49 protein-coding genes, 1 tRNA gene and 1 pseudogene (2 of these 51 cut by a window edge) are annotated in these 57,671 nt (G+C 63.7%); 22 read left to right on the top strand and 29 right to left on the bottom strand.

The genetic code is table 11. The features are described from left to right. Positions 1-291, top strand: the end of a protein-coding gene (locus HNQ71_RS14775; RefSeq protein ID WP_184873246.1) for an ABC transporter ATP-binding protein. The gene continues 1,554 nt to the left of window position 1, outside the view; only the last 291 of its 1,845 coding nucleotides appear in the window; its start codon lies off the left edge, out of view; it ends in the stop codon at positions 289-291. A gap of 156 nt (positions 292-447) precedes the next feature. Here HNQ71_RS14775 and HNQ71_RS14770 read toward each other — a convergent pair whose 3' ends face one another. After that, positions 448-642 carry an exopolysaccharide production repressor exox gene (locus tag HNQ71_RS14770; RefSeq protein ID WP_246461522.1) on the bottom strand — a complete coding sequence of 65 codons (195 nt, stop codon included), beginning with the start codon at positions 640-642 and terminating at the stop codon, positions 448-450. Between the two features lie 682 nt (positions 643-1,324). On the opposite strand from HNQ71_RS14770, the gene HNQ71_RS14765 reads away from it, so the two are divergent. Both HNQ71_RS14765 and HNQ71_RS14760 read left to right on the top strand, forming a co-directional pair. Continuing rightward, a complete protein-coding gene (locus tag HNQ71_RS14765) occupies positions 1,325-2,002 on the top strand; it encodes a sugar transferase (RefSeq protein ID WP_184873244.1) in 678 nt (225 codons plus the stop codon). Positions 2,003-2,084: 82 nt separating this feature from the next. Continuing rightward, the gene (locus HNQ71_RS14760; protein ID WP_425492215.1) at positions 2,085-3,350 is read left to right on the top strand and encodes a polysaccharide biosynthesis/export family protein; all 1,266 of its coding nucleotides are present in this window, start codon (positions 2,085-2,087) and stop codon (positions 3,348-3,350) included. Positions 3,351-3,747: 397 nt separating this feature from the next. Here HNQ71_RS14760 and HNQ71_RS14755 read toward each other — a convergent pair whose 3' ends face one another. The 5 genes from HNQ71_RS14755 to HNQ71_RS14735 form a co-directional block, all read right to left on the bottom strand. Continuing rightward, the gene (locus tag HNQ71_RS14755; RefSeq protein WP_184873243.1) at positions 3,748-5,061 is read right to left on the bottom strand and encodes an O-antigen ligase family protein; all 1,314 of its coding nucleotides are present in this window, start codon (positions 5,059-5,061) and stop codon (positions 3,748-3,750) included. A gap of 201 nt (positions 5,062-5,262) precedes the next feature. Next, positions 5,263-6,090 carry an SDR family NAD(P)-dependent oxidoreductase gene (locus HNQ71_RS14750; RefSeq protein ID WP_184873242.1) on the bottom strand — a complete coding sequence of 276 codons (828 nt, stop codon included), beginning with the start codon at positions 6,088-6,090 and terminating at the stop codon, positions 5,263-5,265. A 68-nt stretch (positions 6,091-6,158) separates the two neighbouring features. Beyond that, on the bottom strand, positions 6,159-6,653 hold the full coding sequence (locus HNQ71_RS14745) for an acetone carboxylase subunit gamma (protein ID WP_184873241.1): 495 nt from the start codon (positions 6,651-6,653) through the stop codon (positions 6,159-6,161). Beyond that, complete coding sequence (locus HNQ71_RS14740) at positions 6,650-8,854, bottom strand: hydantoinase B/oxoprolinase family protein (protein WP_184873240.1); 2,205 nt, start codon at positions 8,852-8,854, stop codon at positions 6,650-6,652. Before HNQ71_RS14740 ends, HNQ71_RS14745 begins: the two co-directional genes overlap by 4 nt. Positions 8,855-8,867: 13 nt before the next feature. After that, entirely contained in the window at positions 8,868-10,997 is a 2,130-nt protein-coding gene (locus HNQ71_RS14735) for a hydantoinase/oxoprolinase family protein (protein ID WP_184873360.1), read from the bottom strand. A 160-nt stretch (positions 10,998-11,157) separates the two neighbouring features. On the opposite strand from HNQ71_RS14735, the gene HNQ71_RS14730 reads away from it, so the two are divergent. The 4 genes from HNQ71_RS14730 (at position 11,158) to HNQ71_RS14715 (ending at position 16,439) form a co-directional block, all read left to right on the top strand. Next, positions 11,158-11,937: a helix-turn-helix transcriptional regulator gene (locus HNQ71_RS14730; RefSeq protein WP_184873239.1), complete on the top strand. Its 780-nt coding sequence runs from the start codon at positions 11,158-11,160 to the stop codon at positions 11,935-11,937. Between the two features lie 324 nt (positions 11,938-12,261). Next, positions 12,262-13,593 (top strand): glucoamylase family protein, encoded by a 1,332-nt coding sequence (locus HNQ71_RS14725; RefSeq protein WP_184873238.1) that lies wholly within the window; start codon positions 12,262-12,264, stop codon positions 13,591-13,593. After that, on the top strand, positions 13,583-15,106 hold the full coding sequence (locus HNQ71_RS14720; protein ID WP_184873237.1) for a mercuric reductase: 1,524 nt from the start codon (positions 13,583-13,585) through the stop codon (positions 15,104-15,106). The genes HNQ71_RS14725 and HNQ71_RS14720 overlap by 11 nt, the downstream gene beginning before the upstream one ends. 118 nt (positions 15,107-15,224) lie before the next feature. Beyond that, positions 15,225-16,439 (top strand): glycosyltransferase family 4 protein, encoded by a 1,215-nt coding sequence (locus HNQ71_RS14715; protein ID WP_184873236.1) that lies wholly within the window; start codon positions 15,225-15,227, stop codon positions 16,437-16,439. A gap of 22 nt (positions 16,440-16,461) precedes the next feature. Here the strand turns inward: HNQ71_RS14715 and HNQ71_RS14710 are convergent, their stop codons facing one another. Both HNQ71_RS14710 and HNQ71_RS14705 read right to left on the bottom strand, forming a co-directional pair. Beyond that, positions 16,462-17,037: a DUF1349 domain-containing protein gene (locus HNQ71_RS14710; RefSeq protein WP_184873235.1), complete on the bottom strand. Its 576-nt coding sequence runs from the start codon at positions 17,035-17,037 to the stop codon at positions 16,462-16,464. Positions 17,038-17,187: 150 nt separating this feature from the next. Next, positions 17,188-18,627 carry an aldehyde dehydrogenase family protein gene (locus tag HNQ71_RS14705; RefSeq protein WP_184873234.1) on the bottom strand — a complete coding sequence of 480 codons (1,440 nt, stop codon included), beginning with the start codon at positions 18,625-18,627 and terminating at the stop codon, positions 17,188-17,190. A gap of 272 nt (positions 18,628-18,899) precedes the next feature. Between HNQ71_RS14705 and HNQ71_RS14700 the strand changes: the two genes are divergently transcribed. From HNQ71_RS14700 to HNQ71_RS14680, 5 genes are all read left to right on the top strand, one after another. Next, positions 18,900-19,559: a TetR/AcrR family transcriptional regulator gene (locus HNQ71_RS14700; protein ID WP_184873233.1), complete on the top strand. Its 660-nt coding sequence runs from the start codon at positions 18,900-18,902 to the stop codon at positions 19,557-19,559. Between the two features lie 93 nt (positions 19,560-19,652). Beyond that, positions 19,653-20,906: a sarcosine oxidase subunit beta family protein gene (locus tag HNQ71_RS14695; RefSeq protein WP_184873232.1), complete on the top strand. Its 1,254-nt coding sequence runs from the start codon at positions 19,653-19,655 to the stop codon at positions 20,904-20,906. A 9-nt stretch (positions 20,907-20,915) separates the two neighbouring features. Beyond that, positions 20,916-21,182 carry a sarcosine oxidase subunit delta gene (locus HNQ71_RS14690; protein ID WP_184873231.1) on the top strand — a complete coding sequence of 89 codons (267 nt, stop codon included), beginning with the start codon at positions 20,916-20,918 and terminating at the stop codon, positions 21,180-21,182. Continuing rightward, entirely contained in the window at positions 21,179-24,064 is a 2,886-nt protein-coding gene (locus HNQ71_RS14685; RefSeq protein WP_184873230.1) for a sarcosine oxidase subunit alpha family protein, read from the top strand. Before HNQ71_RS14690 ends, HNQ71_RS14685 begins: the two co-directional genes overlap by 4 nt. Next, complete coding sequence (locus tag HNQ71_RS14680) at positions 24,057-24,596, top strand: aminomethyltransferase family protein (RefSeq protein WP_184873229.1); 540 nt, start codon at positions 24,057-24,059, stop codon at positions 24,594-24,596. The genes HNQ71_RS14685 and HNQ71_RS14680 overlap by 8 nt, the downstream gene beginning before the upstream one ends. Before the next feature lie 15 nt (positions 24,597-24,611). On the opposite strand, the gene HNQ71_RS14675 is transcribed toward HNQ71_RS14680, so the two are convergent. The 15 genes from HNQ71_RS14675 to HNQ71_RS14605 form a co-directional block, all read right to left on the bottom strand. Continuing rightward, positions 24,612-25,097 (bottom strand): hypothetical protein, encoded by a 486-nt coding sequence (locus HNQ71_RS14675; RefSeq protein WP_184873228.1) that lies wholly within the window; start codon positions 25,095-25,097, stop codon positions 24,612-24,614. A gap of 117 nt (positions 25,098-25,214) precedes the next feature. Beyond that, positions 25,215-25,775, bottom strand: coding sequence for an FMN reductase (msuE, locus tag HNQ71_RS14670; RefSeq protein ID WP_184873227.1), 561 nt, complete (start codon positions 25,773-25,775; stop codon positions 25,215-25,217). 62 nt (positions 25,776-25,837) lie between these two features. Beyond that, entirely contained in the window at positions 25,838-27,085 is a 1,248-nt protein-coding gene (locus HNQ71_RS14665) for an SfnB family sulfur acquisition oxidoreductase (protein WP_184873226.1), read from the bottom strand. 24 nt (positions 27,086-27,109) lie between these two features. Continuing rightward, a complete protein-coding gene (locus HNQ71_RS14660) occupies positions 27,110-27,901 on the bottom strand; it encodes an ABC transporter ATP-binding protein (RefSeq protein WP_184873225.1) in 792 nt (263 codons plus the stop codon). An 82-nt stretch (positions 27,902-27,983) separates the two neighbouring features. Beyond that, positions 27,984-29,321: an ABC transporter substrate-binding protein gene (locus tag HNQ71_RS14655; protein WP_184873224.1), complete on the bottom strand. Its 1,338-nt coding sequence runs from the start codon at positions 29,319-29,321 to the stop codon at positions 27,984-27,986. Between the two features lie 81 nt (positions 29,322-29,402). Beyond that, the gene (locus HNQ71_RS14650) at positions 29,403-30,443 is read right to left on the bottom strand and encodes a branched-chain amino acid ABC transporter permease (protein WP_184873223.1); all 1,041 of its coding nucleotides are present in this window, start codon (positions 30,441-30,443) and stop codon (positions 29,403-29,405) included. A 3-nt stretch (positions 30,444-30,446) separates the two neighbouring features. After that, positions 30,447-31,346, bottom strand: a complete 900-nt coding sequence (locus HNQ71_RS14645; RefSeq protein ID WP_184873222.1) for a branched-chain amino acid ABC transporter permease — start codon at positions 31,344-31,346, stop codon at positions 30,447-30,449. Next, positions 31,343-32,275, bottom strand: a complete 933-nt coding sequence (locus HNQ71_RS14640) for an ABC transporter ATP-binding protein (protein WP_184873221.1) — start codon at positions 32,273-32,275, stop codon at positions 31,343-31,345. Before HNQ71_RS14640 ends, HNQ71_RS14645 begins: the two co-directional genes overlap by 4 nt. Positions 32,276-32,398: 123 nt before the next feature. After that, the gene (gene sfnG / locus HNQ71_RS14635; protein WP_184873220.1) at positions 32,399-33,502 is read right to left on the bottom strand and encodes a dimethylsulfone monooxygenase SfnG; all 1,104 of its coding nucleotides are present in this window, start codon (positions 33,500-33,502) and stop codon (positions 32,399-32,401) included. Positions 33,503-33,667: 165 nt separating this feature from the next. Further along, entirely contained in the window at positions 33,668-35,122 is a 1,455-nt protein-coding gene (locus HNQ71_RS14630) for an FAD/NAD(P)-binding protein (RefSeq protein ID WP_184873219.1), read from the bottom strand. Then, positions 35,119-36,291: an FMNH2-dependent alkanesulfonate monooxygenase gene (ssuD, locus tag HNQ71_RS14625; RefSeq protein ID WP_184873218.1), complete on the bottom strand. Its 1,173-nt coding sequence runs from the start codon at positions 36,289-36,291 to the stop codon at positions 35,119-35,121. Before ssuD ends, HNQ71_RS14630 begins: the two co-directional genes overlap by 4 nt. A 264-nt stretch (positions 36,292-36,555) precedes the next feature. Then, the gene (locus HNQ71_RS14620; RefSeq protein ID WP_184873217.1) at positions 36,556-37,335 is read right to left on the bottom strand and encodes an SDR family oxidoreductase; all 780 of its coding nucleotides are present in this window, start codon (positions 37,333-37,335) and stop codon (positions 36,556-36,558) included. Positions 37,336-37,359: 24 nt separating this feature from the next. Then, positions 37,360-38,310 carry an L-arabinose ABC transporter permease AraH gene (araH, locus tag HNQ71_RS14615; RefSeq protein WP_184873216.1) on the bottom strand — a complete coding sequence of 317 codons (951 nt, stop codon included), beginning with the start codon at positions 38,308-38,310 and terminating at the stop codon, positions 37,360-37,362. Positions 38,311-38,321: 11 nt separating this feature from the next. Further along, positions 38,322-39,833, bottom strand: coding sequence for an L-arabinose ABC transporter ATP-binding protein AraG (gene araG, locus HNQ71_RS14610; protein ID WP_343068166.1), 1,512 nt, complete (start codon positions 39,831-39,833; stop codon positions 38,322-38,324). 71 nt (positions 39,834-39,904) lie between these two features. Next, positions 39,905-40,897 carry an arabinose ABC transporter substrate-binding protein gene (locus HNQ71_RS14605; RefSeq protein WP_184873214.1) on the bottom strand — a complete coding sequence of 331 codons (993 nt, stop codon included), beginning with the start codon at positions 40,895-40,897 and terminating at the stop codon, positions 39,905-39,907. Between the two features lie 257 nt (positions 40,898-41,154). On the opposite strand from HNQ71_RS14605, the gene HNQ71_RS14600 reads away from it, so the two are divergent. Together HNQ71_RS14600 and dgoD are read left to right on the top strand one after the other, a co-directional pair. Then, complete coding sequence (locus HNQ71_RS14600; protein ID WP_210333926.1) at positions 41,155-41,844, top strand: FadR/GntR family transcriptional regulator; 690 nt, start codon at positions 41,155-41,157, stop codon at positions 41,842-41,844. 8 nt (positions 41,845-41,852) lie between these two features. Beyond that, positions 41,853-43,001 carry a galactonate dehydratase gene (dgoD, locus tag HNQ71_RS14595; RefSeq protein ID WP_111544911.1) on the top strand — a complete coding sequence of 383 codons (1,149 nt, stop codon included), beginning with the start codon at positions 41,853-41,855 and terminating at the stop codon, positions 42,999-43,001. 3 nt (positions 43,002-43,004) lie between these two features. Here dgoD and HNQ71_RS14590 read toward each other — a convergent pair whose 3' ends face one another. The 3 genes from HNQ71_RS14590 to HNQ71_RS14580 all read right to left on the bottom strand — a co-directional run bounded on the left by HNQ71_RS14590 (position 43,005) and on the right by HNQ71_RS14580 (position 45,740). Next, positions 43,005-44,750, bottom strand: a complete 1,746-nt coding sequence (locus HNQ71_RS14590) for an adenylate/guanylate cyclase domain-containing protein (RefSeq protein ID WP_184873212.1) — start codon at positions 44,748-44,750, stop codon at positions 43,005-43,007. Positions 44,751-45,102: 352 nt separating this feature from the next. After that, positions 45,103-45,178 (bottom strand) — tRNA-Ala (locus tag HNQ71_RS14585). A gap of 172 nt (positions 45,179-45,350) precedes the next feature. After that, positions 45,351-45,740 carry a TIGR02300 family protein gene (locus tag HNQ71_RS14580; RefSeq protein WP_091581070.1) on the bottom strand — a complete coding sequence of 130 codons (390 nt, stop codon included), beginning with the start codon at positions 45,738-45,740 and terminating at the stop codon, positions 45,351-45,353. Between the two features lie 232 nt (positions 45,741-45,972). Here HNQ71_RS14580 and aroA point away from each other — a divergent pair, with 232 nt between their 5' ends. The 5 genes and pseudogenes from aroA (at position 45,973) to HNQ71_RS14560 (ending at position 52,188) form a co-directional block, all read left to right on the top strand. Next, positions 45,973-47,331, top strand: a complete 1,359-nt coding sequence (gene aroA / locus HNQ71_RS14575; RefSeq protein WP_184873211.1) for a 3-phosphoshikimate 1-carboxyvinyltransferase — start codon at positions 45,973-45,975, stop codon at positions 47,329-47,331. Beyond that, a pseudogene (locus tag HNQ71_RS35820) lies at positions 47,328-47,606 on the top strand (DUF6881 domain-containing protein); the annotation flags it as partial. The gene aroA and the pseudogene HNQ71_RS35820, both read left to right, overlap by 4 nt. 30 nt (positions 47,607-47,636) lie before the next feature. Continuing rightward, entirely contained in the window at positions 47,637-48,287 is a 651-nt protein-coding gene (gene cmk, locus HNQ71_RS14570) for a (d)CMP kinase (protein WP_184873210.1), read from the top strand. 208 nt (positions 48,288-48,495) lie between these two features. Next, positions 48,496-50,193: a 30S ribosomal protein S1 gene (gene rpsA / locus HNQ71_RS14565; RefSeq protein ID WP_013528183.1), complete on the top strand. Its 1,698-nt coding sequence runs from the start codon at positions 48,496-48,498 to the stop codon at positions 50,191-50,193. 228 nt (positions 50,194-50,421) lie between these two features. Next, positions 50,422-52,188 carry a hypothetical protein gene (locus HNQ71_RS14560; RefSeq protein ID WP_246461517.1) on the top strand — a complete coding sequence of 589 codons (1,767 nt, stop codon included), beginning with the start codon at positions 50,422-50,424 and terminating at the stop codon, positions 52,186-52,188. On the opposite strand, the gene HNQ71_RS14555 is transcribed toward HNQ71_RS14560, so the two are convergent. The 3 genes from HNQ71_RS14555 to HNQ71_RS14545 all read right to left on the bottom strand — a co-directional run bounded on the left by HNQ71_RS14555 (position 52,173) and on the right by HNQ71_RS14545 (position 55,542). Further along, a complete protein-coding gene (locus HNQ71_RS14555; protein WP_184873208.1) occupies positions 52,173-52,880 on the bottom strand; it encodes an SDR family NAD(P)-dependent oxidoreductase in 708 nt (235 codons plus the stop codon). The two genes, HNQ71_RS14560 and HNQ71_RS14555, sit on opposite strands and share 16 nt — an antisense overlap. A gap of 191 nt (positions 52,881-53,071) precedes the next feature. Further along, complete coding sequence (locus HNQ71_RS14550; protein ID WP_184873207.1) at positions 53,072-54,697, bottom strand: 5-guanidino-2-oxopentanoate decarboxylase; 1,626 nt, start codon at positions 54,695-54,697, stop codon at positions 53,072-53,074. Then, positions 54,694-55,542 carry a dimethylarginine dimethylaminohydrolase family protein gene (locus HNQ71_RS14545; protein ID WP_184873359.1) on the bottom strand — a complete coding sequence of 283 codons (849 nt, stop codon included), beginning with the start codon at positions 55,540-55,542 and terminating at the stop codon, positions 54,694-54,696. The genes HNQ71_RS14550 and HNQ71_RS14545 overlap by 4 nt, the downstream gene beginning before the upstream one ends. A 221-nt stretch (positions 55,543-55,763) precedes the next feature. On the opposite strand from HNQ71_RS14545, the gene HNQ71_RS14540 reads away from it, so the two are divergent. The 3 genes from HNQ71_RS14540 to HNQ71_RS14530 all read left to right on the top strand — a co-directional run. Further along, positions 55,764-56,576: an ABC transporter ATP-binding protein gene (locus HNQ71_RS14540; protein ID WP_184873358.1), complete on the top strand. Its 813-nt coding sequence runs from the start codon at positions 55,764-55,766 to the stop codon at positions 56,574-56,576. Between the two features lie 54 nt (positions 56,577-56,630). After that, positions 56,631-57,425: a transporter substrate-binding domain-containing protein gene (locus HNQ71_RS14535; protein WP_184873206.1), complete on the top strand. Its 795-nt coding sequence runs from the start codon at positions 56,631-56,633 to the stop codon at positions 57,423-57,425. A gap of 161 nt (positions 57,426-57,586) precedes the next feature. Next, a protein-coding gene (locus tag HNQ71_RS14530; RefSeq protein ID WP_343068172.1) for an ABC transporter permease crosses the window boundary here: on the top strand, positions 57,587-57,671 show its 5' end (the start). The gene runs 629 nt beyond the window's last position; 85 of the gene's 714 nt are visible here — the first part of the coding sequence; the start codon lies at positions 57,587-57,589; its stop codon lies off the right edge, out of view.

The raw sequence follows: 57,671 nt of genomic DNA, 5'->3' as shown, positions 1-57,671 counted from the left end.
CTGCTGCGTAAGCCGTCCCTGCTCATCCTGGACGAGGCCACCAGCGCGCTCGACTGGCAGAATCAGTCGCTGATCGCCAAATCGATTGACGGATTGCGCGGCACGATGACGATCCTGACCATTGCGCACCGGCCGTCGATGATCGCTTTCGCCGACTGGGTGGTGGCGATGGAAAACGGCCGTGTCGTCGAAGTCGGGCAGTATCAGCGGCTGAAGGAAAAAGCCGGCAGCCGATTGTCGCGGATGCTTTTGGGCGAGCAGTCCGAGAGCCAGCCCGCTAACGTTGCGTGAGTGTCGGTGGGTTAGGATCTGTTGAGATTCAGGTCAGGCCGAGTCGAAAACGGTGGGGTCCGAGAACCGGAGCGGAGCGTACTTTAATGTACGTGAGCACCGGAAGCGCAGGACGCCGCCGTTTGCAGGCCGGCATCACCTGAACATCGACACAGCCTAGTGCAGGCTTCGCCTGGCACTGCCCAGCTTCTCGCCTTCGGCCACCTCGGGCGCATTCAGCTTTCTCTCCGCGTCGCGAGCCATATCGGCCGGCGTCGGCGGGCTCCTGGCGATCATGGCATAGACGAGCACGAAGTAGCCCGCCTGAATGATAATTGCGCAGATGATGACGCGGATCAGCGTCGTGCCCATGGACGCGCCGCCTAGCCATGACCAGGCAACGACGATCGCAAGAGCGAAAAGCATCCCGACGATGAATTTTGGAAGCGCCATACCCAACAGCCCATAAACCGGCTCGGGTCTATATAACGATTGCCCCACCCGAGCGCCGTCCCTTGTCATGCGGGCTTGTTAAGGTCGCCCGCTCTCGGCCGGTTGCTTCCGGCCTTTTCTACCTGTCGCCACTGTGACAGGTATAATTTGCAATTCTATTAAGGCGAGCAGTAGGCGGCAAGGGCAACTCCGGATATTTTTGATTGAGATTTTGCGATCGATTCGGTCATGCTGCAATGCACGCAAAGGGATTTGAACCGACCTCCAATGGTCGCCATTCTTGAGTAAAAGAAACAATATTAAGTAGTATTTTACGGGATTCGCCTTGAGTATCGAGCTCAGCTAAAGCACTAATATGCTCCGTGCCCTACCCCATAGGACAGCCCGCCTAAGAACCGCCCCAAAAAGGCCCTTATTTTTCGGGCCTTGCCCATTTATTGTCACAAATGTGCTAAATATCCCGAAATTTGTGCATGGCTAGCTTATTATTTAGTCAATTCATGACGCGACTATTTCAACCGGTTGGTAAATTGTGTGTTGCGCTGCAACATTTTTTTGGTATCTTGCGGCGAACCATTCGTTCACGCATGGAGTTTACGGCATGAGGGACGTAGCCAAGTCGGCCACAGCGGGCTTTTCGCAGGTCGACATTGATTTTCCGCCGCCGATCGGCGGCCTGCTCAAACGCAGCTTCGATATCACCGGATCACTGATTGGCTTGATCGCTCTCAGCCCGCTGTTTGTTATGATCGCTCTGCTCGTCAAACTTTCCGACGGCGGATCGATTTTCTACGGCCACAGGCGAATCGGGCGCGGCGGACGGATTTTTCCGTGCCTGAAGTTCCGCACCATGGTTCCCGATGGCGACAAGGTGCTGGCCGCTTATCTCGCCACCAACCCGGACGCCAACGCGGAATGGGTGGCGACCCGCAAGCTGAAGAACGATCCGCGCGTCACCCGCGTCGGAGCGGTCCTGAGGAAACTCAGCCTCGATGAGCTTCCGCAGATCATCAACATCCTGCAGGGCGACATGAGCCTTGTCGGTCCTCGTCCGGTCGTGCGCGACGAGCTTGAGATCTATGGCACCTCCGCCGTCTACTATCTGAAATCCCGTCCGGGCCTGACCGGCCTGTGGCAGGTCAGCGGCCGCAACGATGTCTCTTATGACAGCCGCGTCGCCTTCGATCGCCACTATGTCGAAAACTGGTCGCTGTTCGAGGACGTTCGCATCATCATCAAGACTGTCCCTGCCGTCTGGATGTCACGCGGTTCTTACTGACCGCCGCGATGCCAGGCTTTCGCGGCAAGCATCATCGGGCGATGGGGCTAAAGCGGATCGGAACGTTCAGTTGAAAACAGATATCTTTGTAGCCCTTCGCAGCGGCCCGGTTTCTGGCCGGCTGCGGCGGGCGCGTTTGCTGGCCGCCTGCGTTGCCATGTCGCTGGTCATCCCCCACATGGCCGCCGCCGACGAATACCGTCTCGGATCGCAGGACAAGCTCACCATCCGCGTTGCCGAATGGCAGACGGTCGAAGGCACATTCCGTGACTGGTCGGCTGTGAATGGCGAGTACACGGTTGGCCCTTCCGGCACGCTGTCGGTGCCGTTTGTGGGCGAGCTTCCGGCGTCCGGCAAGACCACGTCCGAAATCGCCACGGCGATAGGCCAGGCATTGCAGCGCAAGCTCGCTCTGTCGGACAAGCCGGAAGCCTCTGTCGAAATGGCGCAGTACCGGCCATTCTACATTTCGGGCGAAGTCCAGAACCCCGGCCAATTTCCCTATGTGCCCGAGCTGACAGTGCTGAAGGCCATCAGCGTCGCCGGTGGCATCAGGCGAAGCGCCGACTACGGCCCGCAGCTCGGCAAGGACCTGGTCACCGCCAAGGGCAATTTCGATATCTCTGACGACCAGCGCATTCGGCTGCTCGTCAAGCGCGCCCGCATCGACGCCGATATGGCCGGCAAAGCGAGTTTCGAGGTGCCGAAGGAGGCCGAGGGCGATCCGCGGTTGCCAGCCATCGTCGCCGACGAGATGACGATCCTGACGTCCGACCAAAAGGCGCTGAAGCTGAAACTTGAGGCGCTCAGCGATCTGAAGGGGGTTTTGCAGTCCGAGATCGAATCGCTGCAGAAGAAGATCGTCAACCAGCAGCAGCAGGTCGACCTGGCACAACAGCAGCTCACCAGCATCGGCCCGCTGGCTCAGAAAGGCCTGATCGCCAACGCCCGGCTGCTGGATTCGCGGCAGTCCGTCGCTGACCTGCAGGGCAAGATCCTGGACTACGAAACGGCCATCCTCACCGCCAAGCAGGCGATCAGCAAGGCGACGCAGGATGCCATCGATGCCCAGAACACCTTGAGTTCAAATCTCGCCACCGACCGGCAACAGACCGAAGCCGACCTCAACGAGGCCGGGCTCAAGGTGAATATGCAGAAAGGCCTGATGGCCCAGGCCAGCGACCCCTCGATGAGAGTCGCCAGCGAAACCGACCAGCAATCCAGCCTGCTCTACGCACTGGTGCGGGTCGTCGACGGCAAGAGCAGCGAAATCTCGGCGAAGGAAGATACGCCGGTGCTGCCCGGCGACGTGATCAAGGTCAAGCTGGCGCCGCTGACCAGCCAGTAGACCCCCAGCCAGTAGACCCCTCCAGCAGTTCACCGTTTCACGCAAACGGCGAACTGCCCTAACTCTTTGTTTTAACGCAATTCCCTAAGGGAAAGCGCTACGCGCTTTTCCCGTGAAAACCGTTTCATACTTTTCCTGGAATTGTTCTAGCCAGCAGACCCCGGAACCCCTGCACGATCCGGCGTTTCAATCCTTCCCGCCAGGGATGGATCCCGCCTTGCGCCAGGCCTGCCTGGGTGAAGGCTCCCAGGCGAAGCCTCCTTTGGCCCGCTTCAGGCTGTGAAACGATAAAGCGCGTCGCGTTTGAAGGGATTCATACGACACGCTTCAAGTCTTTGTTTTTATGCCAGTCCTTGTCTCAAAACCCGCTGCGCACTCTCGAGCGTCATGCACTGGCTCAGGATGGGTTGGCGGCCGCCGGGCCACTGACATGCCTGGGCCAGGCAGCCTCTCTCTTCGCCGCCTCCGCGGGCTCGAAGGCGGGACTCCACCGGGTGCGGGTGACCGGCAGCCGCGCCAGCTTGAAGAAGCTGAAATACATCAGGAAGGAGCCCATGATGTAGGGGTTGAGAATCTCGACCTCGACGAACGAGCGGATCAGGAGCAGCACCATCACGCCGAAGAGGATCACGGAATCCGCTTGCCATGCCCTGAAGATCACCGCCGAGACGTGGCCGTAGAGCGTGCGCAGCATGATCAGCGAGACCAGCGTCGCTCCGACGAAGCCCAGTTCGACAAGGGCTTCGATATAGGTGTTGTGGAAGTGGAAGCCGGTGCGGGTGGTGATGTAGAATTCGTTCCACAGCCGCTCGGCTTCCGCGAAGCCCTGCACCCAATAGGCGGCATAGCCGAGGCCGAGAATTGGCGCCTTCTGCACGGCGTTCCAGCCCTGCTCCCACAGATAGGTTCGTCCGGTGAGCGTCGAATCCTTGCCGAAAAGGCCAAGGACGAAGTCCATCAGCCCGAGATTCAAGGCGACGAAGGCAACCACGACCAGCAGGCCGGCGCCGATCAGGAAAATCACCCGGCGATAGCGCCGCGACAGCAGCTTGCTCATGGTAAGAAGCGCCACCAACGCCAGGACCGCCGGTATCGAGGCCATCGAGGTGGCGGAATGCGCAATGACCAGCAGATAGGCCGACAACAGCACGATAGGCACCGCCAGGATGACGCTCCGCCAGCCGCGCCTGTAAAAAGCAAGGAATACGACGCAGAAATAGATGCCGAGCGAGGCGACAAAGCCAATCTGGTTCTTGGAGGCGAAAGCGCCGACGAAGTTGTAGGTGCCGTCGAGAACGTCCTCGGAATAGTTTCCGACCCGCAGCGAATAGAGCAGGACGACGAATATCCCGATCAGGGCGCCTATGGTCAATGTGCGCACGCTGACGGTGCGCGCCGCGACGTAGGCGCAGGCAATATGGGAAAAATACTGGATCGACGTCCTCGCGGTGATGCCGGGCGCCTGCGACCAGAAGACCGAGAGGCAGACATAGGCGGCAAACAGCAGCGGCAGCCAGGCACTGGACAGGTGCCGCAGGAACCGCCGGTAGTCAACCAGGATGAGCGGCAGCCAGACCGCATAGTAGGCGAGGATCAGGATCTGGCCAAAAATGACCGAATAGGAAAACGCCCAGATCGAGACGGCCACGGCAAAACTGCCATAGACCGAATTCTTCTCGGGATCGACCAGCAGGGACTTTGGAATCTTCATGTCAGAGTCCCGCCGGCGCGACCCAAGGCCGGCAGGCCATGGGCCAACCGGCATATCCGCAAACAAGGGCGTGCAATAAACGGCGTCTCCATTGTGCAGTGCAATATAACCTATCGCGCCCTGCGCTCAATGGCAAATCCGGTCACCTTGTCTTACAGCGAGGCGATTGCCGAGATCAGGCTACAATTGCCTGGATCGGCGCTACCACAGTGCTCCGCCGGTGATCTGTATGTTTTCCATGGTGATGCCCTTGGCCAGATCCGAGCACAGGAAAACGGCGAGAGCGGCGATCTCCTGTGGCTGCAGGAGGCGCTGCTGCGGGTTGCCGTTGGCGATTTCAGCCATTGCTTGCTCCGCCGTTCGCCCCTTGCCTTCGCGCTCGACCACCTGCGCCACATTGCGGCGCATCAGTTCGGTCTCGACCCAGGTCGGACTGATCATGACACAGGTGACGCCATGCGCCGCCCCTTCGAGCGCCACGCAGCGGGTCAGGCCGAGCAGGCCGGCCTTGGAAGCGCAATAGGCCGGGTTGTCCTTCCAGCCGACGGAGGCGGCGGTCGAGCCTATGTTGACGATACGGCCCCAGCCGCGTTCGATCATGCCCGGCAGCACGGCACGGGTGACGCGGAAGGCGCCAGTCAGATTGGTGTCGACGATCTTGTCCCACAGCGCGTCGGAGTGGCCGCAGACCGGCTGCTCGGCGGTGGTGCCGGCGGCGTTGACCAATATGTCGGCGGGGCCGATAGCGGCTTCGGCTTCCGCCACGAATCGGTTGGTGACGTCGCTGTCGCGGACATCGAGATGGGCGGCGTGAACCCTGGTGCCATGGGCGGCAAAAGCCGCGCGCACGCGTTCGATTTCGCCGGCGCTGGGATAATAGGCGGCATCGGATTTGTCGGCGCCGGCGGGCGCGATGTAGGAGCCGACGGCGACATTGGCGCCAGACTCAGCCAGTGCCGTGGCAATGGCAAAGCCCATTCCGGAAAACCCGCCAGTGATGATCGCGCTGCGGCCGGAAAGGTTCGTCATCAGGCATGGTCTCCAGACAATTCGGTGCGGGCAACCAAGCTACCTTGCCAGCGACGCGGTTCACAACATCAGGTTCCCTGGAGTGGTTTGCCCAGCCATTCGTGATAGAAACCTTCGAGATCGGGTTCGAAATCATGCACGATCGGATAGCCCGGCGCCGCCGCCTCGACCTCGTGCAAGGTGCCGCATTGCGGGCAGATGAATTCGCGGATTTCCATCCATTCGGGATCGGGAAGATCGCTGTTCGGATAGATCTCGCGCAGCGATTGCTCGGTGTTGCGCACGTTAATCGCGGCGTTGAGCTTCCAGTTCTTGCGATAGTCACCGAAGGAGTGGCCGCACTCGCAGCGGGTGATGCGCTCATCGCCGCTCTGGCAGATGAAGAGATGATCCGAGACCGGCAGCAGGATTGGATCTTTCCAGGCGACGCGGTCCTGATAGACCGCGACCATCTTGAAGAAGCGATCATCGTCCTTGTAGGCGCTCATGATGCGCCGGGTCTGCGGCCAGGGCAGCTGGCCAGCAGCCAGATCGCGGATGACTTCCTTGCTGTACGAGGTCATGGCTTTGCTCCCGGCGTGAAGATCGATCTGGCGTCGACGTTCCAGAAATCACTGAAATCCTTGGTGAAGCGCGACGACAGCTTGATCGCGCTGGCGTACATTTTCTTCACCTCGGGCGCGAAGTCGGCCTTTTCGACCCGGCCACGCTCGGCCGCGATCCAGTCCGCCACCGGGATTGCCTTCGCCAGGCGCTCCTTGCGCATGGCGGCGCGACGCGTCACGGTCGCATCGATATCGGCCTTGGGATAACCGTCTTCATCATCCTTCAGCACGATGCCGAAAACCTGGTCCGCCGCTTCGCGGGTGAGAAAGCCATTCTCGACATCCCATGCCGTCTTGATCGGATCGCGCTCCAGCACGTCGCCATAGCCGCCGCCGCCATTGTAGGAATGGCTGAAGATGTCGCCCTCCTTGTGCGGCGAGGTGATGTAGGGGCCTTCGACCACGACATGGTCGCCGCCAATGTTTTTCTCGTAGTCCGACATATGCGGGTCGATGCCTGGCGCATGCGCCAGCGGTTCGCCCCTGGCCGCCAGTTCATGGATGTTGGAATTGCGCACCGCGCGGTGCTTCTGACAGGTCGGTGCCGGATAGCCGCCGCACGTGCCGCCATTGTCGAACACACGCGAAGAGTGCTCCGAGGTGTGGAGCCGCAGATGCGGGGTCTTGTTGATCAGCCAGGTCGAGACGAAGGAACAGCCGCCGCGATATTTGCCGGCACCGCCGGAATTCGGCACGATCGAACGGCCGATATAGACCATCGGCATCGACTGTTCCCAGACCTCGATGTTGCCCATGTCGGATTCCGGGTTCCAGCCGACATAGGCGGTGTCGAGGCCATCCTTGATGGCGAGCGCACCGGAACCGGCCGCGGCGCATTCGAAATGCGCCATGCCGAACGGCGTGCCGTACTGGCTTTCGCCGCCCATCTCGATCATCGGGCTGTTGACCTGGCCGACGAACGCCTCCTCGACGAAACCACGGGCAATGAAGCTGCGCGACAGCAGCCGCTGGAACACGCCATAGGCGGGCAGCAGCAGCGCCCATGAGGTGGCAGTCGCCACCATCTCATTGTCGGGGTTGGTCCAGGTGCCGTGCGGCAGTTTCAGCTCTGTCGCCATCCAGGCGCCGTCATTGACCAGGCCTTCGAAATTCATGTGCTGGGTCAAGGTCACGAACATGCCGCCGTCCATGCCGGCCGGCGTGCAGTTCATCGAATGGTAGCCCCAGGGCTGGGTGCCCTCGAAGTCCATGGTGATCTTGCCGTCGGTGGTGATCTCCATCTCGATCGGGATGTTGTAGAGCCAGTCCGGATCGCCGAGCAGCTGGAAGCCGGGCTTGCCTGCTGTGACGTGGCCATAGAAGGTGTGGCCGCGATAGATGCCGGGCACGGTGAGCTGGCGGGTCCGGGCAAGCTGGGCGCGGCGGCCTTCCTCGATGAACTCCTTCGACACCTTCATCCAGTAGTCGAGGCCGATCTCGGAGATCAGCTGCTTGACGCTTTCGCGCATGTCGATGCAGGAGGCGACCTTGGCCTTTTCGTCCAGCACCCAGTAGATCGGCATGCGCAGATTGCGCTCGCAGCGGATGACATAGTCGCGGCGGATCTCGTCGTTCTCTCCGATCTTCTCGGCGCAGACGAACAGGCCTTCGGTGAAGCGCTCCTGCGCCAGGCAGACGTCGCCGCCGGGCGTGATGCCGCCGGCTTCGAGCTCGTGGCAGACCGCACCGGCCCAGCCGACCAGCGTGCCTTCATGGAAGATCGGCACCACGTCCATCACGTCGGGCACCTGCACGGTACCGATGAAGGCGTCGTTGTTGGCGAAGATGTCGCCTTCGCGGATGCGCGGGTTTTCCTCGTAGTTCTTCTTGATCATCCACTTGATGAAGCGGCTCATCGTGTGGACATGCACCATGATGCCGTTGGAGAGCGCGATGGCATCGCCCTCAGGCGTGTAGATCGCCACCACCATCTCGCCGACCTCGCGCACGCCGGGCGAAGCCGAGATGCGGCGGGCCATTTCGCGAGCCGAGACGCAATAGGCGCGCAGCTTGGTGTGCAGCGTCTCGAATTTCAGCGGATCCTGGTTGCGCAGCGTGAGTTCCGTGATGCCGTCATAGCAGCCGGTCTCTTCCATCAGCCGCTGGGAATCGAGCAGTCTTTCGCGAAGGCGCAGGGCCGAGGCAGGTTTGTCCAACATGGCGGTCGCCCTCTCAAGCGTGGGTGTAGTGCAGCAGCGTCCATTCATCGACATGGACGCGATCTTGCGGATGAACGACGAGCGTCGTGGCGGGATGTTCGATGATGGCCGGGCCGATCACCTCATGGCCGGGCTGCAGGAGATCCATCTCGTAGAGATTGGCCTTGTGCCAGCGGCCACCGATATAGGCCTCGCGCACACCCTTGTGGGCGGCAGCCGGATTGGAGGCACCGAGCGGCCGCTTGAGCAGCACCGGCTTGACCTTGTCGGCGGTGGCGATCAGCCCGAGTTCGGTGATGGTGAAGCCGGCTTCGCCATAGCGCGACACGCGATGGTTGACCTTGGCGTAGACCGCCTCGAACTCGTCGAGCACCTTGCGCATGTCGTCAGCCGAATTGACCTCGGCAAGCGGCGCCATCACTTCGACGTCCTCGAGCTGGCCGGTGTAGCGCATCATCAGGAACGGCACGGTCCTGATCTTTTCGCGCGCGTGGCCGTCGGCGATCATCTCGTCGACCGCCGCCTTGGTCAGATCGTTCCAGACCGTGGTGACCTTGGCGCCGAAAGCGGCAAGCGTCGCCTCGTCGGCGCGCGAGGGGATGTCGTGCTGCGTCGACACCGAATGGCGGCGCATGAAATCGGCGGTGGTGCATCCGAAAGCCGAGAAGGCGGCGGCGAACTGGAAGGTGATGATGTCCTTAAAGCCGATGCCCCTGGAGCAGCCGGCCAGGTGCAGCGGACCCGAACCACCGTAGGAAAGCAGCGTGAACTCGGAGGGATGGATGCCCTGGCCGGAGATGACGCGGCGCAGCGCGTTGTTGGCGTCGGCTTCCAGCATGTCGATCATGCCTTCGGCGGCCTCCTCGACGCCAACGCCGAGCACGCGGGCGCACTTCTCCTCGAAAGCTGCCCTAGCCTTCTCGACCTGCAGCACGACCTTGCCGCCGAGGAAGTAATACGGGTTCAGCCGCCCCAGGATGGCGTCGCAATCGGCGATGGTCGGCTCGGTACCGCCCCTGGCGAAGCAGATCGGGCCAGGATCGGAGCCAGCGCTTTCCGGCCCGAGCGAGACCTTCTTGGTCAGCGGATCGACCTTGAGGATCATGCCGGCGCCCGCACCGATGGTGTCGAGATGCAGCGTCGGCACGTTGAGCTTGAAACGGTCCATCAGCGGCTCGTTCTCGATCCGCGTCTGGCCGCGCGTGATGACGCCCATGTCGAAGGAAGTGCCGCCCATGTCCGAGCAGATCAGCGAGTCGTTGCCGATCAGCTTGCCGACATAGGCCGCACCCAGGATGCCGCCGATCGGGCCTGAAATCATGGTTTCATGCAGGCGCGGATGATTGATCGAGGTCAGGCCGCCGAAGGAGAGCAGCGTCTGAACGCCGTATTTGAAGCCGTATTTCTTCGAAACGTCTTCGATCCCCTTGAGCTGTTTGCGGCCCCGTGAGGTGGCGTAGGCCTCGATCAGCACCGAGTTTAGCCGCGACTGTTCGCGGATGACCGGACGAACCTCGTGGCTTGTGTAGACGGTGATTTCGGCGCCAGCTTTTGCGATCTCCTCGCGGCAGATCTTGGCGATGCGCTTCTCGTGCACCGGATTGACGTGCGAGAAGATCGTCATGATGCAGATCGCCTCGACCTTGTCGGCGATCAGTTTTCTTGCAGCGGCGGAAACCTCATGCTCGTAGAGCGGCAGCACGATGTCGCCGAACTGGTCGATGCGTTCGGTCACGCCATGGGTGCGGCGGCGCGGCACCAGCGGGTCGGGATGATGGTGGGTCACCGCATGCAGCCGGTCGGCATAGGAATAGTCGGCCCAGGCCTGCAGGCCACGGCCCATCAGGATCATGTCCTCGAGGCCCTTGGTGGTGATCAGGCCGAGCCGGCGCCCGGTGCGCGACAGCAGCGTGTTGAGCATGCCAGTGCCGGAATAGAGCACGACGTTGACGCCGGAAAACAGCTGTTCCAGCGAGATGCCCCAGGCATCCGCCGCGTCCTCGGCCGAGGCGAGGAAACCTTCGGCTTCGTTCTTCGGCGTGGTCGCCGACTTGCCGATCTTGAAGTGGCCGTCCTGATCGACAAGGATCGTGTCGGTCATGGTGCCGCCGGCGTCGATACCGATGACGATTGGATTGCCAATGATCGGCGAATTGCCAACGATGGGGCCGGTGAGGTTGGGCTGGGTCACGGTCGCCTCGGGATGTGGTCTAAGTTGTCCCTAGGCTAGATTCGGCGGGTGGCTTCGCGCCATATGCCTAAAGACACAATGACGGCCTGGCCGACATCGCCGAGAAAAGGGCATGCGCATGGGGACCATCTGGGCGCCGCTCGCCAAAGCAATCGCCGCCACCGGCACGGACAGGCATGTCGACTGCCTGATCGACCTGATCGGCGCGGATATCGCGCACGACCTCGTCACCGTGACGCGCTATTCGGCGACGCAGACACCCGAATTCGTCAAGCACCGGCGCTTTTCGGACGAGATGGTGCAGCGCTACCTCGCCAGCTACTATGTCTTCGACCCCTTCTACGCGTCGTGGCGGCGCGAGCGCAGGCTCGGTATCATGCCGCTGAAGCGGCTTGCCGACGACGCGGCCAAGCGCGGCCAGTACATTGCCGGCTTCCTGGCGCAGTCGGAAATCTGCGACGAGGTCGGCATCATGCTGGCCGATGGCGGCGACTGGTGCCTCGGCATTTTCCTCGACCGCTCGGCCACCGCATTCAAGGACAGCGAGATCGCCCTGCTGGACGAACGGCTGCCGGTGTTCGAGGCGTTGCATGCGCTCGACATCAAGGCGCGCGGAACCGTGTTCTCCCGCACCTCGGCGCCGACCGGCCCCGGCGCCTCGCCCCGGCAGGAGCCGACCATCCCGGCAAGCCTGTGGCCGGAGCTGTCGCTGCGCGAGCGGGAGTTGGTTCAGCTGATCCTGGCCGGCCACCCGACGGCGAACATCGCCGAGCGCCTCGGTATCACCGTCGGAACCGTCAAGAACCATCGCCGCCGCATCTACGAAAAACTCGACATCACCACAGAGCGGGAACTGTTCCTGCAGTTCTTCCAGCACCAAGCGGACCGATAGAAGCTTCGCCGAACTGCCCCGCGCCTCATTGCGGCAAGACAGCCTTCGCTCCGATCGGCTTGTTTTCGCCGGTGATGGGTGGCTGCGCCATCCGCAGGAATATTCCCCGCGTCCGCGGATGCAGCTACAATTCTGCGTGACGGGGGCAACGAAGGCAGCGTGACACGCGTATGATTGCCAACGCCCGAATCAACGATGACCCAAGAAGATATGGGAAAGCCATGACACGGAGTGACAGTTCGGCAAATTCGACAAGCTCCCAGGGGCTTGCCATCGCCATGCGACCGGCGAAGGCTATGGCCGTCAGGCTGGAGCTTGCTTCGTTTGCTTAGAGCCGAACCCGCCGCACTGTCCGATGACGAGCTTCTGGATCGCTACCAGCGTGCGGCCTTCGACTATTTCCTGGAGAACGTGAACCCCGAAAACGGGTTGGTCGCCGATACGTCGCGGCCGAATTCACCGGCCAGCATCGCGGTCGTCGGTTTCGCCCTGTCCTGCTATCCGATCGGCGTCGAGCGCCGCTGGATGACACGCGAGGCGGCGGTGAAGCTGACGCTTGCGGCACTGCGCTTCTTCTGGACCTCCACGCAAGGCAATGGCGACGACGTCACCGGCCACAAAGGCTTCTACTACCACTTCCTCGACATGCGGACCGGCCTGCGCGTCTGGCGCTGCGAACTGTCGATGGTGGATACCGCATTGCTGATCGCCGGCGTGCTGGTGGCGGGCGCCTATTTCTCCGGTGACGATGACGAGGAAGCCGAAATCCGGCAGCTGGCCGAAGCACTCTACCGGCGTGTCGACTGGCGATGGGCGCAAGGCAGCAGTCCAACCTTGCGGCAGGGCTGGAAGCCGAAGAGCGGCTTTCTCCACTATGGCTGGGAAGGTTACAACGAAGCGACGATCCTCTATGTGCTGTCGATGGCCTCGCCCGACAGCCCGACTTCGGACGACAGCTACACCGGATGGACGGCGACCTACCAGTGGGAAAACATCTACGGCTACGACGTGCTCTATGGCGGACCGCTGTTCATGCACCAATTCTCGCATGCCTGGATCGATTTCGCCGGCATTCGCGACGCTTTCATGCGCGAGAAGAATTCGGACTATTTCGAAAACAGCCGCCGCGCGACCTACCTCCACCGCGACTATGCGCGGCACAACCCCTATGGCTATGACGGCTACGACGAGAACCTGTGGGGACTTTCGGCAGGCGACGGGCCGGGCGGCTTTCGCACCAGCGTGGCGCGGCAGCGTCGCCGGTTTTCCGGCTATGCCGCGCGTGGCGCGCCGTTCGGGCCGGATGACGGGACGATTGCCCCATGGTCCTACCCGGCGTCGCTGCCTTTCGCGCCTGATCTCTGCCTCGCGGCATTGCGCCATCTCGGGGATCGCTACCCCGAGGTGATCGACAATTTTCGGCTGCCGAGCGGCTTCAATCCGACGCTGGCGAACCGGCGAAAATTCGGCCGCAACGGCTGGGTGTCGCAAGGCCACTACGGCCTGGACCAGGGCATTGTGGTGATGATGATCGAGAACCACCGCTCGCGCCTGGTCTGGAAGTTGATGCGGTCCAACCAGCACATCCGTCGCGGCTTGCGCAAGGCGGGCTTCACGGGTGGATGGCTGTCGAGGGATGACGGCGATGGCCCGTGACCGGACTGCCGCCTTCCCTGTCGACCGCAATGACGTCGAGCTGATCCAGCACGCCCATCCACCGCACTGGAAGAACCCTGAGCCGGACGGTCCCTACAACCTCGTCGTCATCGGCGCCGGGCCGGCCGGGCTGACCGCCGCCCGCGACGCGGCCGGCCTCGGCGCAAAGGTCGCGCTGATCGAGCGCAACCTGATCGGCGGCGCCTGCGTCAATGTCGGCTGCATTCCGTCCAAGTCGGTCATCCGCACGGCCAGGCTCTATGCCGATATGCGCGATGCCGAAAGTTTTGGCGGCGACACGCCGGACCGTCTTCACGTCGACTTCCAGCGGGCCATGAGGCGGATGCGGCAAATCCGGCAGCGGATAAGCCGCGCCGATTCGGCCGCGAGGATCGCGTCGGAAGGCATCGATGTCTTTTTCGGCGACGCGCGGTTTGCCGGACCAGACGCGGTCATCGTCGCCGGCAAGACGCTGCGTTTCATGAAGGCGCTGGTCGCGACAGGCGCCAGTGCGAGCCTGCCGGCGATTCCTGGGCTGGCTGAAACCGGTTATCTCAACAACGAGACCGTGTTCAACCTCACGGCCTGCCCGCCACGGCTTCTGGTCATCGGCGGTGGACCGCTCGGTTGCGAGGCGGCGCAGGCCTTCTGCCTGCTGGGCGCGAAAGTCATCCTGGCCCAGCGGGACCCGATGTTCCTGCCCGGCGAGGAACGCGACGCCGCCCAGGTCCTTTCGGATGCGCTGGCGCGCGAAGGGGTCGAGGTTCGCCTCAACACCGAGGTCGTGGCGGTGCGGACGGCAGGCGGCAAGAAGCTCGCCGACCTGCTGCGGGACGACGACACGACGACGATTTCCGTCGACGAAATCATCACCGGCATCGGCCGTTCGCCCAATGTCGACGGCCTCGATCTGGAAAACGCCGGGGTGGCATACGATGCCGACGGCATCAAGGTGGACGATTATCTGAGGACCACAAATCCGCGCGTCTATGCGGCGGGCGATGTCTGCCTCGACTACAAATTCACCCACATCGCGGAGGCAACGGCCCGCATCGTCGTGCAGAACGCCCTGTTCCTCGGGCGCAAGAGGGTGAGCGAGCTGATCGTGCCGTGGTGCACCTATACCGATCCGGAAATCGCGCATGTCGGCCTCTATCCGGCACAGGCGCGCCAGGATGGCATCCCGGTCAAGACCTATACGGTGCTGATGCACGACGTCGCGCGTGCGGTCATGGACGGCGAGGAAGAGGGTTTTGTCAAAATCCACGTCAAGGAAGGGTCCGACCGCATTCTGGGTGCCACGGTCGTCGCCAGCCATGCCGGCGAGATGATCAATGCGGTGTCGCTCGCCATCAAATCCGGTATGGGACTGCACGCGCTGGCCGACGTCATCCATCCCTTCCCGACGCAGGCACAAGGCATAAAGATGGCCGGAGACGCCTACCGGCGAACCCGTTTCACCTCATTTTGGAAGCGGTTGTCGGCGCGCTGGCTGGCATGGTCCAGGCGCTGACCCTTGCGGCCCGCCGCCATGTTGATGCTCCGGACATCCAAAGAGATCATGCGCTTGACGAAAGCGCCGTTCAGCTAAACAAGTCGACCCCCTTTTTGTGATCGCGGAACCGTCTGGAATGCCTTCTGGAACAGAGCCTCGGAGCGCCGAACGGCGTGTGCTGGTCGTGTCGCACGATCCGGCCTTTCCGCCGAAGTCCGGCACGGATCTGCGCAACCACCGCAATGCCGTGGCGGCAGCGGCGTTCGGACCCGTCTGCCTGGCATCGGTGCGGCCTCAGGCTATGGAAGCAGTCGATCCGCCAATCCGCATCGAGGCCCTGTCGATCGAAGGCGAAGCTCGTACCGGTTCGGTCGGCTGGTGGCGCATAAGGGCAGAACATCGCATTTCGCGCTCTGCCTTGACGCGGCTCGAGACACTCGTTCGAGACTTCCGCCCGGACACAATTGTTGTCGAGGGCATCGGCCTGTTCAAGCTTCTGCAGCCTTTGAGGCCCCTGACGAAACAGCTCATCCTCGACATGCACAATGTCGAGTCCGACCTGGCGAGACAATTGCATCGCGCCGACAAGGCGCGATCCGCCGCGGCCAGGCTTGCCACGGCCATTGCCATCAGGCGCCTCGAAGGAAAGGCGCTTTCCCTTGTCGACAGGGTCTGGGTCTGCTCGAACGAGGACCGCGAAAGGCTGATGACCCTTTTCCCGCACAGAGTGCCGGTCGATGTCGTTCCGAACGGAATTCCCCACGCCGGCGATATCCCCGAGACGCTGCCCGCCGAGCCTGCGGCTGACAATGGCTTTCCGGTGATCCTGTTCGTCGGCCATCTCGACTATCCGCCCAATGTCGATGCCGCCAAGAGATTAGCCGGCATCATATTTCCCCGCGTCCAGCAGGCTTTTCCGGCGGCGACACTGGTTATTGCCGGGCGCAGGCCGAAACCGGCCGTACGGGCGCTGGCCGGATTGCCTGGCGTGGAGCTTGTCGAAGACCCGGAAACCATGGCGCCGTTCCTGTCCAGGGCACATCTCACCATCATCCCGCTTGCTGCAGGCGGCGGCACGCGCATCAAGATTTTGGAGGCGATGGCCTGGGGCGTGCCGGTGATCGCTACGCCGCTGGCCGCCGAGGGGCTTGGCTTTATCGAGAACCAGGAGCTGCTGCTGTCGGATAGCGATGAGGAGCTTGCCCAGATGGCGGTCGGACTTTGCCTGGACGCTGAACGCAGAGCAAATCAGCGCATCCGGGCGCATCAGGCTGCATGGACCAGGTTCGGCCCGCGAGCCATCCGCAACGCCGTTCGCGACGGGCTGGGGCTCGACGAGGCTGGTGGGTGATTGAGGCGCAGAAGGGCGGCTCTTAGTCGTGGAGTTCCCGCGAAATCGGCGGGCCGACCGAAAAGCCGGAGAATGTGACCTCAAAGCCCTCGCGTTGCGGCGAACAGCACATCATGCCTACATCGACCGCCTTCGAGATCGGAAAATAAGCAAGCCGCACGGGCTTCCATCGACCATCGGAAGCATCGAGATACTGGACGCGGATCGTCTCGGCATGACGGGTCAAGCGGATCCGCACACCGTGCGGACCGGCTGGAATGGTGGCCAACGACCAGTCCGAGGTATCGTTGGTGACCACGACGGAAAAATACATAACGCCGTCGGTGTATTCGATGCCTGCCTTGATCCAGTGCGTTTCGCTCAGCCGAACCATCAATCCGGCCTGGTCGTAGAGCACCTCGTAGCGCCCTTCGACCGTGACTTCGGCGGTGAAATCGCCCTCGACCTTACGGTAGAGGAAATGGCCGTTGTCACGCCAGAAATCGTAGAAGGTCTCGCGCCAGAAATCGGTCTCCCTGCCGGTGCGCACACGAACGGTATCGCCGTCGATGGCATGGTGCGGCGGCGGATTGAGCCAGGTGAGGTCTCGCATTGTCATCGCCGCGCGCCGGTCCGGTGTTCTTGATGTTGCCGTGTCGCCGGCATGATCGACCCGGGTGGCCGATCAGCCCGGCATGATCGGCACTGGTCGATCAGACCGGCATGATCGGTGGTGGCCGATCAGCCCGGCATGATCGGCGGTGGCCGATCAGCCTGCGAAGGTATAGGCGGTCTTCACCGTGGTGTAGAATTCCATGGCATAGCGGCCCTGTTCGCGCGGGCCATAGCTCGACCCCTTGCGCCCACCGAAGGGAACATGGAAGTCGACTCCCGCCGTCGGCAGATTGACCATCACCATGCCGGCCTCCGAATTGCGCTTGAAGTGCGTGGCGTGCTTGAGGCTCGACGTGCAGATGCCCGAGGTCAGCCCGAACGGCGTGTCGTTGGCGACAGCCAGCGCCTCGTCATAGTCCTTGACGCGGATGACGCTCGCCACAGGGCCGAAGATCTCCTCGCGCGAGCTGCGCATGGCATTGGTGGCTTCGGTCAGCAGGGCCGGGCTGAGATAGAAGCCGGGCGTCTTGCGGTCGAGCCGTCCGCCGCCGAAGGCGAGCGTGGCGCCTTCCCTGACGCCGATGGCAATATAATCCTCGTCCTGCTTCAACTGGGTTGCGTCAACGACCGGACCGATCTGGGTCTGCGCGTCGAGCGCGTCGCCAACGACCAGTTTGCCCATGCGATCCTTGAGGGCATCGACAAAACGGTCATGGATGGCGTCGGTCACGATCAGCCTGGACGAGGCGGTGCAGCGCTGGCCGGTCGAAAAGAAGGCGCCGTTGAGCGCGCAATCGACAGCGACCGCAAGGTCGGCATCGTCAAGCACGACCAGCGGGTTCTTGCCGCCCATTTCGAGCTGGAACTTGCGCATGTGCTCGACGCTTGCGGCGGCGACGCGCTTGCCGGTGCCGACCGAACCGGTGAAGCTGATGGCGTTGACATCGGGACTGTCGAGCATGGCCTGACCAACGACCGAGCCCTTGCCCATGACCAGATTGAGCACGCCCTTCGGCAGGCCGGCGCGATGCAGGATGTCGACGATGGACCAGGCGCTCTCGGGAACCAGCTCCGCCGGCTTGAAGACGACGGTGTTGCCGTGCGCCAGCGCCGGAGCGATCTTCCAGGCCGGAATGGCGATCGGGAAATTCCACGGCGTGATGATGCCGACCACGCCGACGGCTTCCCGGGTGATCTCGACACCGACGCCCGGCCGCACGCTTGGCACGACCTCACCGGACAGGCGCAACGTTTCGCCGGCGAAGAAGTCGAATATCTGGGCGGCGCGAATGGTCTCGCCGATGCCTTCGGCCAGTGTCTTGCCTTCCTCACGCGCCAAATTGCGGCCGATCTCGTCCTTGCGCGCCATGATCTCGTCCGAGGCCTTTTTCAGCACTGCGTGCCGCGCCAGCGGACCAGACCGGGACCATGCGGGAAACGCAGCCTTTGCGGCGGCGATTGCCTGCCCCGCCTGCGCGGCACCCGCCGAGGCATAGTCGCCGACGACATCGCCGGTGTCCGAAGGGTTGATGTTGCGGGAGCCGGCGTCGCCAACCCATTCGCCATCGATGAGGTTCTGTCGAAACAGGGTCATGTTTTGTCTTCCTGCTGGTTGGCCGCGCGGCGGCGTCTGTGTGAATTGGTATTTGCCAGACAATTGCCTTGCGGGAAAGCATGCAGTGGGCCTGCCGCCCGCGACAAAAATCCCTGGCCTGGCATCATGCCGATGGCGCGACGCTACAGCGCCATACGATCCCCAGTCCGGCTAACATCCGTGACGCATCATCCGAGCCCAGTCGAATTGACCTTGGACAGAGGTGTCCATAGCCTTGATTTGCCTGATGCAGCGTGTCATGCGTCGTGCCTATGGAAGCCACAGATACGACGATCCAGCGCGCCGGCGCCACCGGAAACGTCAAGGCCACTCGCGAAGACTGGCTGAAGCTTGCGCTTGAAACGTTGATCTCGGATGGTGTCGAACGCGTTCGCGTGCTGACGCTTGGCCAGAAGCTCGACGTCTCGCGCTCCAGCTTCTACTGGTATTTCAAGAGCCGTCAGGACCTGCTCGACCAGTTGCTGGATTACTGGCGGCAGACCAACACTAGGTTCATCGTCGAACGCGCCAGGCGACCCTCCGCGACCGTCATCCGCGGGGTGATGAGCATTTTCGAATGCTGGGTGGACGAAAGGCTGTTCGATCCGCAGCTCGATTTCGCGATCAGGGCCTGGGCGCGTCGCTCGCCTGCCATTCGGCGCGCGCTCGACGAGGCTGACGAGGAGCGCGTCAATGCCATTCGCGACATGTTCATGCGTCATGGTTATGACGAAGAGGACGCGTTCGTGCGCGCCCGCGTGCTCTATTTCATGCAGATCGGCTATTACTCGCTCGAACTCAACGAGCCGATGAGCAGCCGCCTGGCTCAGGTCGCCTTGTATCTGCGCAGCTTCACTGGCCAGGAGCCTCCTGCGGAGGATGTCGAGGCGTTCTCGCGCTACGTCGAGGAAACGATTTCGCGCAAACGTTAGCACCATCCGCTGCGTATAGGATGGAGCGTACTAGACATATATGTACAATACCACTACGCTTTACCCTGAGAAATCAGGTTTGCCCGGCACGCCATGACCCGTCGCTATTCCGCTTTGTCGCTCTTCAAGGAGGGGCTGGCCGGCCAGACCGGCTGGCAGCCGGCCTGGCGCTCGCCCGAGCCGAAGCCATCCTATGACGCGATCGTCATCGGCGGCGGCGGCCATGGGCTGGCGACGGCCTATTACCTGGCTGAGAATCATAACATCAGCCGGGTTGCAGTGCTGGAAAAGGGCTGGATCGGTGGCGGCAACACCGGCCGCAACACAACCGTGGTGCGCTCCAACTACTACTATCCGGAAAGCGTCGAGCTCTATGGCCTGGCGCACAGGCTCTACGAGGGGCTGTCCAGGGACCTGAACTACAACGTCATGCTGTCGCAACGCGGCATGGTCAACCTCTGTCACTCGACGGCCGAAATGGAGGTCGGCGCGCGAACCGTCAACGCCATGCAGATCAACGGCATCGATGCGGAGCTGTTTTCGCCAGAGGATGTGCGGCGGGTGGCGCCGATCTACAACTTCTCAGCCCATGCGCGCTTCCCGGTTTTCGGCGGCATCTGGCAAGGCCGGGCCGGCACGGCGCGCCATGACGCGGTTGCCTGGGGTTATGCGCGGGCGGCGAACCGGCTCGGCGTCGACATCATCCAGAACTGCGAGATCACCGATTTCATCGTCGAGGGCGGCCGCTGCCGCGGCGTGCACACGACGCGTGGCGCGATCCGAGCCGACCGCATCGGCATGGCCGTGGCCGGACATTCCTCGGTGCTGGCGGCCAAGGCCGGTTTTCGCCTGCCGATCAACTCCTACGCGCTGCAGGCGTGCGTTTCCGAGCCGGTCAAGCCGATCCTCGACACGGTGGTGCTGTCGCCCGGCACCGGCGTCTATGTAAGCCAGTCGGACAAGGGCGAGATCGTCATCGGCGGCGGGCTCGACCGCATCCCCTCCTATGCGCAGCGCGGCAATCTGCCGACATTGGAGACGGTGATTGCCGGCCTGCTGGAGATGTTCCCGATCTTCGGCCAGTTGAAGCTGATGCGGCAATGGGCCGGGATTGTCGATGTCGTGCCGGACTCCTCGCCGATCATCGGTGAATCGCCATTGCCCGGCCTGTTCCTGAACTGCGGCTGGGGTACGGGGGGCTTCAAGGCCATCCCCGCCGGCGGCACGCTGCTGGCGCAATTGCTGGCAACCGGCAAGCACAACGACATCAGCCGTCCGTTCGACCTGGATCGCTTCGCCAGCGGGCGGCTGATCGACGAAGCGGCCGGCTCCGGTATCGCGCATTAAGAGGACTTTATGCAGCTTTTCCCTTGCCCGTTCTGCGGCCCGCGCGACGAGACCGAGTTCCACTATGGCGGCGATGCGGGCAACGCGCGGCCGGACGGCGTCGATGTGCCGATCGAGCGCTGGGCTGATTACCTCTATCTGCGCACCAATCCGAAAGGCACGGCGCGCGAAATCTGGGTGCATATGAACTGCGGCGAGTTCTTCGTCATGGAACGTGACACCGTCACCCACAAGGTGCTGTCCTCAACCGCTCTCGGTGGGGAGCACGCGGCGTGACTGCCTCGCGCCTTGCCACCGGCGGCAGCGCAATCGACCGGTCGCGGCCGATCCGCTTCAGCTTCGACGGCGCCATCGTGCACGGCTTTGCCGGCGACACCATCGCCTCGGCGCTGCTGGCCGCCGATGTCGCCGTCGTTGGCCGCAGCTTTAAATACCACCGGCCGCGCGGCATCTGGGGCGCCGGCGTCGAGGAGCCGAACGCGCTGGTCGACATCGGCGGCAGCGTGGCGGCGACGCCGAACACGCGGGCCACGACCGAGGCGGCGCGCGACGGGCTGGTGGTAAAAAGCATCAACGCCACGCCCAATGCATTGAGCGATCGTAACGCGTTCCTCGATCGCTTCTCCCGCTTCATTCCAGCGGCGTTCTACTACAAGACCTTCATGTGGCCTGACTGGCACATGTTCGAGCCGCGCATCCGCGCCATGGCGGGGCTGGGCAAGGTCGACACGGGCTGGACATCGCCAGGCCCAGCCGACCAGATCAACCATCATTGCGACGTGCTGGTGGTGGGCGCGGGGCCGGCCGGCCTAGCCGCGGCGAGGCTGGCGTCAGGCGCCGGTCTCACCGTCACGCTGGTCGACGACCAACCGAAGCCGGGCGGATCGCTCGGCCACCGGACCAGTGAGATCGACGGCAAGCCGGCGGCCCTCTGGGTAGAGGAGACCGTCGCGGAGCTTGCCCAGGCCGGCCACCTGATCCTGCCTTCGACCACCGCCTTCGGCATCTACGACCACAATCTGGTCGGGCTGAACCAGCGCCATCGCGACGGCCGGCCGGACACGCTGTGGCGCGTCAGGCCGCGCCAGATCGTGCTGGCGACCGGCGCCATCGAGCGGCCGCTGCCTTTCGCCAACAACGACCTGCCGGGCATCATGTCGGCCGACGCCGCACTCGCCTATCTCAGGCGGCATGCGGTGCTGGTCGGCCAAAGGATCGTCGTCGCCACGAACAATGACAGCGGCTATGAAGTGGCGGAGGCGCTCGCCGAGGCCGGCGCTGAAGTCACGCTTGTCGACATCAGGCGCGATGGCGCGCCCACCGCGCCTGCCAATGTCCGGCTGATCGCTGGACGTAGCCTCGCCGCCGCGGATGGCAGCTTGCGTGTCCAAGCCGTGACGCTCGACGACGGCACCAGGCTGGATGCCGATTGCGTGCTGGTTTCGGGCGGCTGGTCGCCAACCATCCATCTTTTCGGCCAGGCCAGGGGCAAGCTCGCCTGGAGCGAGGCGCGCGCCGCCTTCCTGCCGGGCGATCCGGTCGATGGCATCGCCGTGGCAGGCGCCGCAGCCGGTGCGGTTTCCCTGTCGGAGGTGTTTGCAGGCGTCGGCACGGCGATTGCATCGCTCGGCCAGACCACGACAGCGGTGCCCCGCAGCACCGGGCCGGAAGCGACGGGCGGCATCCTCGCGGCATGGCCGATGCCCGGCTCGAAGGGACGCATCTGGATCGACTATCAGAACGACGTGACGGTGAAGGACGTCGAACTGGCGGCACGCGAAAACTTCGTCTCGGTCGAACATCTGAAGCGCTACACCACGCTCGGCATGGCAACCGACCAGGGCAAGACCTCCAACCTGCCGGGTCTCGCGCTGATGGCCGCGATCACCGGCCGCACGGTGCCGGAGGTCGGCACCACCACCTATCGCCCGCCGTTCACGCCCGTGCCGCTGGCGAGCTTTGCCGGCGCGCGCGGCGCCGAACTGATGGCGCCGGTGCGTCGGCTGCCGCTGGAGAGCGTGCATCGTGCCAGCGGCGCCGTCTTCCAGGAGTATGGCGGCTGGCTGCGCCCGGCTCACTATGGCGGCAACGCGGACGCGGAACGCTCTATCGCGGACGAGGCCCGGCGTGCCCGCCAGTCGGTCGCGCTGTTCGATGGTTCGACGCTCGGCAAGATCGAGGTGATCGGACCCAACGCGGCCGAGTTCGTCGATTTCATTTACTACAACACCATGTCGACGCTGAAACCCGGCCGCTGCCGCTATGGCTTCATGCTGTCGGAAAATGGCGTGGTCTTCGATGACGGCGTGCTGGTGCGGCTCGACGAGCATCGCTTCGTCGTGTCGTGCTCGTCCTCGCATGTCGCTGCTGTGCATGCGCGGCTTGAGGAATGGCGCCAGGACCGCTTCGGACGTGGCGCCGTCTACATCCACAACGCCACCGCCGAGATGGCGACGCTGACCGTTTCCGGGCCGAACGCCCGGAAACTGCTTGAAACGCTGGATCTCGGCCTCTCGCTCGACGATGCCGACCTGCCGCATATGGCGGTCAGCCATGGCTCCTATGCCGGTGACGAGGTCCGCATCGCCCGGGTCAGCTTCACCGGCGACAGGAGCTACGAAATCTCGATCCGGGCTGATCGCGCCGAGCCGTTATGGGCGCATCTGCGCCATGCCGGCCGGGCGTTCGACGCGGTCGTCATCGGCCTCGAGGCATTGATGATCCTGCGCGCCGAGAAAGGTTTTATCGTCATCGGCAAGGACACTGACGGCACCACGCTGCCGCAGGATCTCGGTGTCGAGGGTCCGCGCACCAAACGCCAGGGCGAATTCGTCGGCCGCCGCTCGCTGTTTACCGACGAGGCTTCGCGCGGCGACCGCCTGCAGCTTGTCGGACTGACGGTGCCTCAAGGCGAAGCGCCGCTGCCGACCGGCGCGCATGGCGTCAGGCGGAGCGATGGCAGATTGCGCAGCCAGGGCTTTGTCACCTCTAGCTACCAGAGCCCCACGCTTGGCCGCGCCGTGGCGCTTGGCCTGATCGAACGCGGCGCGGCTCGTCACGGCGAGACGATAGACATCCAGCACCTCGGCAAGATCAGGACGGCGACGATTGCCCCGCCTTGCGCTTTCGACCCGGCAGGAGACCGGCTGCATGCGTGATCTCGCGGAAAAATGGTCTGTCGCGCCGGACTGGCAGTCGGCGGTCATCGCGGCACCCGGCCTCGTGGTGCGCGCAATCGCCGGCCTCAATCAGTTGCTGGTCAGTGGCGATCTCGACGCCTGGACGCGGGCGTCCGGCCTGGACGGAAATGGGGTCGGTGCCTTCGGCACAGCGCAAGGCGACCGCTATGCGGCAAGGCTGGCGCGCGACCGGCTGCTTGTCGTGTCGAACGGCCCGCTCCCCGTCGCGACGGGCTGGCACGCAGAAGGCTTCGCGGTGACGGCGATCAGCGCCGGGCTGCAAGTGTTCGAGGTCGAGGGCTCGGCGCTCGACGCTTTCATCGCGCGCGGGACGACACTCGATCCCAGGCAAGCGAGTGCCAGCGCAGCACTTTCCTTCGCCGGCATCAGCGCCATCGTCTATCGCCATCAGGGCAGGCTGCGCATTCATGTCGATCGCGGGCTTGCCGCCTATCTCTGGACATGGATGGAGACGGCAGCCAGCAACATCACGGCCGGGTCAGGAAACTAGCCGGCTATGATCTGGTCAGAGCGAGAACGACCAGAACAGGCAGGCCAGCGTCGCGGCGGCGAAAACCACGAAGAACAGGCTGCGCAGCAGCACGTTGCGGCGCAGCTCGTTCATGACGAAGTGGCAACCGACGATCACTGCTGCAAACAGGAACCGCCAGTTGAGCAGCGCCCACACGGCGCTGCCCTGGCCGAAGGCCCACCTGGCGGCGAGACAGCCGACGATGGCGGCAAACAGCACGATCACGGTCCAGAAGATCGCATCGGCGGCATGGGTGAGAACGATGCTGGCCGCCCTGATCGGCAAAATCATCATCAGCAGCGCGCTGAAGAAATAGATTGCGGCAAGCGGAATGAACGTTCCGGCATCGGCAATGCCATCGAGCCGCCTGACGCCGATCGCGCCATAGGGATAGCCGTGCCTGGCGACAGTCAGGCTCAACGCCATGAGCAAGGCGGTCAGCACCGCGACCAGTGCGAAGGATGTGAGGGCTTTGCTCATGACGTTCCTGTCCCAGACGAATCAGACAGGAACAGATGTAGCGGGCGGTCGTAAATTGCGCGTAAGCGAGGACACCACCGCCCACACGAATTCTCGTCGCAATGCCCCGGCGGAATGTTATTCGGCGGCGATCCTGCCTGCCGAGCGGTTGGCCAGCACGAAGCCGACCTCGTCCACTGCCTGAGCAGCACGCTTCAGGATCGCATCGGAGCGGAGCACGCCGTCGGTAAAATCCTTGTCGGTGGCGTAGACAGCGGTGGGCAGTGTGAAGGCCTCGAAGAAGCCGAACAGCGGCCGCAGCTGATGCTCGACGATCAGCGCGTGCCGCTCGCCACCACCGGTCGCGGTCAACAGGATGGGCTTTCCCCGCAAGGCTGCCGGATCGATCAGGTCGAAGAAATGCTTGAACAGGCCGGTATAGCTGCCCTTGTAGGTCGGTGACCCGACGACGAGCACGTCGGCGGCGAGGATTTCCTCCAGGATTGGGCGCGCCTGGCTGTCGAGATCGCGGCCCCATCTTGCCGTTCCCAGCGACGGACCGAGATCCTCGATATCATAGGTGCTCGCCGACAGACCGTGGCGGGCCGCGATGTCCCTGGTGACCAGATCGACGAAGGCGCGCGTCTTTGACGGCCGAGTGATGTTGCCGGAAAAACCGACGACTGTGGGGTTTGACATGGCAGTGGGCCTCTTGGATGTCGAAGTTTGAAGTGGCGGGCCACCGGCCCGGCGATGGGAAATCAGCTCCAGGCGTGCAGCGGCGGATTTTCGCCGTTGAGGAAATATTTTCCGAGGATCGAGTACTTCCAACGTACCGGATCGTGCAGCGTGTGGGTGCGGGCATTGCGCCAATGCCTGTCGAGATTGTGCTCGGCCAGCGTCGAGCGGGTTCCGGCCAGTTCGAACAACTTGTTCGTGGCGGCGATGGCGATTTCGGTCGACAGGATCTTCGCCTCGGCGGTGACGACCTGCGCATGCGCCACCGTCTCGGCGGTCGGCTCGGTCACCGCCCGGTCGATGGCGTGGCCGGCCTTTTCCAGCAGCGCCTGCGCCGCGTGCAGGCGCAGCGTCAGGTCGCCGATGGCCTGGATGGTGTAGGGGTCGTCCCAGGCATTGTCGACGCCGCTGTCGATCCAGGCGCGGCTCTTGGTCCTGACGAAACCGACCGTTTCGTCGATTGCCGCCTGGGCGATGCCGGTGTCCACCGCCACCTGGATGATCTGGAAGATGGCGCCGTCGGCGGTCGGCTTGTCATAGCCCTTGTAGCCGGGCACCAGATGCGTCTTCGGCACCTTGACGTTGTCGATGATGACGGTGCCGGACAGCGTCGTGCGCTGGCCGAAGCTCGACCAGTCGTCGATCACCGTCAGGCCGGGCGCGGCGCGGTCGGCGATCGCATACCAGGCGCGGCCCTCGTCATCGAGCGCCACGATCGGCACCAGATGAGCAAGCAGCGCGCCGGACGAATAGAATTTCCGGCCGTTGACGACGACATGATCGCCGGCATCGGTGAAGCGGGTCTCGAAATCGGCGGCCCGCTTGGAGCCGAACTCGGAAAAGGCATTGCCGAAACGCGTGCCTTTCAGCACTTCGGCGAACAGCAGCTTCTGCTGATCCGCATCCGACACCGTGCGAATGGCGGCGACGACGCCAAGATGGTTCTGCGCAACCTGGCCGATCGAGGAATCCGCCGCCGAGATGATCTCGATCACCCTGGCGAGCGTGGCGTAGGACAGTTCGGGACCACCGAACGCCTTCGGCACATTGATCGACCACAGGCCGCTTTGCGAGAACGCATCGAGTTCGGCGACAGGCCAGATCCGCTCGCGGTCGCGCCGGGAAGAATCCCTAGCGAATTCGGCGGCGAGCGCATGGGCGATGGCGATCGCCTCGGCGGCGTCCTTGATGATGTGCGCCGACACGGTTGGCCGTGCGACTGGCGGCACGGCGGCGGAAGCGTGGTCGGTCTTGACGGTCGAGACGGTCATTTTACTGCTCCTTCGTATTTCGGTTCACGCAACGGCATGGAGGTGAGCTGGTTTGACGGCCGGCGATGCCTGTTGCCCCAGGTAGAAGGCCCGCACATCCTCACGCTGGCGAAGCTCGGTAGCCGCACCAGAGAGAACGGAGACACCGTTTTCGAGCACCGTGGCGTGGTCGGCATATCTAAGCGCGACCGCCGAGTTCTGCTCGGCGACCAGGATCGACAGGCCGGTCTCACGGTTCAGTTTCCGGAGCGTTTGGAAGATGTCCTGGACGATGAGCGGCGCGAGCCCCATCGACGGTTCGTCGAGAACCAGCAGACGCGGCCGCGACATCAACGCCCGGCCGATGGCCGCAATCTGCTGTTCGCCGCCGGAGGTGAGGCCAGACAGGGTCCGGCGCTTCTCCTTGAGACGGGGAAAATAGCCATAGATCCGCTCGAGATCCCCGTTGATCTCGGCGCGGCGGCCGCCGCGGCCAATGCCGCCGGCGACCAGGTTCTCCTCGACGGTGAGGCTCTTGAAGCAATGCCGGCCTTCCAGCACCTGCACCAGCCCGGCGCGCACCAGATCGCCCGGCTGGCGGCGCGAGACATCGCTGCCGTCATAGCGGATGGTGCCGGCGTTGACCTGACCGCGCTCGGCCGGCAGCAGGTTGGAGACGGCCTTCAGCGTGGTGGTCTTGCCGGCGCCATTGGCGCCGAGCAGCGCCAGGATCTGGCCGCGCCTGATCTCGAAGCTGACGCCGTGCAGCGCGGTGATGGCGTGGTTGTAGGTCGCATGAACTGCGTCCACGGCAAGAATGACGTCATCGTTCGGCATGAGCTTTTAATTCCCGTGGTTCGAAAACCGAAAAAGGGCCGGGCGTCGCGGGGAGACTGGCCGTGACGCCCGGCTTGGTTGATCAGTTGGTGGTCACGGCATCGGCGTCATCGGCTGTGCGCAGCTTGATGCCCTTTTCGGCGGCATAAGCCTCGGCCGACTTCTCGATGATCGGCCGCAGCAGAGCCCAGTCCGGCGCGATCCAGTCGGAGACGACGTTCCACTTCTTGCCGTCCCATTGCTGGAAGGTCACGTAGCCCTCGCCCTCGTGATTGTCCCAGCTGACATTGATCGAGTGGAACAGGTCCTTGGCGCCGAGTGCCTCGACCTTCGCCGGATCAAGCTTGAGATGTTCGAAGCCCCAGCGGACCTCGTCGCCGGTCAGCGTGCGATGGCCGAACTTCTCCTGTGCAACACGGATCGCCTCGACATTGAGGATGCCGTTGACGATGCCAAGGTTGTGGTAGACCGAGCCGATGCGCGACTTGTCTTCCAGATTGCCCTTGCCGGCGTCGTAGACCGTCTTCACGATCTCCTGCACCACCGGGTAGCTGTTGCCGGAGGCCTGGGTGGTGATGGCGGTGTAGCCCTTGGCGGCGTCGCCGGCCGGGATCACGTCCTCTTCGGAGTTCGACCAGACATTGCCGACGATGTGGTCGACGGGATAGCCGACCTTGACCGCCGTCTTCAGCGCCACCGGATTCATCACGCCCCAGCCGCGCAGGACGACGAAGTCCGGCTTGGCGCGGCGGATGGTCAGCCACTGCGACTGCTGCTCGTTGCCGGGATGCGGCACCTCGATCTGCTGCACGGAGAAGCCGTATTTCTGCGCCAGCAGCTCGTAGATCGGGATGGTCTCCTTGCCGTAAGGCGAGCCGTGATAGAGCACGACGATCTTCTTGCCCTTGAGCTTGTCGATGCCGCCTTCCTTGGAGGCGATGTAGTTCACGATGCCGGACGTCTCGCTGTAGGGATTGAGCAGCAGCGGGAAGACGTAGGGGAAGACACGGCCGTCGGTGGAGTCGGTGCGGCCGTGGTTGACGGTGATCAGCGGCACCTTGTCGGCGGTGATGCGGTCGATCATGGCGTAGGCGATGCCGACCGAGAGCGGGTTCCAGGCGGCGGCGCCGGCATGGCTCTTCTGCCGCTCGTAGCACTCGACGCCACGCTCGACCTCATACTGGGTCTCGCATTCGTCCCAGGTCAGCTTGACGCCGTTGACGCCGCCGTCGCGGATGTTGATGAGATTGAGATAGTCGATGAAGCCGCCGAAGAAGCCGGTGCCGCCGGCCGCATAGGGCCCGACGCGGTAGCTTTGCAGCGGGAAATATTGTTCGTCGGCGTGGGCGGCGGGCAAGGCCACCGACACGATCATCGCCGCGGACAGCGCCGCCGCCTTGATGGTGCTCAGGAAGGTCATGGCTAGGGTACTCCCGGTATGGGCCGTCTTGGGTCCGGCCTCTGGTTCATTTTCAGTTCGAGGCGGTTGCCCCGGATCAGCTCAAGTCGACTGCCAGGCGAACAGGAGCCGTCTTCGGATCCTGTCCCACAGCGCCACCAGCCCGTCGGGTTCGAGGATCAGAAACAGGATGATGAGGGCGCCGAGCACGATGCGCTGGCTCATGTCGAGGACGCCCGAGTCAAAGACATCGCCGAGCAGAAGACCGCCGAGGCGAGACAAAGCGAGCGGAAAGACGACGATGAGGGCGGCGCCGAAAAAGGCGCCGCGGATCGAGGCCAGGCCGCCGATGATGATGATGAACAGGATCTGGAACGACCGATCGAGGTCGAAACCGTCCGGCTCGACGGTCCGCAGATAGGCGAAGGCCCAGATGACGCCTGCGACGCCGATGATGAAGGACGAGATGGCGAAGGCCAGAAGCTTGGTCTTCAGGACCGGGATGCCGATGATGCGGGCGGCAGTTTCATTGTCGCGGATGGCGATGAAGTTGCGCCCGGTCTGCGACGACACCAGCCGGTATGCAAGGAAGGTCACGATGGCGACGATGGTCAGCGCAAAGAGATAACGGCCGACGGCGCCGTCGAGAGCAAAGCCGGCTATTGAAAGTCTTGGCGCATCGATGACGCCGGACGCCGAGTCGTTGGAGAACCAGCTGAACTTGGTCAGCGCCCATTGCACGAAGAACTGCGCGGCAAGCGTCGAAACCGCGAGATAGAAGCCCTTCAGCCGCAAGCTGGGCAAGCCGAAGACGATGCCGATCGCGGCCGCGACGAAACCGGCCAGGACAATGCTGCCGATCAGCGGCAGGCCCTCGACCCGCAAGTTGAAATTATAGGCGGCGAAGGCGCCCGCCGCCATGAAGGCGGCACTGCCCAGCGAAACCTGGCCGGCATAGCCGGTCAGGATGTTCAAGCCCACGCCGGCGAGGCTGAGCGCCAGGAACGGCAGCAGGATGGCCTCGAACAGGTAGCTCGAGCCGATCAGCGGCACGACGCCATAGGCGAAGGCGATCAGCAGGACGGGTGCGATCCATTTCGGCAGCACCGGCGCGGAGGAGAAATGGCCTGATATCGCGGTCATGGCTCAGATCCTTTCGACGAGCTTCTGGCCGAACAGGCCGGAAGGACGGATCAGGAGGAAGACGAGCGCGACGACATAGGCGAACCAGCTCTCGATGCCGCCGCCGAAATAGTCGCCGATATAGACCTCGGCGAGCTTTTCGCTGGCGCCGATCAGCAATCCACCGACGATGGCGCCGAGGATGGAATCGAAGCCGCCGAGCACCAGCACCGGCAGCGCCTTGAGCACCACCAGGGACAGCGAGAACTGCACGCCAAGGCGTGCCCCCCAGAGCAAGCCTGCCACCAGCGCGACAAGCCCGGCCGCCGCCCAAACGGTCGCCCAGATCAAGGGCAGGCGCAGGCCAACCGCGAGGGCCGCGAACTGGTCGTCGGCGACAGCGCGAAAGCTGAGGCCGATGCGGGTGTAGCGGAAGAACAACGACAGCAGGAGAACCATGCCGGCGGCCACCACGGCGGCGAAGATATCGAACTGGCTGATCAGCACGCCGCCGATTTCCAGCGGCACGTCCTCGATGCCGAGATCGAGGCCGTGGACCTGCGTGCCCCAGATCAGCTGGGCGGCGCCCTCGATGATATAGGACAGGCCGAGCGTCGCCATGAACAGCGTGATCGGCGGCTTGTTGGTGAGCGGCCGCAGCACCGTGCGCTCGATGGCGATGCCGATCGCCACCATGATGGCGAAGGTGACCACCAGCGCCAGCGCGAATGGGACGCCGCGCTCGACAAGGCTGACGAAGGTCAGTGCGGCGAACAAGAGCAGCGCGCCTTGCGCGAAATTGAGCACGCCTGAGGTCTTGTAGATCAGCACGAAGCCGATGGCGACCAGCGAGTACATGACGCCGGAGAGCAGGCCGCCGACGAGCACTTCGATGAAGAACTGGTAGTCGAAGTCGGCGATCATATGCCTGCCCCGTCCTCATTGTCCGAGGCGACGCCGAGATAGGCATCGATGACGCGCTGGTCGTTCCTGACTTCGTCGGGCGTGGCGTCGGCGATCTTGCGGCCGTAGTCGAGAACGGCGATGCGGTCGGACAGACCCATGACGACGCCGACATCATGCTCGATCAGCACCACGGTGGTGGCGAAGCGGTCGCGCGCGGCACGCACGAAGCCCGCCATCTCGCCCTTTTCGCTCGCGGTCATGCCGGCCATCGGCTCGTCGAGCAAAAGCAGGCGCGGTTGCGCGACCAGCGCGCGGGCAAGTTCGACCCGCTTCTGCAGTCCGTAAGGCAAGGTGCCGACAAGGCGATCGCGAACGGGGCTGAGGTCGAGGAATTGGAGGATCTGATCGGCGCGGCTCAGAGTGTCGCGCTGCTCGCCGCGCGAGCGTCCGATGCCGAGCACCTGGCCGGCAAAGTTGGAGCGGACCTTGTAGGCAAGGCCTGAGGCGACATTGTCGAGGACGCTGAGACCCTTGAACAGGGCAAGGTTCTGGAAGGTCCTGGCGACGCCGAGATGCGCCAGCCGCTGCGTCGGGACCTGGGCATAGCCGACACCATCGAGCAGGACATGACCGCGATCCGGCCGATAGACGCCGCTGATAACGTTGATCAGCGAGCTCTTGCCGGCGCCGTTCGGGCCGATGATGGCGCGGATCTCGCCGGGATGGACCGACAGGTCGATATCGGCCAGCGCGACGACGCCGCCAAACGACAGGCCGATGCCCTGAAGCGAAAGCAGCGGAGCGGCTTGCGCGGCAAGCCCGGTGGGCTCGGCGCGGCCTTCGGATGGCTGCGCTGGCGGCAGAGCTGACGGCAGGCCGCGCGCCAAGACTTCCGGCGCATAGACCGAAGCCTCCATCACTCCGAGGGCATAACTTGGCAACGGCATTCCAATCGTCCTCATTGCACCCTCAGGCGCGCAAATCCTCGTTGCCGCTCGAAGGATCGAGCGCGCAGGGCAAGCTTCATTCGTGGGTTGGCCGGAGCCTGTCCGGCCGACCTTTCAGGGTGGCTATTCCGCCGCCAGCGAGGCCGCCGCCTCGCTGTCTTCCAGCTCGCGGACGAGCGGAATGACATGCTTGCCGAAATACTCGACCTCTTCCTGGAAGTGCAGGAAGCCGAGCAGGATGAGATCGGCGCCGGCGCGCTTCAGGTCGACGATACGCTCGGCGACCTGCCTAGGCGTGCCGATCAGGTTCGAGCGGAAGCCGTCATTGTACTGGACCAGATCGTCGAAGGACGATTTCGCCCAATTGCCCTCGCCTTCCGGCGAGGCCTTGCCGGCATTCTTGACCTCATGGCCAAAGGCGTTGACCGCCTCGGGATTGGCCTTGGCGATGATTTCGGCGAGCACCGCCTTGGCCTCGTCCTCGGTCTCGCGGACGATGGCGAAGGCATTGACGCCGACCTTGACGGAATGGTTGTTGGCCTTTGCCTTGGCCTGGATGTCATCCACCTGTTTGGCGATCTCGGTCGGCGTGTTGCCGTTGGTGAAGTACCAGTCCGAAACGCGCGATGCCATGTCTCGCGCTGCGCGCGACGACCCACCCTGGAAGATTTCGGGTAGCGGATGCGGCGGCTTCGGCTTCAGCGAATATTCGTTGAAGCGATAGAAATCGCCACGGAAGGTGAAGCTGTCCTGCGTCCATATTCCGCGCAGCGAACGGATGAACTCCTCCGAGCGGCGATAGCGCTCGTCATGGTCGAGCCAATGCTCGCCGATGGCGTGGAACTCGCCACGAAACCAGCCGGAAACGAGGTTGATGGCGACGCGGCCGTTGGTCAGGTAGCTGATGGTGGCGATCTGCTTGGCCGCCAGCGCCGGATTCCACGGTCCGGGCAGGATCGCCGCGATGACCTTGAGCGTTGTGGTGGCCGCAAGCAGATCATGGCTGAACGCCACCGATTCATGCTGCTCGTCGGCGCCGTAGCCGGCGGTGAAACGGATCTGGCTGAGCGCGTAGTCGAAGCCGGCCTTCTCGGCGATCTGCGCCAGCTTGCGATTGTACTCGGCCGAATGGTTGGTGCGCTGCTCGATGTTGGAGATCACCAGGCCGCCCGAAACATTAGGCACCCAGTAGGCGAATTTGATCGCGTCGGTCTCAGCGTGTGCCATGAACTGTCTCCCCTTCAGGCGGTGTCGTTGATCGATCCGACCGCAGCCGGTTTTCGCCAATATTTATTATGTTTATAGAATATATATACAAAGAAGGATTTTCCGTTTTTGGGGCCCTCTCGGGACGGAAATACCAATTTTGCCCGGCCAACCCGGCTTCGATTGTCAGCCCGCGACCCGAACGTGTTCGGCAGTGGCGCCGACGGCCTCGGCTGGCGTGTCGAGCAGCTTTGCAATCTCGGCCGCGACCGCCTGGGCATGGCGGGCAACCTCCGGCAGGCCCATGAGTTCGCCGAAAGTCCCGCGTGCCAACGGCCCGGCGACAAAGAGCGTCGTGACCGCCCTGCCGTCCCGGCCGACGGCGCGGCTGTCGCGGTTTGTCTCGATCCCCAGTCCGTAGGCGTCGGCTCTGATCAGCCCTGCGTCGGTCAGCGAGCGCAATGCCGGGTTAAGCTGCAGCGCCTGCCCATGCGCCGGACCGGTGGTGTTGATGACGGCATCGAAGCGGGCCGTCTCGATCCGCGTCTGCCCACGCCGCTGAAAGCTGACCGCCAGGCTGTCGTCCTCATGGTTCGATGCGACAAGCCTGGCAGCAATATTGTCGAATGTGCCGGCTGTATGGCGGCGGTCGAGCACGGCCGCGACCTGTGGTGCGATCCTGAAGCGATGCACGTCCCAGAACACGCGCAACTGGCGGACCAGCCTTGCCCGCTCAGGCGGCGCAAGTGCGGCCCACAGCACCGGCCCCTGCTGGCGCAGCTGGTCGAAGACGGACTGCCAGTTGACATTGGCCGCGTGCGCGGCTGCCAGCGTCGCACGGATGGTTTTGAGCAGCCGCAGCGCCGTTGTGGCCGGCACGGAGGCAAAGTCGCCGAAGGGCTCACCCCTGATGGCCGGGTGGCCGCGCGAGCGCAGCCCGCGGCGAGACAGCGCCAGGATGCGGCCGCGATGCCCACGGCGATCGAGTTCGGCAACCATGTCGGCCGAGGTCAGTCCGGAGCCGACGATCAGCACCGACGCCTGCCGCCCGATTCCAGCAAGCGCTGCAGGAGCGTACGGATCGGTGATGAAGCCAGGCGCTTCCGCCAGCGAGGCCAGCGCGGCGGGAATATTGGGCAGCGGATGCGTCGCCGCCAGGACGACGATGTCGGCGGCGACCGGCCCGTCCGAGGTGTGCATGGTCCAGCCCCTGCCATCCGCGTCACGTGCCACATGTGTGGCGAGACCGCCGACATGATGCACCGCGCCCGAACCGAGCCAGGGTGCGAGGTGCTCGGCGACGTAGCGGCCGAACACGCGCCGACTCGGATAGACATCGCCATTCTTCCAGATGGCGTCCGGATCGCGCTCGAGTTCGCCATCACGGCTCAACCAGCGCGCAAAATGCTGCGGATCATCGGGAGCCATGCTCATCCTGACCGCTGGGACATTGACCCGGTGTGCCGGCTCCTCGCTGGAATAGGCCAGGCCGCCGCCGAGCGCCGGTCTCGGCTCGATCACGGAAATCGGCAGGCGCTCCGGCCGAGATGCCCGCGCCAGGTGCCAGGCCACCGCGGCGCCGGAAAAGCCGCCGCCAATGATGGCGACGCGCAACCGACGGGTCGGGGGGAGCGCGTTCACGAGGCGCTGGCGAGTGACTTCGGCCGGTGGTCGCCGGCAATGGTCTCGCCGAACGGGCCGGTGTTGACCGACGAGCCGGCGGCCTTCACCAGATGATCGGTCGGCAGTTTCGGCAGCACCAGCTCGCCGAAGCGATAGGCTTCCTCGAGATGCGGATAGCCGGACAGGATGAAGGTATCGATGCCGAGGCGGCGGTATTCGTCGATGCGTTCGGCAATTGTGTCGGGGTCGCCGACAAGCGCCGTGCCGGCGCCGCCGCGCACCAGGCCGACGCCGGCCCACAGATTGGGCGCGATCTCGAGCTTGGCGCGGTTACCGCCGTGCAGTGCGCTCATCCGCGCCTGACCGACCGAATCCATGCGGGCAAAGACTTTTTGCGCCGAGGCGATCGTCGCATCGTCGAGCCGGCTGATCAGGCTGTCCGCCGCGGCCCAGGCCTGTTCTGTCGTCTCGCGCGCGATGACATGCAGGCGGATGCCGAAGGAGAGCTTGCGGCCGGCCTTCTCGGCGAGTTCACGCACGCCGTCCAGCTTGCGCTCGACATCGGCGGGCGGCTCGCCCCAGGTCAGGTATTTGTCGATCTCCTGTGCCGCCACCACGGATCCGGCGTCGGACGAACCGCCGAAATAGAGCGGCGGGTGAGGCGTCTGCACCGGCGGAAACAGCAGCCGGCCGTCCTCAATGCGGAAATGCTTGCCCTCGTGCTCGACCGTCTCGCCGCTCAGCACGCGCTTGTAGATCTGAAGGAATTCCTGCGTCACCTCGTAGCGCTCGGCATGCGACAGGAAAATGCCGTCACCCTTGTTCTCCAGCGGGTCACCGCCGGTGACGACGTTGATCAGCAGACGACCGTTGGAGATGCGATCGAGCGTCGCCGTCATGCGCGCGGCGAGCGTCGGCGACTGCAGGCCGGGCCGCACGGCGACGAGGAAACGCAGGCGCTCGGTCAGCGGCACCAGCGCCGAGGCGATCACCCAGGAATCCTCGCAGGCCCGGCCAGTCGGCAACAGCACGCCGTAGTATCCCAGCGTGTCGGCTGCCTTTGCCACTTGCGTCAGGTAGGGCAGGTCGACGGCCCTGCCGCCTTCCGATGTGCCGAGATAGCGGCTGTCGCCATGCGTCGGCAGGAACCACAGCACCTTGATGCGGTCAGGGATGTCCCGTGTCATCGCCTGCCTCCTGAAGTCCGACGACGTTGGCCGGTCATGCCAGACGGAATTGAGGGCGAGCGCAGAAGGGTGGGCATGGCGTGGTCCTGTCCAGGTGGAAACCAGATCGCCAGTGCAGATTGCTTATTCTATAAATTCTGTAGAGTTAGTTTATTCTAAATCCGCGACGGTGATTAGAAATTCTCTCTCCGGATGGGGGCGCCAACCCGGTTCAACCCTTGCCCAAACCGCCGAACCCGTGCTGCGATCGTCTCTTGGCTATGATCAGGCTGGATGCTGCAGCTGGCTCAGCCCGCCATCGACGACGAGACTGGCTGCGTTCATGAACGGGCACTCGTCGGAAATCATGAACACCGCGGCAAGCGCGATCTCGCGCGTCGACGCGATGCGGCCGCCGGGATGCAGCGCCATGGTGTTGGCGCGCGCCGCAGCCGGGTCAGGAAAACTGTTCCAGTAGTCGATGGCTTTCTGCGTCTCGACATAGCCTGGCGCCAGCGCGTTCACGCGCACGCCCTGCCCCGCATATTCCAGTGCCAGCGATTTGGTCAGGCCGAGCAGCGCATGCTTGGCGACGGGATAAGGGAAGGTATGCGGAATGATGGTGAAGCTGTGCGTCGAGGCGATGTTGAGGATGGCGCCGCCGCCGCTTGCGATCATACCCGGCAAGACTGCCTTGCTGCAATTCCAGGCGCCCTTGACGTTGACGTCGAAATTGCGGTTCCACTCCGCCTCGCTGGTGTCGAGCGGCGTCGAAAACACATTGACCCCGGCATTGTTGATCAGCGCGTTGACGGGGCCGATTTCATCGTTCGCCCAGCTGACGGCCGCGGCAATCGCCGCCCAATCGCTGATGTCGGCTGCGGTATGCCCGACATAGCCTTGGGGTGCGGCGAGGCCAGCGACAGTCTTGTCCAGCAATGCACCGTCGCGGTCGACGAGGAACAGTCTTGCTCCCTCGGCCAAACAGGCTTCGGCAATGGCGAGCCCGATGCCCTGCGCGGCCCCTGTCAGGAAGATGCGTTTGCCGGACAGGCGCTCAGCCATTTTTGTTGCTCCAGTCGAAGACGCTCAACGCCGGCCCAGTGCCGACGAGCGCAGATTGTCGAGCAGCACCGCCAGGAGCAAGATAACGCCGCGCACGATGTACTGGTAGAAGGCCGGGATGTTGAGCAGGTTCATGGCGTTTTCGGCGATGCCCATGATCAGCACGCCGACGATGACGCCCGACATTGTGGCGCGGCCGCCGGCGAGCGAGACGCCACCGAGCACGCAGGCCGAGATGACCGAAAGCTCAAGCCCGACCGCCGCGTTGGGCTGGCCGGAGGTGATGCGCGACGCGAGCAGGATGCCGGCGATGCCGCAGACGACGCCCTGAAGCGTAAAGATCCAGATGCGCGTCCGATCGACATTGACGCCGGCCAGTCGCGAGGCCTCCGGATTGCCGCCGATGGCCAGCGTGTTCTTGCCGAAGACGGTGCGGTTGAGGACGAAGCCGAAGATGCCGAAGAGAACGGCCAGCACCCAGATCGGCGTCGGTATGCCGAGCAGTTTCGACAGCGCCAGCTGGTAGAAATCCGGACTGTTGATGCCGACGGCGCGGCCGTCGGACGCGATCAGCGCAAGGCCGCGCACGATCTGCATGGTGGCCAGCGTGGTGATCAGCGCGTTGATGCGAAATTTGGCGATGACGACGCCGTTGATGAAACCGACGAAGGCGCCGCAAGCGATTGCCGCCAGAAGGCCGAGCAGGATCGAACCGGTGGCGTTCGACGCCATCACCGCGACCATGCCGGCAAAGGCGACTATGGAGCCGACCGACAGGTCGAAGTCCCGCGCCGCGAGGCAGAACATCATGGTGCAGGCGACGATGCCGACGGTGACCACCGACTGCAGCAGTCCGAGCATGTTGCGATCGGTGAGGAAGTTCGGCACCAGAGCCGACACCAGCGCGAAGGCAACGATGAAAATGACGACAAGGCCCTGTTCGCCGAGCAGGATCTTCTTCAACCGGTCGGTCATGGCGGGGGTCCTCAGGATGCGATCGCGTCGGGGGTTTTCTTGTCGGGAAGGGCGGCGGCCAGGATCGCCTTCTCGGCGAACTGGTGGCGGGTGAGTTCGGCGCTGATGCGCCCGCCGCACATCACCAGGACGCGGTCGCAGATGCCCATCACCTCCGGCAGTTCGGACGAGACGACGACGATCGCCATGCCGTCCTCGGCAAGCTGGTAGAGCAGTTCGTAGATTTCCGATTTGGCGCCGACGTCGATGCCACGAGTCGGTTCGTCGACGATGAGCACCCGCACGCCCTGCTCGGACAGCCAGCGGCCAAGGATGACCTTCTGCTGGTTGCCGCCGGAGAGGTTGATGATGTCCTGCTTGCGCGACGGTGTGCGCACCTTGAGTTTCTTGATGAAGGTTTCGGCGGTCGCGGTCTCGCTGGCCCGGTTCAGCACGCCAAAGCGTGTGTGATGGCGGCGCGACGAGATGTTGATGTTCTCCTCGATCGAGCGGCCCTGGATGATGCCGTCATGCTTGCGATCTTCCGAGCACAGCACAATTCCGGCCCGGATCGCGCCATGCGGATCGGTGGCGTGCACCACCTTGCTGTCGACGGTGATGGCGCCGCCCGAGCGCGGATCGGCGCCAAAGACCAGCCGCATCAGTTCCGAGCGGCCGGCGCCGATCAGGCCGAAGAAGCCGACGATCTCGCCGGCGCGGGCCTCGAAGCTGGCCGGCGTCGTCAGCTTTGCTCCTGACAGGGCCTCGACCTTCAGTCTGATATCGCCTGCCTTGCGCGGGCGAAAACCCCAGATGTCCGAAATTTCGCGGCCGACCATTTCGGCGACGACCTGATCGCGGGTGACGTCCTTGAGCGAAATGTGGTGCGCCGCCAGCTTGCCGTCGCGCAGCACGGTCAGGCTGTCGCAAAGCCTGAACACTTCGTCTAATCGGTGCGACACGTAGATGATGACCTTGCCCTCGCCGCGCAGCCGATCGATCAGGGCAAACAGGATTTCGCTTTCGCGCGACGACAGCGACGAGGTCGGCTCGTCCAGCGCGATGACGCGCGCGTCGAGCATGATCGCCTTGGCGATCTCGACCATCTGGCGCTCGCCGATCGACAGCGTCTTGACCTTGCGGCGCATGTCGATGTCGATGCCGGCCGATTTCAGCTTGGCGCCGACGTCGTCAAGCATCCTGGTGCGCGCAATGATGCCGGCGCTGGCGGGAAAGCGGCCGAGGCTGAGGTTTTCGGCAACGGAGAGCTCGGGAACGAGCTGCAGTTCCTGGTGGATGACGATGACGCCATTGTCGAAGGCGTCCCGGGTCGAGGCATAGGCCTGGACCTTGCCGTCGATGCTGATCTCACCCGCGTCGGCATGCTGGTCGCCGGACAGGATCTTGATCAGAGTGGATTTGCCCGCGCCGTTCTCGCCCATCAGGCCATGCACGACGCCCTTGTCGACGCCGAAAGAGACGTCCGACAGTGCCTTGACGCCCGGATAGGTCTTGGTGATGCGCGAGAAGTCGAGAAAGGACACAGGCGTCGATCCTTGTTGTGCCATGACAAACTGGCGGCGGGATGAGCCGCCGCCTGTTTGTACAGGGAGGATTATTCGATGCCGAGGCCCTGGCGGACCTTCTGGTAGTCGTCCCGCTTGGCCAGTGCGCCGGAGGTCAGGATCAGCTTCTCCGGTTCCTTGTTGTTGGCAACCCAGTCGTACATGTTGAGCGCCGTCTCATAGCCATGGCGCTTCGGCGAGATGATCACGGTGCCGACAAAGCCGGTGGCGGCCGGCTTCTTGAACTCGTTGATCGCCGAATCCGCGCCGCCGATGCCGACACCGATCATGCCGTCCGCCGGGATGCCGACGCTTTCGGAGGCGCGCACGGCGCCGAGCACGGCTTCGTCATTGAGGCCGAAGGAGACCCACTTCTTGATGTCGGCGTGCGCATTGAGCACGACCGTCGCGGCATTCAGCGCGGCTTCCGTGTCGGTCTTGGCCTGCGGGGCGTCGAAGATGTTCTCGGCCTTGAAGCCGTTCGCCTTCAGCACCGAGATGGCGCCTTCGACGCGATCGACCGCCGTCGGCAGCTGGTCATAGGAGACGCGGATGGCGCCAACCTCGTCGGCCTTCCAGCCGCGCGCCTTCATTTCATCGACGATCGCCTGGCCGACGGCCTCGCCGATCTTGGTGGCCGAGATGCCCATATGCGGCACGCCTTCCAGCGCCTTGCCGTCGGCACCGACCAGACGGTCGTCGACGGTCATCAGCTTGAGATTGTTGGCGGCGGCCTTGGCGACGATGCCAGGTCCGAGCTTCACGTCCGGCGTGCAGACGATGAAGCCCTGGGCGCCCTGGGCACCGAGATTGTCGATCGCCGACATCAGCTTCTCACCGTCCTCGGCGCCGATCTTGACGAGGGTGAAGCCCTTTTCCTTGGCGGCCTGGTCGGCAAATTTCCATTCGTCCTGGAACCACGGTTCCTCGGGCTGTTTGACGATGAAGCCGATCTTGGTGTCCTGAGCATAGGCAGAAGCGATCGTCGTGACGGACAGCACGGCAAGCGCGCCCGCGACGAGCGCGGTCTTCAAAAGTCGCATGATTACCTCCCAGCGATAGGCCGGGCGCTCAGCCCGGGTGTCGGCGCTTCTAGTCGCTTTTATCATACTCGTCAATTGATCTGGTATGATAATTAATGTACATGCTCTGACCAACGACCGCTGGCGCAACCCGTTTGCATCCGCTAATGCCGGGCCGGTTGTGCGAACCGGCTGGTTTGCCGCCTTGGAGGAGGGCTGAGGTGACCGAAATTTCGAAGAAGGCCCCGGAGAGTGCGACCACCCGTCGCCCGCGCGTCATGCCCGATGTGACCAAGGCAATGGCCTCGGACATCTTTTCCGGCCGCTACCCGGCCGGGTCCTCCTTGCCGACCGAAAACGAACTTGGCGTCGAGTACGGCGTCAGCCGCACCGTCATCCGCGAGGCGCTGAAGGTGCTGGCCGCCAAGGGGCTGGTGTTGTCGCGGCCGCGCGTCGGCACCGTCGTCTGCAACGAGGACGACTGGAACATCATCGACCCGCAGGTGCTGGCCTGGCACGCGCCGCACGCGCTGGACGACAAGCTCTTCGACGCCATCCTGGAAACACGCAGGGCCATCGAACCGCTGGTCGCCGAGCTTGCCGCGACGCGCGCGACACTGCAGGAGATCGCCGATCTCGAGGCGGCATGGCGCGGCATGGCCGGCGCCGGCGAGGATCGCGCCGCTTTCTCGCGCAGCGACATCGCTTTCCACCAGATCGTCTATGCCGCGAGCCACAACCCGATCTTTCGCCAGATCGGCAATCTGATCGACACAGGTCTCAAATTCTCGCTGGAGGCGACGGCGACGATTTCGCTCGAACGGCGCCTGGAAGCGGTGGCGGCGCACCGCGAGGTGGTCGAGGCGCTGCGTATGCGCGACGCCGAGGCGGCGCGTGGCGCGGCAAACAAGATCCTCGACCTTGCGGCGCGCGACCTCGTCAGCGCCAAGAAACTCAAGAACAACTGAGGCAGCGCATGAAAATCATCTCGCTCACCACCTACATCGTTCCGCCGCGCTGGCTGTTCCTGAAGATCGAGACCGATGCCGGTGTCACCGGCTGGGGCGAGCCGGTCGTCGAAGGCCGGGCGCTGACCGTCGAGGCGGCGGTCAAGGAGCTTGGCGATTATCTCATCGGCAAGGATCCGCGGCTGATCGAGGACCACTGGACGGTGATGCATCGCGGCGGCTTCTACCGTGGCGGGCCGATACTGATGAGCGCCATTGCCGGCATCGACCAGGCGCTTTGGGACATCAAGGGCAAGGCGCTCGGCGTGCCCGTGCATGAACTGCTCGGCGGCAAGTTGCGTGACAGTATCAAGGTTTATTCCTGGATCGGCGGCGACCGGCCGGCCGAGGTCGCCGCCGGTGCCCGGGAAGTGGTGGCGCGCGGCTTCCTGGCGCTCAAGATGAACGGCACCGAGGAACTGCAGATCGTCGACAGCCACGACAGAATAGATGCCGCGGTCGAGCGGGTCGCCATGGTGCGCGAGGCCGTCGGCCCCAACATCGGCATCGCCGTCGATTTCCACGGCCGCGTGCACCGGCCGATGGCTCGCATCCTGGTCAAGGAGTTGGAGCCCTACAGGCTGATGTTCATCGAGGAGCCGGTGCTCAGCGAAAACCGCGAGGCACTGAAGGAGATCGCCGCCCTCGGCTCGACGCCGATTGCGCTCGGCGAGCGGCTCTACAGCCGCTGGGACTTCAAGTCGGTGTTCGAGGAAGGTGTCGTCGACATCATCCAGCCCGACCTCTCGCATGCGGGCGGCATCACCGAATGCCGCAAGATCGCGGCGATGGCCGAGGCCTATGACGTCGCGGTGGCGCCGCACTGCCCGCTCGGGCCGATCGCGCTTGCGGCCTGCCTGCAGCTCGATGCGGTCAGCTACAACTGCTTCATCCAGGAGCAGAGCCTCGGCATCCACTACAACGCCGCCAACGACTTGCTCGACTACGCCGCCAACAAGGATGTCTTCCGCTACGAGGATGGTTATGTCGCCATTCCCGATGGCCCGGGCCTCGGCGTCGAGATCGACGAGGACTACGTCAAGGAGCGCGCCAAGGAAGGCCACCGCTGGCGCAATCCGATCTGGCGCCACAAGGACGGCTCCTTCGCCGAGTGGTGATGACTATGCTTTCACCTGCGCCGCTTCGGGAGACTTCAGTCCATCAACCAGATGATGAAGATCCGCCTCGTTCTCGTAGTGCAGGGTAGAGACCAACGCATCAATGGTGAATTCCGGATCGACCTTGTCTATTTGAGCGAGGTGAGCGGACGCAGCGGTCCGATCGCCCAGCCAGTGATAGGCCGCCGCGACAAAGGCGTGTTGGTTGGCATCCATCTTCGACAGATGCATGAAGGCCTCGATTGCTTCGGGATATTCGCGGGCTGTAAAGTGAGCTTTCCCAAGATGGCTCCAGAAGCGTTCTGGGTGGTGAGGGTTCAACCGCATCGCCTTGCGAATCCAGTCGGCCCCTTCCTTGGGGTGACCGAGCCAAGTCAAAAGCTCGCCGTGCTGGACCACGACGAGATCGTAGTTCGGATTGAGTGCGAGAGCCCGCTCCTGGTGGTGCCGAGCCTTCGTCAGATCGTTGCGGCTGATGCTAATGGCCGCCAATATCCGTTGGACGTCGGCATCGTTGCTGTCCAGTGCCTGCGCCAACTCAAGCTCACGGACGACTTCGTCGAAGGCGGCGTCCTTATCGGCGCACCAGCCGTAGCCCCAAGCTTGCCCCAGGATGCAGCCCCGCCAGGCATGGGCATGCGCGTATTCGGGGTCGAGTTCCAGCGCTCGTGTCACCAGCTTCAGCGCCTCCTCATTCTCGGCTCGACTGCTGCGATGGTGGCGGACCTTGGCCGCGAGCACGCATTCGTATGCTGCCATGTTGGCAGGTGTTTTGCGCGCCACGACATCCTGCTGCGCGGCTTCGACGCGGCCTGGCAGCGTGGCCACGATCGCTGCGGTCAGTTCGTCCTGAATGGCGAAGACATCGTCGAGCTTGCGGTCGTATCGCTCGGCCCAGATGTGCGCATCGGTGGCAGTATCGATCAGCTGCGCCGTCACCCTGAGCTGACCGCCCGATTTGCGGACGCTGCCCTCCACCAGGAATTGCGCGCCCAGCTTCCGGGCGATTTCACGGAGGTTTACCGACTGCCCTTTGTAGACGAAGGTGGAGTTGCGCGAGATGACGAACAGCTCGTGCCGGCGCGAAAGTTCCGTGATGATATCCTCGGTCAGACCATCAACGAAAAATTCCTGTTCGGATTCACCGCTCATATTGGCGAATGGCAGGACCGCAATCGACGGCTTCACCACGCTGTGCCGGGCCGAGCCGTCCCCCGCTCGCGGATCGGCTGCATCGTCCAGCACCGCGCGCCAGACCCGTATCGGGCGAGAGATGTTCTTCAGGGCCTTCTCGCCGAGGTCCTCGAACCTGATTTCGAGCCGATCGAAGACCTGTTCGTACACGGCCTGGGTGACGCACACCCCGCCGACTTCGGCCATCTGCTCCAGCCGGGCGGCGACATTCACGCCGTCGCCAAAAATGTCGCCCTCATCGAAGATGATGTCGCCGAGATTGATGCCGATCCGGAACTGAATGCGTCCGGCTTCCGGCACGTCGGCGTTGCGGCGGCGCATGCGGATCTGCACCTCCGCCGCGCAGCGCACGGCATCTGCCACGCTCTGGAACTCGACCAGCATGCCGTCACCGGTGGTTTTGATGATGTGGCCCTGGTTCTTGGCGATTGCCGGATCAATAAGTTCTATCCGGTGCGTTTTGAGCCGCGCAAGCGTGCCCCTCTCGTCGGCTTCCATGAGCCGAGAGTATCCAGCCATGTCGGCTGCCAGCACCGCCGCGAGCCTGTGTTCCATGTTCCAGCCTCGAAGCACGCAATCCTAGATGGCAAACGCTGCAATCAAAGCCGATCACGGTCACGCCCGCCACCTAACAGCGCCGTCCCCGCGCGATCGGAAGGCGCCCAGTCATAGCTTTACTCGAAATGAGCGCATGCGGGAAGGAAATCGAACGCTCCACATACCCGCTCGCGGCTGCTCGATTGGTCGGCCTGCTCGAAAGGGCAAGGTTTCATCCCAATCCATCGCATTCGGTAGCCGGTCGAACGGCTTCGAAAATGGTGGCTTCAGGAAAGTGCTTCGACCACGTTCGTAGAATAGGCCTTCAAATCAAAGGCCTTCCAGGAAAATCAACGACCTAGAGGGAACTTGGTGGAGCCAATCGGAATCGAACCGACGACCTCTTGAATGCCATTCAAGCGCTCTCCCAACTGAGCTATGGCCCCACTTCCGGCAGTCAACCGGCGCCGTTTCCGGCGAAGAGATCCGGCGTGGGTTGGAGACCGCGCCGTTAGTGCAGGCGGCTTCTAACCCCGCCTTTCGTCAATATCAAGCCTTCGAGAGCGGCTTTTTCTTCACAGGCCACGAAAGCTGGCAAACGCCTGCTTTCAAGGCCGATCAGACCTCGTCGTCGTCGTCGCCGACGCCGATCATGTCGGCAACGTCGTCGTCTTCTTCCTCTTCGTCGGCAAGGAACGTGTCATCCTCGTCGTCGCCGAGGTCGACATCGTCCTCGTCGTCGCCGAGATCCGGCAGATCGTCGGCCTTGACGTCTTCGTCGGCCTCTTCGAGCGAGACGACTTCAACGCCCTCTTCGTCCTCGGCGTCCACTTCCTTCTCGGCCACTTCCTCTTCCTCCTCGAGGGCGGCGATCTTGCCTTCCTCGAAATAGGAACGCGGATAGGTCTTGCCGGTGTAGGGCGAGACGATCGGGTCCTTGTTCAGGTCGTAGAATTTTCGACCCGTCTCCGGGTCGATACGTTTTGTGCCAAGTTCGGTTTTTGCCACGGCAAGCCTCGTCAATAAAAGAGTGGTCCCCTTAACCACAGTTTGCAGCGCTGTCAAAGCGAAAAGCCGGCGTCACAAAACCATGCAATGAAAGGCCTCGCGTCGATGACGACCATGGGGGACGACCATGGGGGACGACCATGGGGGATGACCATTTCGGCCCGCCGTGATACGAGACCGCCGCAACAAATGAAAAGCGCCGGCCCGCCGGCATTCCGTCCAGGGAAATTCCATGTCTCACGCCGCCGCCCCAAAGTCGGCCACCGCCCGCAAATCACCAGCCCTTGCCGGCACGGCCCGCGTGCCGGGCGACAAGTCGATCTCGCACCGCTCCTTCATGTTTGGCGGCCTCGCCTCCGGCGAGACCCGCATCACCGGCCTGCTCGAAGGCGAGGACGTGATGCGCACCGGCGCGGCCATGAAGGCGATGGGTGCGCATATCGAGAAGCGCGGCGCCGAGTGGGTGATCCGTGGCACCGGCAATGGCGCGCTGCTGCAGCCGGAAGGCCCGCTCGACTTCGGCAATGCCGGCACCGGCTCGCGGCTGACCATGGGCCTCGTCGGTACCTATGACATGGAAACGACCTTCATCGGCGACGCCTCGCTGTCGGGCCGGCCGATGGGCCGCGTGCTCGAACCCTTGCGCCAGATGGGCGTTCAGGTGCTGAAGGCGACGCCCGGCGACCGCATGCCGATCACGCTGCATGGGCCGAAGCACGCCGCACCCATCACCTACCGGGTGCCGATGGCCTCGGCGCAGGTCAAGTCGGCGGTGCTGCTCGCCGGTCTCAACACGCCGGGCATCACCACAGTCATCGAACCTGTCATGACGCGCGACCATACCGAAAAGATGCTGAAGGGCTTTGGCGCCAATCTGTCGGTCGAGACCGACGAGCGCGGCGTGCGCCACATCTTCATCGAAGGCCAGTGCAGACTGACCGGCCAGACGATCGCGGTGCCGGGCGACCCGTCCTCGGCCGGCTTCCCGCTGGTGGCCGCACTGATCGTGCCGGGCTCCGACATCGTCATCGAGAACGTGCTGATGAACCCTACCCGCACCGGCCTGCTTTTGACGCTGCAGGAAATGGGCGGCAAGATCGAGATCCTCAATCCGCGCAATGCCGGCGGCGAGGATGTCGCCGACCTGCGCGTGCGTTACTCCGAGTTGAAAGGCGTCATCGTGCCGCCCGAGCGGGCACCGTCGATGATCGACGAATATCCCGTGCTTGCGGTTGCCGCCAGCTTCGCCGAGGGCGAAACGCTGATGCAGGGGCTGGAAGAGCTGCGGGTGAAGGAATCCGACCGGCTGTCGGCCGTCGCCAACGGGCTGAAGATCAACGGCGTCGACTGCACCGAGGGCGAGGCTTCCCTTGCCGTGCGCGGCAAACCGGGCGGAAAGGGCCTTGGCCGCCATCCCAACGGCCAGGACACGACGGTGCAGACCCATCTCGACCACCGCATCGCCATGAGCTTTCTGGTCATGGGGCTGGCGACGGAAAAGCCTGTCACCATCGACGACCAGGCGATGATCGCGACCAGTTTTCCGGAATTCATGGGGCTGATGAAGGGGCTGGGCGCGGAGATTGTATGAAATACGTCTACGTTCATTGGAAGCATGAGAAGGCAGAGGAGCCGTCTCATCTCTGGTATGAGATCGCAGACGATAAGTTTCAGAACCGAACAATAGAGTTCTATGCCGATGGGTCGGTCGGTTTCGCCGTTCGCAGCGAAGCCACGGATGGCTCAGATGATCTTGAAATCGGCGGCACAACAAACTCCACCGAGGGTTTTCCAGATGTTGAAGAGATCAATTCGGACAAAGAATTCGAAGCTCTGGAGATCACGGCAGCCGAGTTCGATCAACAATGGCGCAAAGCGCTTGCGTCACGACGTCATATGACGAGGCTCCTGACCATCGCCATCGACGGCCCGGCCGGAGCCGGAAAAGGCACGCTGGCTCGGCGGCTTGCCGACCATTACCGTCTGAACCTGCTCGACACTGGCCTTACCTATCGCGCGGTGGCCTACGCGCTGATCCAGCACGCGCTGCCGCTCGACAATGTCTCGGCGGCCGAAACCGCTGCACGCCAGGTCGATCTGGCCAAGCTCGACCGGTCGGTGCTGTCGGCGCATGCGGTCGGCGAGGCGGCCTCGAAGGTCGCGGTTTTCCCGACTGTGCGGCGCATCCTGGTCGAAAAGCAGCGCGCATTTGCCACGACGCCGCCGGGCGCCGTGCTCGATGGCCGCGACATCGGCACCGTCGTCTGCCCCGACGCCGACATAAAACTCTATGTAACGGCGAGCGCCGAGGTGCGGGCGCGGCGGCGACTGGCCGAGATCGAGAGCATCGGCGGTACCGCCGATTTCACCGAGATCCTCGCCGATATCGTGCGCCGCGACGAGCGCGACATGGGCCGCGCCGACTCGCCCTTGAAGCCGGCGGCAGACGCGCACTTGCTTGATACCAGCGAAATGGCTATAGAAGCCGCGTTTCTTGCGGCCATGGCGATCATCGACGACGTGCTGGCCAAGAGAGACAAGGCCTGAGCCGGGTTTTTCCCTCGTGTTTCCGTTGTCGGAGGCGAAGAAAATACCCATATCGGGCACGAACCAGCCTGCCAGCATTCTTCATGCGCCGGAATTGCCGCTTAAAGAGCGGCCCAGGGCTTTTGTAGCCCGGAACGCCGGCAGGCCAACGCAACGCTAACCCACGGCGCCCGTCCCGCGACAGAAGCGGGGCATTCCAGGAGAAACAATGTCAGCTGCAAATCCCACTCGCGATGATTTCGCGAGCCTGCTCGAAGAATCATTCACCACAGGTCATTCCGGCGAAGGCCAGGTCGTCAAGGGCACGATCACGGCCATCGAAAAGGACATGGCCATCATCGACGTCGGCCTCAAGGTCGAAGGCCGCGTGCCGCTGAAGGAATTCGGCGTCAAGGGCAAGGACACCACCCTCAAGGTCGGTGACACCGTCGAAGTCTATGTCGAGCGCATCGAGAACGCGCTTGGCGAAGCGATGCTCAGCCGTGAGAAGGCCCGCCGCGAAGAGAGCTGGGTCCGTCTCGAAGAGAAGTTCACCAAGGGTGAGCGCGTTGAAGGCGTCATCTTCAACCAGGTCAAGGGCGGCTTCACCGTCGACCTCGACGGCGCCGTGGCCTTCCTGCCGCGCAGCCAGGTCGATATCCGCCCGATCCGCGACGTCTCCCCGCTGATGCACAACCCGCAGCCCTTCGAGATCCTCAAGATGGATCGCCGCCGCGGCAACATCGTGGTGTCGCGCCGCACCGTGCTCGAGGAGAGCCGCGCCGAACAGCGTTCGGAAATCGTGCAGAACCTCGAAGAAGGCCAGGTTGTCGAAGGCGTCGTCAAGAACATTACCGACTACGGTGCGTTCGTCGACCTCGGCGGCATCGACGGCCTGCTGCATGTCACCGACATGGCATGGCGCCGCGTCAACCATCCGACCGAAATCCTCAACATCGGTCAGACGGTCAAGGTGCAGATTATCCGCATCAACCAGGAAACCCACCGCATCTCGCTCGGCATGAAGCAGCTCGAGAGCGATCCGTGGTCCGAGATCGGCACCAAGTTCCCGATCGGCAAGAAGATCAAGGGTACCGTCACCAACATCACCGACTACGGCGCGTTCGTCGAGCTGGAGCCGGGCATCGAAGGCCTCATCCACGTTTCGGAAATGTCGTGGACGAAGAAGAACGTGCATCCCGGCAAGATCCTGTCGACGACCCAGGAAGTCGACGTGGTGGTGCTCGAAGTCGATCCGGCCAAGCGCCGCATCTCGCTCGGCCTCAAGCAGACGCTCGAGAATCCGTGGCAGGCTTTCGCCAGCAGCCATCCGGTCGGCAGCCAGGTCGAGGGCGAGGTCAAGAACAAGACCGAGTTCGGCCTGTTCATCGGCCTCGAAGGCGATGTGGACGGCATGGTCCATCTCTCCGACCTCGACTGGACCCGTCCGGGCGAGCAGGTCATCGAAGAGTACAATCGCGGCGACATGGTCAAGGCGCAGGTGCTCGACGTCGACATCGACAAGGAGCGCATCTCGCTCGGCATCAAGCAGCTGGCCAAGGATACGGTCGGCGAAGCAGCGACGAGCGGCGAACTGCGCAAGAACGCGGTCGTCACCTGCGAAGTCATCGGCGTCAAGGATGGCGGTCTGGAAGTGCGGCTGGTCGACAGCGGCATCGAGACCTTCATCAAGCGCTCCGATCTGAGCCGTGACCGCGACGAGCAGCGCCCCGAGCGCTTCACCGTCGGCCAGAAGGTCGACGCGCGCGTCATCGCCTTCGACAAGAAGACCCGCAAGCTGCAGGTCTCGATCAAGGCGCTGGAAATCGCCGAAGAGAAGGAAGCGGTCGCCCAGTACGGCTCGACCGACTCCGGCGCTTCGCTGGGCGACATCCTGGGTGCCGCGCTGAAGAAGCAGGGCAGCTAAGTCATCTGCCCCCACCGCTTGCGCGGTGGTCAGTTCAAGCCCCGCCGGAGCGATCCGGCGGGGTTTTTCTTTACGGTAAGATAAACTTCCTCGGGTATTTGCCAGTAATCCGAGGAGAGGCTTTCCATGCGCAATGACGACGATTGTCCCGCTACGGGCTCTTCGTGGTTGCCGCGTCTCTACATCGGGTCACCGGCCTTGTTCTGCCTTTGCGGAATGGCGATCTTGATGGCCGTCCTCTGGTCCCTGGGCTTCCAGCTCAATGGCGACGTGGACGACCTGGTCAAATTGCATGAAGTCCGCACATTGCTTGAAACGGGCAACATCTTCGACCGGTTGCTGCCCGGTGTTGCCCAGCCAGAGCCCTATGTCTCGCATTGGCCATGGATCGTGGACCTTCCCTATGCCGCCTTCGCGCGCCTGCTGATGCCGTTTGCCGGCTTCGAGCCGGCGCTGACGATGGCAAGCTTTGCCGTGCCGCTGCTGCTGCTTGCGCCGGCGCTCTATTTCTACAATCGGCTGGTGATCGCAGTGGGCTTTGCCAACCCGGCCGTTGCATTGCCGCTGGCTCTGATCTTTGCCGCGCGCAGCTTTTTCGAATATGCCCCGGGACGGATCGACTACCACAATCTGCAAATACTGCTTCTGCTCGCGGCCCTGGTCTTGATGTTGTCGCAAAACCGCGTCGCTGCCTTCATCAACGGGCTGCTGGCGGCCTTGGCGCTTGCCATCAGCGCCGAGTTCGCGCCGTTCTATGCTCTGGTGATGGCGGTCTATGCCTTTGACTGGATCTTCGGCAGCGAACGGGGTGCCGACAGGATCGCTGGCTTCGGGCTGGCATTGGCCCTGGGCGGGCTCGGCCTGTTCGCCGCGATCGTACCGCCTTCAGCCTATTCCGCCGTCAGATGCGACACCTATTCGACGCCGCATGTGACGGCACTCGTCGCGGCCGGACTTTCATTTGCCGTGGTGCCTTTGCTTGTCGGCCGGCGCGGCGGATGGGCGACGCGGACGGCAATCTTGCTGATGTTCGCGGCCGCCAGCGCGGCGGCGCTGGTGGTGTTGTTCCCGCAATGCCTGGCCGGCCCTTATGCTTCGCTCGACGCCTATGTACGCGACAACATGCTCAACAGGATCCCTCAGGAACTGAGCCTGTTCCGGCGCCCTGATTTCGTTTTGTCGGACAGCTTTCCCAGCATGGCGTTGCTGTTCGTCGGCGCGCTCGCCCCGGCAGTCATCTGCCTCAATCCGCGGAGCCGAAGCCGGCCGCTGGTCATCCTGGCGCTGTTCTCGCTGCTCTCGCTGGCGCTGGCGATCGGCTACTTCCGATACTTCCGCTATCTTCCGGTCTTTTCCGGTATCGGTCTGACCTTCGTGCTGGCGAGTTTCCTGCCGCCAGATGTGGGACTGGGGCGCTATTTGAAATCACGCGTGCCGGTGGCATCGCCACGATACGCGTTGATCCTGCCCGGTCTGGTTTTGTCCGCGGCGATGGCGCTGTACCACCTGTCGGCAAGACCATCCCAGGCAGCCATTCCCGCCGCCGAGTTCGCTGACAGTTGCGATCTCAGGCACGTTGAACCGCAGGAGGGTTGGCCTGCGGGCGCCGTCGTCCTGACGCCACCGTTGATCGGAGCGCATCTTCTGGCTCTTGCCGAAGGTCCCAAGGTGGTGACAATCCCCAACCACCCGTCGGCTCAAGGGATCGAACGGAGCTATCGCTTCCTTGATCCTTCGACAACCGACCCGCGCGCGTTTCTCGACGCGTCCAAGGCGACGCATGTCGCGCTTTGCGGGTGGAGAGGCCCACCGTCGCTAGAACTCGAAACCACCTATCCATTCGCGGCAGCGCTGATGGAGGGCCACCCGCCGTCATGGCTCAAGGAGTGTCCGACGGATGCTACCTCGCCGCTGCGGCTGTACAGCTACCGCAACGCCGATGGATCGGACGCCACCTGCCCTGTTTCTGCGGTTCCTGCTCAGGCCCTGCCGTAGAGCGGCACCAGCGTTCCGCTCATCGCCTGATTGGCTGGCGAGGCGAGATAGGCAATGGCTTCGGCCGCCGCTTCGAGACTGACCCATCTGGTGACGTCGGCATCCGGCATATCGGCACGGTTTGCCGGCGTATCGAGCGTCGATGGCGCCACGGCATTGACCAGGATGCCCTTGCCTTTCAACTCCTCGGCCATCGCCACCGTCATCGCCGCCACCGCGGCCTTGCTGGCCGCGTAAGCGACCATGCCGCTGCCGCGCCGCGGGTCGAGCCCGGCGCGCGCCGTGACATTGACGATGCGGCCCGCGATGTCCGACGCCAGCATCGAGCGCACCGCCGCGCGGCAGCACAGGAAGGCGGTGCGTGCATTGGTGTCCATCATTTCGGCAAAGGATGCCGACTCGATCTTTTCCACCGGCGCCGCGGTGAAGCCGCCGGCCAGGTGGATCGAACCCCACAGACCTGGAACCTGGCTGTAGAACGCCTCGACCTTGGCGGAGTCCGAGAGATCGACATTGTGCACCAACTTGACGCGGTCATGCTCGGTAAAGGGGAAATGCCCGGGCGCCGCGGCATGGGCATTGGGCACATGGCAGATCGCGCCCTCACTCAGCAGTTTGCCGACGACCGCACCACCGAGCGCCCCGGTGCCTCCGGTCACGACAATGTGCCTGCCTTCAAGTGTTTCCGTCATCCTGGACCGCTCCTGTTATTTTTTTGATTGTGTCGTTTGTTACGCCGCCCGACGCAGAGCGTCGCGCCTTTCGCACCATCACTCAACTGATATCTCGACATGGCAGTTGTTGCGTCTTTGCATGCATCGGCCTGTCGGCCAGCCGGATCCATGCCGGCTTTGGCACATGAAGCACGTTGCGCCGCCACTCTTCAGTCGACTGTGATTTCGATGACGCGCGGCAGGCCGGTTGCCCGGGCGCGTTTCAACGCGTCCGCCAGAGCGTCGATATCGGTAAGCCGTTCCGCACCAAGGCCGTAGGCTTCGGCCAGCTTGCAGAAATCCGGCGGCGCCGGCGACACGCCGACAGGCTCGACGCCGACATCGAGCATCGAGGTTTCGATCTCGCGGTAGCCGCGATTGTTCCAGACGACGAAGATGACCGGTGCCTGGGCATCAAGCGCGGCGCCCAGTTCCGGTAGCGTGAACTGGAAGCCGCCGTCCCCCGTGAGGCAGACGACCGGCGCATCGGGCACGGCAAGGGCGGCGCCGATCGCCGCCGGCGGGCCGTAGCCGAGCGCGCCGAAACCGGTGGCGGCATTGAACCAGCCGCCGGGGCGGTCATGGTCATAGTAGAGGTTGGCGGCATAGATCGGCTGCGTCGAATCGCCGACGATGAGCGCACCCGGCAGCGTGTCGCGGATCACTTCCACGGCGCGCACCTGCGACTGCATCGTCGGACTGATCTCGGCAAAGGCCGCCTCTCGTGCAGCGGCGGCGCGCGACGGTCCGCCCTCGCTTGCCTGGACATGGCTGATTTCCAGGAGCAGCGCTTCGAGCGCCTCGGCGCAATCGGCCAGAATCGAAACCGTCGCCGGGCGGCGGGCAAGCTGGTCTGCGCCGATATCGATGCGGATCAGATTGGCGGGCAGGACGAAACCGCCGTCGCTGTAGCCGTCATAGTCGGTGGGGCCGAACTCGGTGCCGGCGGCAATGACCAGATCCGCTTGCGCCATCAGGGCCCGCACTGCCTTAAGGCTTGGACTGGCCGGCACGCAAAGCGGATGGGCATGCAGGAGGCCGCGCGCATTGGCGGTCTCGACGACCGGCGCGCCCAGCCGTTCGGCCAGACGCCGCAATGGCGCGTCGGCGCGTTTGGCGCCGCCGCCGGCCAGGATCAACGGAGAGCGCGCGGCGGCGATGAGTTTGGCCGCGCTGGCAATTGCGGCGCCGGACGGCGCTGGCGGTGCCGCATTGCTCAGCATGGCAGCGATGCCATCCGCTGGCTTGACCATGACGTCGGTCGGGATTTCGATATGCACCGGGCCGGGCCGGGCCGATGAAAACAGCGCGAAGGCCTGCGCCAGCGCGCCGGGCAATTCACTGGCATCGGTGACCCGCTGCGAAGACAGCGCCACCTTCTCCATCATGCCGCGCTGGTCGGGCAGTTCATGCAGATGGCCCAGGCCCTTGCCCAGCGTTGGGGTGGCGTTGACGCCTGAGATCACCAGCATCGGCACCGAATCGGCGCGCGCCTGTCCCATGGCGGTGATGGTGTTGGTCAGGCCCGGTCCGGTGATGACGAAGGCGACGCCCGGCCTGCCGCTGGCGCGTGCATAGCCGTCGGCCATGAAGCCGGCGCCCTGCTCGTGGCGCGGCGTGACATGGCGGATTTTCGAGCGCGCCAGCCCCCGGTAGAGTTCGACGGTGTGCACGCCCGGAATGCCGAAGACCGTGTCGACACCATGGGCTTCGAGCAGCGAAATGAGCGCCTCGCCGACGGTCGTCCCAATGGTGTTCCCAAGGGTGGTCCCAGTCGTGGTCCCAATGGTGGTCATTGGCGCAGCACCGGTCGCGTCAGGCAGGTCGGGCCACCCTCGCAAGCGATGCAGAGCGCATCCGCCTCGAAGGTCGAAACCGTGCAGCCGGCCGCCTGCATGGCAGCCGCCGTCCTGGGGAAGCCTGCGACGGCGATAACCTGGCGTGGCGCCGTCGGCAGCACATTGAGGCTGAGCCCGTTGGAGGCATGGAACTCACCGGCATCGCCCTCGACCAGTGTGATGCCGCGCCCTTTCAGCATCTGGTAGAAGGCGGCCGGCAGCAGAGGCGCGTAGACCAGCGCTAGATCGTCGGCGAGCGGACTGATCACCGACATCAGGTGCAGGCAGGCCTCCTCGCCGTGCCAGAGCGGCAGATCGAAGCCGAAAACCGAAATGCCCTTGGGCGACAGCAGGTTGGCGAGCTGCTGGATGCCATCCTGGTTGGTGCGCACGCCACGGCCAACGGCCAGCGTGTTTGCATCCACCCAGACGCAGTCGCCGCCTTCCACCTGGCCCGGATCATCGATGCGGCCGAGGATGGGAATGCCAAGGCGCTTGTAGGCTGCTTCGTGCAGGCCGGGCTCGGTCCGGCGCAGCGCCTTGCCCATGGCAAGAATGATCGCGCCGTGATCGGTCATCAGCGAAGGATCATGGGTGAAGACCGAATCGGCCAGCCCGTCGTCGGCATCCGTCAGCCATTCGACCTCGGCGCTGGAGGCAGAAACCAGCTGCGTCAATCGCTCATGCTGGGCGGCGGCCTTTCCCGGCTCGAAGCCCGGGCCGTAGTGCCATTCCTGCGCCCTGGCATCACGCATGGCGCTGGCGGCGGACCGCATAAGCACGCGTTTCAGCGGTCCGGCCATGGACTGCGACCCGTATGATTTGCCCACTCAATTCTCCCGAGACGTCCGTTGCCGCCACTAACCACTACGGCAAGCTGTGATCAATAGTCCAAAAAACCATGGTTGACGGAGGCAAGCGGAACGGTCCATCTTGAGCATGGGAACTCTGTCCAGTGACGGGTAATGGGTAAAAGAATCCAGCAGCGACGGGCTCGACCACTCCGCGGAGCGTCGAAGGGATGATGGCGCAAAGCGCCGTCCCCGTTCTGAAACACACGGCGCAGGGCGGCGCCGCCGAAGCCATCCATGTCGAAAACCTCCACAAGCGGTTCGGTGAGCTGCATGTGCTGAAGGGCGTCTCGCTGTCGGCCCGCGACGGCGAGGTCATCGCCATCATCGGTGGCTCAGGCTCGGGCAAATCGACATTGCTGCGCTGCATCAACTGCCTGGAGAACCCGACCAGCGGCATCATCCGCGTCAATGGCGAGGAGATCAAGCTGAAGGCCGACAGCCACGGCCACACGGTTCCGGCCGACCGCAAGCAGATCGAGCGCATCCGCTCCAAGCTCGGCATGGTGTTCCAGAACTTCAACCTGTGGAGCCACATGACGCTGATCGAGAACGTCATCGAGGTTCCCGTGCATGTGCTTGGCGTCCAGCGCGACGTGGCGATCCGCGAGGCCGAGAAGCTGCTCGCCCGCGTCGGCCTGGCCGAAAAGCGCGACGTCTATCCGGCCTATCTGTCGGGCGGCCAGCAGCAGCGTGCCGCGATCGCCCGGGCGCTGGCCATCAATCCGCGCGTGATGCTGTTCGACGAGCCGACCTCGGCGCTCGATCCCGAACTGGTCGGCGAGGTGCTGAAGGTGATAGGCGACCTGGCGCGCGAAGGCCGCACCATGGTGCTGGTCACCCACGAGATGAAGTTCGCCCGCGAGGTCGCGACGCATGTCGTCTATCTCTACAATGGATTGGTCGAGGAAGAGGGACCGCCGGAGCAGATCTTCGGCGCGCCCAGATCCGAAAGGCTCAAGCAGTTCATCCGCAACATCGGCTAGGACGGGCCGAGACGGAAGAAAACCGGGAACCAACAACAAACTGGGAGTCATGAAATGAAGACTGTTCTGAAGACATTCGCCGCAGCGCTGCTGCTGGGTGTCGCCGCCATGGGCGTGGCCAAGGCCGATCCGGTCAAGATCGGCGTCGCCGCCGAGCCCTATCCACCCTTCACCTCACCGGATGCTTCGGGCAAGTGGGTTGGCTGGGAGATCGATTTCATCGACGCCGTCTGCGCCGAAGAGAAGCTCGACTGCGTCATCACCCCGGTCGCCTGGGACGGCATCATCCCGGCGCTGACGACAAAGAAGATCGATGTCATCGCCAGCTCGATGTCGATCACCGCCGAGCGCAAGAAGACGATCGACTTCTCCGACAAATATTACAACACGCCAACCGCGATCATCGGTCCCAAGGACCAGAAATTCGGGCCCGCGCCCGCGGACCTCAAAGGCAAGGTCGTCGGGGTTCAGGTGTCGACCGTGCATGCCGTCTACGCCAAGAAGCACTTCACCGAGGCGGCCGAGATCAAGGAATACCAGACCCAGGACGAGGCCAACAACGATCTTGCCGCCGGCCGTCTGGACGCGGTGCAGGCCGACTCCATCGCGCTTGGCGAATTCCTCAAGTCGGACCAGGGCAAGGCGTGCTGCGATCTCAAGGGCATGGTGGCTCCGGACGATGAAGTGCTCGGACCGGGCGTCGGTGCCGGCGTGCGCAAGGAGGACACCGAGCTGAAGGACAAGATCAACGCCGGCATCAAGGCCATCCGCGCCAACGGCAAGTATGACGAGATCTCGAAGAAGTACTTCGATTTCGATATTTACGGCGGCCCGACGCAGTCGAACTGATATCGCCGACGCATGAGCAACAACCGCACGGCATCGCGCCGTGCGGTTTCGCCGAAACCCGTCCAACACACGCTTTCCGCTGACGAGAATTGACAGCGGCGGACGCCAGCAATTCGGGGACGACGCTGATCGACGCCCTTCTTTCGGCCTCCGCGGCCGGCATCATCGAGCTTCTCTCGCCCTACCCGCCGGGCTGGGGCGGAGCTCTTTTGGTTGGACTGCTCCATTCGATCGAGATCGCGCTGG

It is taken from the genome of Mesorhizobium sangaii (genome assembly GCF_014207355.1).
Classification (GTDB): Bacteria; Pseudomonadota; Alphaproteobacteria; order Rhizobiales; family Rhizobiaceae; genus Mesorhizobium; species Mesorhizobium sangaii.
Note: the sequence above shows the minus strand (reverse complement) of the source record. Positions and strands in the feature narration are given on the sequence as shown.

Bases quoted from the DNA above. Each gene is read 5' to 3' on its own strand.
- HNQ71_RS14750 (WP_184873242.1), bottom strand. From the start codon at position 6,090: ATGACGAACCTTTCCGGCCGCAGCGCGATCATCACTGGCGGGTTTTCC.
- HNQ71_RS14650 (WP_184873223.1), bottom strand. From the start codon at position 30,443: ATGACCGCGATATCAGGCCATTTCTCCTCCGCGCCGGTGCTGCCGAAA.
- dgoD (WP_111544911.1), top strand. From the start codon at position 41,853: ATGAAAATCATCTCGCTCACCACCTACATCGTTCCGCCGCGCTGGCTG.
- HNQ71_RS14655 (WP_184873224.1), bottom strand. From the start codon at position 29,321: ATGACCTTCCTGAGCACCATCAAGGCGGCGGCGCTGTCCGCGGCGATG.
- HNQ71_RS14555 (WP_184873208.1), bottom strand. From the start codon at position 52,880: ATGACGGAAACACTTGAAGGCAGGCACATTGTCGTGACCGGAGGCACC.
- HNQ71_RS14690 (WP_184873231.1), top strand. From the start codon at position 20,916: ATGCAGCTTTTCCCTTGCCCGTTCTGCGGCCCGCGCGACGAGACCGAG.
- HNQ71_RS14560 (WP_246461517.1), top strand. From the start codon at position 50,422: ATGGCCGTCCTCTGGTCCCTGGGCTTCCAGCTCAATGGCGACGTGGAC.
- HNQ71_RS14535 (WP_184873206.1), top strand. From the start codon at position 56,631: ATGAAGACTGTTCTGAAGACATTCGCCGCAGCGCTGCTGCTGGGTGTC.
- ssuD (WP_184873218.1), bottom strand. From the start codon at position 36,291: ATGACACGGGACATCCCTGACCGCATCAAGGTGCTGTGGTTCCTGCCG.
- HNQ71_RS14770 (WP_246461522.1), bottom strand. From the start codon at position 642: ATGGGCACGACGCTGATCCGCGTCATCATCTGCGCAATTATCATTCAG.
- HNQ71_RS14700 (WP_184873233.1), top strand. From the start codon at position 18,900: ATGGAAGCCACAGATACGACGATCCAGCGCGCCGGCGCCACCGGAAAC.
- HNQ71_RS14620 (WP_184873217.1), bottom strand. From the start codon at position 37,335: ATGGCTGAGCGCCTGTCCGGCAAACGCATCTTCCTGACAGGGGCCGCG.
- HNQ71_RS14730 (WP_184873239.1), top strand. From the start codon at position 11,158: ATGCGCATGGGGACCATCTGGGCGCCGCTCGCCAAAGCAATCGCCGCC.
- HNQ71_RS14755 (WP_184873243.1), bottom strand. From the start codon at position 5,061: ATGAAGATTCCAAAGTCCCTGCTGGTCGATCCCGAGAAGAATTCGGTC.
- HNQ71_RS14745 (WP_184873241.1), bottom strand. From the start codon at position 6,653: ATGACCTCGTACAGCAAGGAAGTCATCCGCGATCTGGCTGCTGGCCAG.
- HNQ71_RS14550 (WP_184873207.1), bottom strand. From the start codon at position 54,697: ATGACCACCATTGGGACCACGACTGGGACCACCCTTGGGAACACCATT.
- rpsA (WP_013528183.1), top strand. From the start codon at position 48,496: ATGTCAGCTGCAAATCCCACTCGCGATGATTTCGCGAGCCTGCTCGAA.
- HNQ71_RS14645 (WP_184873222.1), bottom strand. From the start codon at position 31,346: ATGATCGCCGACTTCGACTACCAGTTCTTCATCGAAGTGCTCGTCGGC.
- HNQ71_RS14545 (WP_184873359.1), bottom strand. From the start codon at position 55,542: ATGGCCGGACCGCTGAAACGCGTGCTTATGCGGTCCGCCGCCAGCGCC.
- sfnG (WP_184873220.1), bottom strand. From the start codon at position 33,502: ATGGCACACGCTGAGACCGACGCGATCAAATTCGCCTACTGGGTGCCT.
- HNQ71_RS14705 (WP_184873234.1), bottom strand. From the start codon at position 18,627: ATGACCCTGTTTCGACAGAACCTCATCGATGGCGAATGGGTTGGCGAC.
- HNQ71_RS14540 (WP_184873358.1), top strand. From the start codon at position 55,764: ATGGCGCAAAGCGCCGTCCCCGTTCTGAAACACACGGCGCAGGGCGGC.
- HNQ71_RS14605 (WP_184873214.1), bottom strand. From the start codon at position 40,897: ATGCGACTTTTGAAGACCGCGCTCGTCGCGGGCGCGCTTGCCGTGCTG.
- HNQ71_RS14715 (WP_184873236.1), top strand. From the start codon at position 15,225: ATGCCTTCTGGAACAGAGCCTCGGAGCGCCGAACGGCGTGTGCTGGTC.
- aroA (WP_184873211.1), top strand. From the start codon at position 45,973: ATGTCTCACGCCGCCGCCCCAAAGTCGGCCACCGCCCGCAAATCACCA.
- HNQ71_RS14600 (WP_210333926.1), top strand. From the start codon at position 41,155: ATGCCCGATGTGACCAAGGCAATGGCCTCGGACATCTTTTCCGGCCGC.
- HNQ71_RS14740 (WP_184873240.1), bottom strand. From the start codon at position 8,854: ATGTTGGACAAACCTGCCTCGGCCCTGCGCCTTCGCGAAAGACTGCTC.
- HNQ71_RS14590 (WP_184873212.1), bottom strand. From the start codon at position 44,750: ATGGAACACAGGCTCGCGGCGGTGCTGGCAGCCGACATGGCTGGATAC.
- HNQ71_RS14720 (WP_184873237.1), top strand. From the start codon at position 13,583: ATGGCCCGTGACCGGACTGCCGCCTTCCCTGTCGACCGCAATGACGTC.
- HNQ71_RS14675 (WP_184873228.1), bottom strand. From the start codon at position 25,097: ATGAGCAAAGCCCTCACATCCTTCGCACTGGTCGCGGTGCTGACCGCC.
- HNQ71_RS14665 (WP_184873226.1), bottom strand. From the start codon at position 27,085: ATGACCGTCTCGACCGTCAAGACCGACCACGCTTCCGCCGCCGTGCCG.
- HNQ71_RS14640 (WP_184873221.1), bottom strand. From the start codon at position 32,275: ATGCCGTTGCCAAGTTATGCCCTCGGAGTGATGGAGGCTTCGGTCTAT.
- HNQ71_RS14710 (WP_184873235.1), bottom strand. From the start codon at position 17,037: ATGACAATGCGAGACCTCACCTGGCTCAATCCGCCGCCGCACCATGCC.
- msuE (WP_184873227.1), bottom strand. From the start codon at position 25,775: ATGTCAAACCCCACAGTCGTCGGTTTTTCCGGCAACATCACTCGGCCG.
- araH (WP_184873216.1), bottom strand. From the start codon at position 38,310: ATGACCGACCGGTTGAAGAAGATCCTGCTCGGCGAACAGGGCCTTGTC.
- HNQ71_RS14680 (WP_184873229.1), top strand. From the start codon at position 24,057: ATGCGTGATCTCGCGGAAAAATGGTCTGTCGCGCCGGACTGGCAGTCG.
- HNQ71_RS14660 (WP_184873225.1), bottom strand. From the start codon at position 27,901: ATGCCGAACGATGACGTCATTCTTGCCGTGGACGCAGTTCATGCGACC.
- HNQ71_RS14695 (WP_184873232.1), top strand. From the start codon at position 19,653: ATGACCCGTCGCTATTCCGCTTTGTCGCTCTTCAAGGAGGGGCTGGCC.
- HNQ71_RS14765 (WP_184873244.1), top strand. From the start codon at position 1,325: ATGAGGGACGTAGCCAAGTCGGCCACAGCGGGCTTTTCGCAGGTCGAC.
- cmk (WP_184873210.1), top strand. From the start codon at position 47,637: ATGACGAGGCTCCTGACCATCGCCATCGACGGCCCGGCCGGAGCCGGA.